The sequence below is a fragment of the Sphingobium sp. B1D7B genome (assembly GCF_025961965.1).
Lineage (GTDB): Bacteria > Pseudomonadota > Alphaproteobacteria > Sphingomonadales > Sphingomonadaceae > Sphingobium.
This window is the reverse complement of the sequence record NZ_JAOQOR010000001.1, coordinates 1,385,179-1,442,849: the sequence shown is the minus strand read 5'-3', so window position 1 is coordinate 1,442,849 and position 57,671 is coordinate 1,385,179. Positions and strand designations below refer to the sequence as shown.

43 protein-coding genes, 1 tRNA gene and 1 riboswitch (2 of these 45 only partly in view) are annotated in these 57,671 nt (G+C 63.4%); of the genes, 22 read left to right on the top strand and 22 right to left on the bottom strand.

The features are described 5' to 3' along the window. Positions 1 to 1,438: the 5' portion of a tannase/feruloyl esterase family alpha/beta hydrolase gene (locus M2336_RS06495; protein WP_264574374.1), read on the bottom strand. 341 nt of this gene lie to the left of the window's left edge; the window shows 1,438 of its 1,779 coding nt (coding positions 1-1,438); its start codon is at positions 1,436 to 1,438; its stop codon lies beyond the left edge, outside the window. 492 nt (positions 1,439 to 1,930) lie between these two features. Between M2336_RS06495 and M2336_RS06490 the strand changes: the two genes are divergently transcribed. Beyond that, the gene (locus tag M2336_RS06490; RefSeq protein WP_264574373.1) at positions 1,931 to 4,093 is read left to right on the top strand and encodes a TonB-dependent receptor; all 2,163 of its coding nucleotides are present in this window, start codon (positions 1,931 to 1,933) and stop codon (positions 4,091 to 4,093) included. A gap of 122 nt (positions 4,094 to 4,215) precedes the next feature. Here the strand turns inward: M2336_RS06490 and M2336_RS06485 are convergent, their stop codons facing one another. From M2336_RS06485 to M2336_RS06465, 5 genes are all read right to left on the bottom strand, one after another. Continuing rightward, positions 4,216 to 5,622 (bottom strand): efflux transporter outer membrane subunit, encoded by a 1,407-nt coding sequence (locus M2336_RS06485; RefSeq protein ID WP_264574372.1) that lies wholly within the window; start codon positions 5,620 to 5,622, stop codon positions 4,216 to 4,218. A 17-nt stretch (positions 5,623 to 5,639) separates the two neighbouring features. After that, positions 5,640 to 8,816, bottom strand: a complete 3,177-nt coding sequence (locus M2336_RS06480; RefSeq protein WP_264574371.1) for an efflux RND transporter permease subunit — start codon at positions 8,814 to 8,816, stop codon at positions 5,640 to 5,642. Positions 8,817 to 8,941: 125 nt separating this feature from the next. Further along, positions 8,942 to 10,201, bottom strand: coding sequence for an efflux RND transporter periplasmic adaptor subunit (locus M2336_RS06475; RefSeq protein WP_413715960.1), 1,260 nt, complete (start codon positions 10,199 to 10,201; stop codon positions 8,942 to 8,944). Continuing rightward, the gene (locus M2336_RS06470; RefSeq protein WP_181558624.1) at positions 10,198 to 10,602 is read right to left on the bottom strand and encodes a hypothetical protein; all 405 of its coding nucleotides are present in this window, start codon (positions 10,600 to 10,602) and stop codon (positions 10,198 to 10,200) included. Before M2336_RS06470 ends, M2336_RS06475 begins: the two co-directional genes overlap by 4 nt. A gap of 323 nt (positions 10,603 to 10,925) precedes the next feature. Next, positions 10,926 to 11,528, bottom strand: coding sequence for a TetR/AcrR family transcriptional regulator (locus M2336_RS06465; RefSeq protein ID WP_264574370.1), 603 nt, complete (start codon positions 11,526 to 11,528; stop codon positions 10,926 to 10,928). A 173-nt stretch (positions 11,529 to 11,701) separates the two neighbouring features. Beyond that, positions 11,702 to 11,779, top strand: a riboswitch (cyclic di-GMP riboswitch). A gap of 139 nt (positions 11,780 to 11,918) precedes the next feature. Between M2336_RS06465 and M2336_RS06460 the strand changes: the two genes are divergently transcribed. The 8 genes from M2336_RS06460 to M2336_RS06425 all read left to right on the top strand — a co-directional run bounded on the left by M2336_RS06460 (position 11,919) and on the right by M2336_RS06425 (position 21,996). Then, entirely contained in the window at positions 11,919 to 13,103 is a 1,185-nt protein-coding gene (locus M2336_RS06460; RefSeq protein WP_264592726.1) for a hypothetical protein, read from the top strand. A 109-nt stretch (positions 13,104 to 13,212) separates the two neighbouring features. Continuing rightward, entirely contained in the window at positions 13,213 to 14,817 is a 1,605-nt protein-coding gene (locus M2336_RS06455) for a ShlB/FhaC/HecB family hemolysin secretion/activation protein (protein WP_264592725.1), read from the top strand. 113 nt (positions 14,818 to 14,930) lie between these two features. After that, complete coding sequence (locus M2336_RS06450; RefSeq protein ID WP_264574367.1) at positions 14,931 to 15,401, top strand: DUF3237 family protein; 471 nt, start codon at positions 14,931 to 14,933, stop codon at positions 15,399 to 15,401. A gap of 3 nt (positions 15,402 to 15,404) precedes the next feature. Further along, on the top strand, positions 15,405 to 15,917 hold the full coding sequence (locus M2336_RS06445; RefSeq protein WP_264574366.1) for a nuclear transport factor 2 family protein: 513 nt from the start codon (positions 15,405 to 15,407) through the stop codon (positions 15,915 to 15,917). 31 nt (positions 15,918 to 15,948) lie between these two features. After that, positions 15,949 to 17,553: a GMC family oxidoreductase gene (locus M2336_RS06440; protein ID WP_264574365.1), complete on the top strand. Its 1,605-nt coding sequence runs from the start codon at positions 15,949 to 15,951 to the stop codon at positions 17,551 to 17,553. Positions 17,554 to 17,654: 101 nt separating this feature from the next. Further along, a complete protein-coding gene (locus tag M2336_RS06435) occupies positions 17,655 to 19,925 on the top strand; it encodes a TonB-dependent receptor (protein ID WP_264592724.1) in 2,271 nt (756 codons plus the stop codon). Continuing rightward, the gene (locus tag M2336_RS06430) at positions 19,922 to 20,500 is read left to right on the top strand and encodes a hypothetical protein (protein WP_264574363.1); all 579 of its coding nucleotides are present in this window, start codon (positions 19,922 to 19,924) and stop codon (positions 20,498 to 20,500) included. Before M2336_RS06435 ends, M2336_RS06430 begins: the two co-directional genes overlap by 4 nt. After that, a complete protein-coding gene (locus tag M2336_RS06425) occupies positions 20,497 to 21,996 on the top strand; it encodes a PepSY-associated TM helix domain-containing protein (RefSeq protein WP_264574362.1) in 1,500 nt (499 codons plus the stop codon). Before M2336_RS06430 ends, M2336_RS06425 begins: the two co-directional genes overlap by 4 nt. Positions 21,997 to 21,999: 3 nt before the next feature. Here M2336_RS06425 and M2336_RS06420 read toward each other — a convergent pair whose 3' ends face one another. Then, entirely contained in the window at positions 22,000 to 23,565 is a 1,566-nt protein-coding gene (locus M2336_RS06420; protein WP_264574361.1) for a carbon-nitrogen hydrolase family protein, read from the bottom strand. A 213-nt stretch (positions 23,566 to 23,778) separates the two neighbouring features. Here M2336_RS06420 and M2336_RS06415 point away from each other — a divergent pair, with 213 nt between their 5' ends. Next, positions 23,779 to 25,533, top strand: coding sequence for a PAS domain-containing protein (locus M2336_RS06415; RefSeq protein WP_264574360.1), 1,755 nt, complete (start codon positions 23,779 to 23,781; stop codon positions 25,531 to 25,533). Positions 25,534 to 25,686: 153 nt separating this feature from the next. Then, positions 25,687 to 25,773, top strand: a tRNA-Leu gene (locus tag M2336_RS06410). 257 nt (positions 25,774 to 26,030) lie between these two features. Here M2336_RS06410 and M2336_RS06405 read toward each other — a convergent pair. Genes M2336_RS06405 through M2336_RS06395 form a run of 3 tightly spaced genes read right to left on the bottom strand, consistent with a single transcriptional unit; the run spans position 26,031 to position 28,607 of the window. Then, entirely contained in the window at positions 26,031 to 27,698 is a 1,668-nt protein-coding gene (locus M2336_RS06405) for a recombinase family protein (RefSeq protein ID WP_264592723.1), read from the bottom strand. After that, on the bottom strand, positions 27,691 to 28,089 hold the full coding sequence (locus M2336_RS06400; RefSeq protein ID WP_264592722.1) for a DUF2924 domain-containing protein: 399 nt from the start codon (positions 28,087 to 28,089) through the stop codon (positions 27,691 to 27,693). The genes M2336_RS06405 and M2336_RS06400 overlap by 8 nt, the downstream gene beginning before the upstream one ends. Then, positions 28,086 to 28,607 (bottom strand): DUF3489 domain-containing protein, encoded by a 522-nt coding sequence (locus M2336_RS06395; RefSeq protein ID WP_264592721.1) that lies wholly within the window; start codon positions 28,605 to 28,607, stop codon positions 28,086 to 28,088. The genes M2336_RS06400 and M2336_RS06395 overlap by 4 nt, the downstream gene beginning before the upstream one ends. Before the next feature lie 276 nt (positions 28,608 to 28,883). Between M2336_RS06395 and M2336_RS06390 the strand changes: the two genes are divergently transcribed. Further along, complete coding sequence (locus M2336_RS06390) at positions 28,884 to 29,117, top strand: hypothetical protein (RefSeq protein ID WP_264592720.1); 234 nt, start codon at positions 28,884 to 28,886, stop codon at positions 29,115 to 29,117. 431 nt (positions 29,118 to 29,548) lie between these two features. Here M2336_RS06390 and M2336_RS06385 read toward each other — a convergent pair whose 3' ends face one another. Next, the gene (locus M2336_RS06385; RefSeq protein ID WP_264592719.1) at positions 29,549 to 29,887 is read right to left on the bottom strand and encodes a GIY-YIG nuclease family protein; all 339 of its coding nucleotides are present in this window, start codon (positions 29,885 to 29,887) and stop codon (positions 29,549 to 29,551) included. A gap of 102 nt (positions 29,888 to 29,989) precedes the next feature. Here M2336_RS06385 and M2336_RS06380 point away from each other — a divergent pair, with 102 nt between their 5' ends. Continuing rightward, positions 29,990 to 30,586, top strand: coding sequence for a DUF2239 family protein (locus M2336_RS06380; RefSeq protein WP_264572421.1), 597 nt, complete (start codon positions 29,990 to 29,992; stop codon positions 30,584 to 30,586). After that, positions 30,583 to 31,014 carry an ester cyclase gene (locus M2336_RS06375; RefSeq protein WP_264572422.1) on the top strand — a complete coding sequence of 144 codons (432 nt, stop codon included), beginning with the start codon at positions 30,583 to 30,585 and terminating at the stop codon, positions 31,012 to 31,014. Before M2336_RS06380 ends, M2336_RS06375 begins: the two co-directional genes overlap by 4 nt. Before the next feature lie 302 nt (positions 31,015 to 31,316). On the opposite strand, the gene M2336_RS06370 is transcribed toward M2336_RS06375, so the two are convergent. The 3 genes from M2336_RS06370 to M2336_RS06360 form a co-directional block, all read right to left on the bottom strand. Then, positions 31,317 to 32,867 (bottom strand): DUF4139 domain-containing protein, encoded by a 1,551-nt coding sequence (locus M2336_RS06370; RefSeq protein ID WP_264592718.1) that lies wholly within the window; start codon positions 32,865 to 32,867, stop codon positions 31,317 to 31,319. A gap of 5 nt (positions 32,868 to 32,872) precedes the next feature. Continuing rightward, positions 32,873 to 34,372, bottom strand: a complete 1,500-nt coding sequence (locus M2336_RS06365) for a DUF4139 domain-containing protein (RefSeq protein WP_264592717.1) — start codon at positions 34,370 to 34,372, stop codon at positions 32,873 to 32,875. Between the two features lie 779 nt (positions 34,373 to 35,151). Continuing rightward, positions 35,152 to 37,518, bottom strand: coding sequence for a TonB-dependent receptor plug domain-containing protein (locus tag M2336_RS06360; protein WP_264592716.1), 2,367 nt, complete (start codon positions 37,516 to 37,518; stop codon positions 35,152 to 35,154). Positions 37,519 to 38,245: 727 nt separating this feature from the next. Between M2336_RS06360 and M2336_RS06355 the strand changes: the two genes are divergently transcribed. Beyond that, on the top strand, positions 38,246 to 39,190 hold the full coding sequence (locus M2336_RS06355; protein WP_264592715.1) for an aldo/keto reductase: 945 nt from the start codon (positions 38,246 to 38,248) through the stop codon (positions 39,188 to 39,190). 90 nt (positions 39,191 to 39,280) lie between these two features. Further along, positions 39,281 to 40,522 carry an NTP/NDP exchange transporter gene (locus M2336_RS06350; protein ID WP_264592714.1) on the top strand — a complete coding sequence of 414 codons (1,242 nt, stop codon included), beginning with the start codon at positions 39,281 to 39,283 and terminating at the stop codon, positions 40,520 to 40,522. Positions 40,523 to 40,652: 130 nt separating this feature from the next. Here M2336_RS06350 and chrA read toward each other — a convergent pair whose 3' ends face one another. Next, positions 40,653 to 41,843: a chromate efflux transporter gene (gene chrA, locus M2336_RS06345; protein ID WP_264592713.1), complete on the bottom strand. Its 1,191-nt coding sequence runs from the start codon at positions 41,841 to 41,843 to the stop codon at positions 40,653 to 40,655. A gap of 955 nt (positions 41,844 to 42,798) precedes the next feature. Here chrA and M2336_RS06340 point away from each other — a divergent pair. The 3 genes from M2336_RS06340 to M2336_RS06330 all read left to right on the top strand — a co-directional run bounded on the left by M2336_RS06340 (position 42,799) and on the right by M2336_RS06330 (position 47,783). Next, positions 42,799 to 44,175 (top strand): ATP-grasp domain-containing protein, encoded by a 1,377-nt coding sequence (locus M2336_RS06340; protein ID WP_264592712.1) that lies wholly within the window; start codon positions 42,799 to 42,801, stop codon positions 44,173 to 44,175. Further along, the gene (locus M2336_RS06335; protein WP_264592711.1) at positions 44,175 to 44,960 is read left to right on the top strand and encodes a sulfite exporter TauE/SafE family protein; all 786 of its coding nucleotides are present in this window, start codon (positions 44,175 to 44,177) and stop codon (positions 44,958 to 44,960) included. Before M2336_RS06340 ends, M2336_RS06335 begins: the two co-directional genes overlap by 1 nt. 558 nt (positions 44,961 to 45,518) lie before the next feature. Beyond that, positions 45,519 to 47,783 carry a TonB-dependent receptor gene (locus M2336_RS06330; protein ID WP_264592710.1) on the top strand — a complete coding sequence of 755 codons (2,265 nt, stop codon included), beginning with the start codon at positions 45,519 to 45,521 and terminating at the stop codon, positions 47,781 to 47,783. Positions 47,784 to 47,890: 107 nt separating this feature from the next. Here the strand turns inward: M2336_RS06330 and M2336_RS06325 are convergent, their stop codons facing one another. Genes M2336_RS06325 through M2336_RS06295 form a run of 7 tightly spaced genes read right to left on the bottom strand, consistent with a single transcriptional unit; the run spans position 47,891 to position 54,193 of the window. Continuing rightward, a complete protein-coding gene (locus tag M2336_RS06325; RefSeq protein ID WP_264592709.1) occupies positions 47,891 to 49,048 on the bottom strand; it encodes an LLM class flavin-dependent oxidoreductase in 1,158 nt (385 codons plus the stop codon). 11 nt (positions 49,049 to 49,059) lie between these two features. Continuing rightward, a complete protein-coding gene (locus M2336_RS06320) occupies positions 49,060 to 50,022 on the bottom strand; it encodes an LLM class flavin-dependent oxidoreductase (protein ID WP_264592708.1) in 963 nt (320 codons plus the stop codon). After that, positions 50,019 to 50,627, bottom strand: coding sequence for a nitroreductase family protein (locus tag M2336_RS06315; RefSeq protein ID WP_264592707.1), 609 nt, complete (start codon positions 50,625 to 50,627; stop codon positions 50,019 to 50,021). The genes M2336_RS06320 and M2336_RS06315 overlap by 4 nt, the downstream gene beginning before the upstream one ends. Continuing rightward, positions 50,627 to 51,490, bottom strand: a complete 864-nt coding sequence (locus M2336_RS06310; RefSeq protein ID WP_264592706.1) for an ABC transporter ATP-binding protein — start codon at positions 51,488 to 51,490, stop codon at positions 50,627 to 50,629. Before M2336_RS06310 ends, M2336_RS06315 begins: the two co-directional genes overlap by 1 nt. Positions 51,491 to 51,504: 14 nt before the next feature. After that, positions 51,505 to 52,275, bottom strand: coding sequence for an ABC transporter permease (locus M2336_RS06305; protein WP_264592705.1), 771 nt, complete (start codon positions 52,273 to 52,275; stop codon positions 51,505 to 51,507). After that, a complete protein-coding gene (locus tag M2336_RS06300) occupies positions 52,272 to 53,078 on the bottom strand; it encodes an ABC transporter permease (protein WP_264592704.1) in 807 nt (268 codons plus the stop codon). Before M2336_RS06300 ends, M2336_RS06305 begins: the two co-directional genes overlap by 4 nt. Beyond that, a complete protein-coding gene (locus M2336_RS06295; RefSeq protein WP_264592703.1) occupies positions 53,078 to 54,193 on the bottom strand; it encodes an ABC transporter substrate-binding protein in 1,116 nt (371 codons plus the stop codon). Before M2336_RS06295 ends, M2336_RS06300 begins: the two co-directional genes overlap by 1 nt. Before the next feature lie 268 nt (positions 54,194 to 54,461). Here M2336_RS06295 and M2336_RS06290 point away from each other — a divergent pair, with 268 nt between their 5' ends. From M2336_RS06290 to M2336_RS06280, 3 genes are all read left to right on the top strand, one after another. After that, a complete protein-coding gene (locus M2336_RS06290) occupies positions 54,462 to 55,526 on the top strand; it encodes an ABC transporter substrate-binding protein (protein WP_264592702.1) in 1,065 nt (354 codons plus the stop codon). An 81-nt stretch (positions 55,527 to 55,607) separates the two neighbouring features. Next, on the top strand, positions 55,608 to 56,717 hold the full coding sequence (locus M2336_RS06285; protein ID WP_264592701.1) for a sigma-54 interaction domain-containing protein: 1,110 nt from the start codon (positions 55,608 to 55,610) through the stop codon (positions 56,715 to 56,717). Between the two features lie 151 nt (positions 56,718 to 56,868). Then, on the top strand, positions 56,869 to 57,671 hold the 5' portion of the coding sequence (locus tag M2336_RS06280; protein ID WP_264592700.1) for an ABC transporter substrate-binding protein. It continues 298 nt past the right edge of the window; only the first 803 of its 1,101 coding nucleotides appear in the window; it begins with the start codon at positions 56,869 to 56,871; its stop codon lies off the right edge, out of view.

Here is a 57,671-nt window from a genome sequence, read left to right as displayed (position 1 = left end):
CATGGGGCACGATGAGCTTGCCACCCCGCGCGCGAAACGCATCGAGGTCGCTGGAGCGCGCGCCGATATCCTGCCAGGCCGAGCGCGTGAACGGTGGCACCACCGCCTCGACGCCAGCGCGGGCGCGATCCATGTCGAGGCGCATGGCCCAGGCCAGCAATTCGTCAGGCGTGGCACCGGCCAGCGTCGGCGGCGTCATGAAGACGGCGGCGAGCGAGGGCAGGCCCATGGCGACATTGATCGGCGGCACGCTGCCATCGGGCGTGCCGAGCATCCAGATGCGCCAGCCCATGTCTGCCCAGCCGGCATCCCAAGGGAAACCGGGATAGATTTGCGCCCCCTTGCTGTCCCGTGCGCCCTCATGGATGCGCACCAGCGCATCGAGCTGTGGCTGGGAGAGGCAGCCCTCGGCCTTGTCGCCCTTGCACAGGCTGGCGCGCAACTGCGGCAGCACCCTGGCAGAGGTGCATTGGCCGACCGCACCGATCAGGCCATCGGTCATGCCGTCGAGCGCGTCGCAGGCGGTGCGCACGGCCTGCCCGACCAGCGCGAGATCGCCCATGCTGAAACTCGCGCGCAGATTGGCGAGCGTGACCGGCTTGCCCGATGCCTGCACGACGGAGGCGAAGGCCTGCGTATTCCACGCCTCGGCAATCGCGGCCTTGGGCAGCGAGAAGCCCGGCGCGGCGGCGACAATCCCGTCGAACAGATCCGGGTAGCGCTGGGCGAGCATCATGCCTTCCTGCCCGCCCTTGGAGCAGCCGACGAAATAGCTCTGGCGGGGGTCGCTCCCGTAGAACTGGCGGATCGCCGCCTTGGCCGCATGGGTGACGACCGGCAGCGAGGTGCCGCCATAATCGGCGCGCGCCTGCGGATCGAAACCGAAGGCGCTCGCGCCGCCGCGGGCGGGATCGCTATTGGTCGCATTATCGTGCCCGCTATCCTGCGAGAGCACGGCATAGCCCTGGGCCAGGGCCGGCGCTGCGGCGGTCAGCCGGCCAATGGCGTCGCCCAGCTCGCCATTGGTGCCGCCCCCGCCCGAAAAGAAGAACCGCCCGTTCCATGCCACCGGCAGGCGCAGATGGAACCTGATCGCATAGGCCTGGCCATCGACGCCGGTATGCGTGCGCGTCGCGCCGACGATGGCGCAATGGGCTGGCAGCTCAACCGGCGGCGGTGTCATGCCGGGAGGACCCGGCGGCACCGGCGCGGGGCCGGCGGGATTAAAGGTCGCGCTGAGCAGGCGGGTGGAGGCATCCGGCCAATGACCCGCCATCCTTGCCCCGAGCGCGGCGCATCGGGCGGTGGCGTCCGCGATGGTCGCGGCGGGCATTGCGGAGGTCGTGCCCGACGGCGGGGCCTCGGTGGCCCGGAGCTGATGAGGAAGAAGCGCGAGGATGGCCGCAAGCGGCGCAAACATAAGGCGATGCATGGTCATGACGGTCTTCCGCTCCTCTCCACAAAACGCCTCACAGTAAATGCGTGACAGCGAATCAGCAATCGATTACAAATTTCGTGCAGAATGACTCTGTCCGGGAACTGTCGGGGTGTGGCCGCGATGTTGATTTCCATTGCACGCCCCTCCCCATTCTCGCTCAGCGGCAACTGTGGGCCGCGCGCCACAGGCAGACTATTTTCTTTTTCATATAAATGAAAGGAGTCGCCGAAACAAACGAAACCTCATAGACCAATAGCACAGCACGTCGCGATCCTCTGCCAGGCTCATGGAAGCCGCCAAAAATGGATGAGGCAAAGGCGCAGTCGGCGGACTGAAAATGAAAATGAGAAGCCTCGCCCGCACCTGAAGGCACAATAGCCAAAGGAGGCCGGGAAACAGACAAGGGAGAGGGAGGATATGAAAGCCAATCGACAGGTTTATGCCGTCCGAGCACTGCTGACGTTGCTTTCGTCAACGACATGCATCGTTGCGATGGCACCAGCACTGGCGCAGCAAAACCCGCAGCAAGGCGAGGGTCTGGAAGAGATCATCGTCACCGCGCAACGGCGCGAGGAAAATCTCCAGAAGGTTGCCGTCGCCGCTACCGCGCTCTCAGGCCAGGGCCTGGTGGAGAAGGGCGTCACCCGGGTGGACGAGTTGCAGACGGTCGTGCCCTCGCTCTCCGTTACCGACGCCGGGCTGACGCAGAACGTCAACATTCGCGGCATCGGCCTCGCCAGCGGATCGCCCGCAGTGGCCAACGGCGTGGCGACCTATGTGGACGGCATCTTCCAGCCGCCCATCGTCACCACCTCCAGCTTCTACGACATTGCCACGGTGGAAGTGCTGCGCGGGCCGCAGGGCACCTTCGTCGGCTCCAACTCGACCGGTGGCGCGATCTTCATCAACACCCGCAACCCCAGTCTTGCGGGCGTGGAAGGTTCCATCGAGGGCTCGATCGGCAATTATGACGCGCGCAGTGTGGAAGCGGTGCTCAACCTGCCGCTCTCGCGCACGCTGGCCATTCGCGGCGCCGGCAAATGGCGCACGCGCGATTCCTTCTACACCGACATCGGCTCCGCCGGCAGCTCGGCCGGTCGGCTCGATGAGCTTTCCGGCCGCTTCGGTGCGTTGTGGAAGCCGACCGAAAGCTTCCAGGCGCTGTTCAAGCTGGAAGCCGCGGACAAGGAAACCGGCGGCTATGCTTACCGCCCCATTACCGGCACCGCCTATGCAGCCTATCGCACCAGCGACCCGCGCCTGATCGACTATGACACGCCGACGCAGAATGACGAGAAGGCGATCCAGGCCTCGCTGGAACTGCGCTACGAGCTGGGATCGGGCATTACCCTGCGCTCGCTCAGCGGCTACCAGAACAAGCGTATCTTTAACCTCTACGACAGCGATGCGACCAATGCCGCGCGCTATAGCCTAGCGGATTCGGCGCGCCTCGCGGTTTCGACGCAGCAACAGTTCGTGCGCGAGCGGGTGTGGACGCAGGAGTTCAACATCATCTCGCCGACCGATCAGGATCTTTCGTGGATCGTCGGCGGCTATTATCAACGCAACCGGATCGATGTGATCATCGAGAACCGCTCGGACGGCTTCCCGACGGACATTCTGATCGACAATGACAAGACCACCACCGGCGTCTTCGGCCAGGTGACGTACAAGATCACGCCGCAACTCGCGCTGGACGTGGGCGCGCGCTACTCGCACTTCTCGGTGACCGGCGGCGGCAGCGTCTCGATCGGTCGGGGCATCCCCACCTTCCCGCCAAACGGCTTGCAGGTGGCGGATCTGAGCGGCGATCATAAGGACGGACGCATGACTGGCAAGGTCTCGCTTAACTGGACACCGGACGAGAACAACCTGTTCTATGCCTTCGTCGCGCGTGGTTACAAACCGGGCGGTTCTAACTCGCTGGTCTCCGAGTTCGATCCGGAAACGGTGATCGATTATGAAATCGGCTGGAAAGCGACGATGCTGGGCGGCGCGGTTCGCACCCAGCTCGGCGCCTTCTATTATGACTATAACGACTTCCAGTTCGACGCTCTCGACCCGGCAACCGGACAGACGGCAGTGACCAACCTCACCGATGCCAAGGTGAAGGGCATTGAGGCGCAGGTGCAGGCGCGGGTCTCCGGCTTCACCTTCGATGCGGGCGTGGCCTTTGTGGATTCCGAGCTGGGCGACGTGACCTTCGTGGACACGCGCGCTTACGCCCGCGCATTCCCGGGCGTAACCCCGGCCGTGCAGTGCCCAACAGGCCAGGCATCCAATCCGCCGACCTGCATCGACTATACCCCGTTTCTGCGCACCACGGGCGGCGGCTCCAATCTCTACTCACCCAAATGGACCTATAATCTGGGTGCGCGCTACGACCTGTGGGTGGGCGATGTGAAGATCACGCCAAGCGTGAGCTACGCCTATGTCGGCCCGCAATGGACATATATCGGCTACTCGCCGATCAGCGACCGGCTGCCCTCACGGGGACTGCTCGGCGCCCGGCTTGGCGTGCAGAAGGGTGATCTGCTGGTCGAAGCCTATGGCACTAACCTGACCGACGAAACCTATGTCTCCGGCCAGTTCGGCGACAATGAGTTCTACGGCGCTCCGCGCGAATATGGCGTGCGGGTCCGGTACGACTTTTAAGCGAGGAAAGCACAGGTGAGCGCGGCGCTTCGTCGTCGCCGGTCACCACGTCTCCCAAGAGATGGACCGGCGGTGCAGAGGCATCGCCGGTCCTTCCGTTTCAAACGATGGCGCCCCCACGCTCAGCTCGCCCAGCTCCCGCCCAGCGCCCGGAACACATCGATCTGCGCGCGCGCGACCTCGGCATCCTGCGCGGCGAGCGCGGCTTCTGCCTCTGCAAAGGTGCGCTCGGTGTCGAGCAGTTGGAGGGAGTCGATGGCGCCCTCGCGCTGCTGGGCACGGGTGATGCGCGCGGCGGCGCCGGCGGAATCGCGGGCAGCCTGCAGGCGTTGGCGGCGCTCCAGCGCGTGGCCGTAGGTCGAGAGCGCCGTCTCGGTTTCCTCCAGCGCGTTGAGCACTGCGCCGTCGAAGGCGGCGAGCGCGGCATCGCTGTCCGCCCGTGCGCCGGCGATGCGCGCGCGGGCGGCCTCCTGATTGGGGAAGGACCAGCTGATAAGGCCACCCAGCAGCCAGCGCAGCGGGCCACCGCCGAACATCGCGCCGATATCATTGCCAGTCGACCCGCCCGAACCGCCCAGGCTGATACGCGGATAAAGGTCCGCCGTGGCGACACCGATGCGCGCGGTATCGGCAGCGAGACGACGCTCGGCCGCGCGCACATCCGGGCGGCGGGAAAGCAAGGTGGCCCCATCGCCGACTGGAATGGCCTGCCGGATTTCCAGCCCGATGCTGCGCTGGCCGGCAATCTCGGGCAAGGCGTCCGGGGTCCGGCCGGTGAGCGTGGCGAGGCGGAAGAGCGCGGCCTGACGCTGCGCCTCGATGAGCGGAATGTCGGCGGCGCGCTGGTCGCGCAAGGCGGCGATCCGCGAGACATCGAGCGTGGTCGCAAGCCCTGCCTCGCGCCGCTTGCCGGTCAGGTCCAGCAACCGGTCGAGCAGGCCGACGATCTCGCGATTGACCGCCAGTTGCGCCGCGCCCGAGGCGGCATCGGCATAAGCCCGCGTGGTATCGGCGACGACCGCGACGCGCACGGCGTCGGCATCGGCGGCGGCTGCATCGGCATCGCCGCGCGCGGCTTCGACGCCCCGGCTCACCCGCCCGAACAGATCGACCTCATAGGAGACCGACAGTCCGGCATCGAGCGCCCAATCCTCACGCGGCGCTCCCGGCGCGCGCTGGCTCGCGGGCAGGCGGCCATAATCGCCACTGGCCGAAAGATCGGTGCGCGGCAGCCGATCCGCCCGGGCACCGCGCAGCCCGGCGCGGGCCTTTTCCAGCCGGGCGAGCGCGATGCGCACATCCGTATTGGCGGCGAGCGCGTCGGTGACCAGCCCGTCCAGCACGGGGTCATTGTAGAGCCGCCACCAGTCCGCCTGGACCTGGGCCGGCGCAAAGGCCGGGGACGCGGCGGAAAGAAAGGGGCCGGAGGACGCCGAGGGGGGCGTGGGGGCGACGTAGTCCGGCCCCACCGCGCACGCTGAAAGCGCCAGCGCGGAAACAAGAGGTGCGAAGATGCGATGAGCAGTCATGATAGGGTCCTCCTCACTCACTCGGCGGGGGCCGGCACGACATCGCCGCCGGACCGCCCGCGCAGGCGTGCGATCCGGTCGCCGAGCGCGCGGCTCACGACGTAGAAAGTCGGGGTGAAAATGAGGCCGAAGATGGTGACGCCGGCCATGCCGAAGAACACCGCCGTGCCCAGAGCCTGCCGCAGCTCCGCGCCTGCTCCGGTGGCCAGCACCAGCGGCACCGCACCCAGAATGAACGCAAAGCTGGTCATCAGGATCGGCCGCAGGCGCTGCCCGGCCGCGTGGACGGCGGCATCCAGCGTGGTCATGCCGTTCTGCTCGCCCTGCCGGGCAAACTCGACGATGAGGATCGCATTCTTGGCAGCCAGCGCCACGAGCACGATCATGCCGATCTGCGTCAGGACGTTATTGTCCATGCCGCGCAGGTTGACGCCCACCAGAGCCGCCAGCACCGACATCGGCACGATCAGGATGATCGCGAGCGGCATGACAAGGCTCTCATATTGCGCCGCCAGCACCAGAAAGACGAGCAGCACGGCCAGACCGAAGACGAGACCTGCGGTGTTGCCGGCCGTCTTCTGTTGATAGGCGATGCCGGTCCACTCATGGCTGAAGCCACGCGGCAGATTGGCATTGGCGAGTTGCTCCATGGCATCCAGCGCCTGACCCGAGGATGCGCCGGGCGCGGTATCGCCATCGATGGCGACAGCGGGCGCCAGATTGTAGCGCTGCACGCGATAGGGCCCGGTGGTGTCCCGGAAGGTGGCGATCGAGCCGATCGGTACCATCTGGTTATAGTCCGAGCGCGTCTGCAGGCTGGCGATGTCCGCCGTGGTGCGCCGGAAGGCTTCGTCCGCCTGCGCGGTCACCCGATAGGTGCGGCCAAGCAGGTTGAAGTCATTGACGAAGGCCGAGCCCAGATAGATCTGCAGCGTCTCGAACACCCGTTCCGGCGGTACGCCGAGCATCTGCGCCTTCTCGCGGTCGATATCCGCGAAGATGCGCGGCGTCGCGGTGTCGAAGAAGGTGTAGACGAACGAGAGTCCGGGTGTCTGGTTGGCTGGGCCGATGACGCTGTAGGCCGCCTGCTCGAGCGCCTTGTAGCCCGCGCCCTCGCGATCCTGCACCATCAGGCGGAAGCCGCCCGCCGAGCCAATGCCGCGGATGAGCGGCGGCTTGACGATCATCAGACGTGCCTCGCTGATGTCGGCGGTCGCCTTGCGCGCTTCCTCCATCAGCTTGTCGATGGTCTGGCCCTTGGCGGCGCGCTCGTCGAAATCATCGAGCACCCAATAGGCCGCCGACGAGCTGGCGTTGCGTGTCTCCGAGGCGCCGTCGAAGCCCGAGAGCATGACGGCGTTGGTGATGCCCGGAATGGGCAGCATCCGCTCAGCGACCTTCTTCATCGCCGCATCGGTGCGCGCGGTGGAAGAGCCCGGCGGCAGCTGGATGATCGTGAAGAAATAGCCCTGGTCCTGCGCCGGGATGAAGCCCGACGGCGTGTAGACCAGCGCAGCGACGGTCACCGCGATCAGCCCGACATAAGCCGCCATGATCTTCTTGGGTTGGCGGACCAGCCGCGCGGTCAGGGTCGCATAGCGGGCACTGAACCGGTCGAACCCGCGATTGAACGCATCGCCTGCCCGCTCGGTGAGCTGGCGCCAGCGCGGCGCGCCCTCCGGCAGGGCATGGCGGTGCCGCAGCAGCAGCGCCGCGAAGGCGGGCGACAAAGTGAGCGAGAGGACCAGCGAGATGATCGTCGCGGCCGAGATGGTGATTGCGAACTGCTGGTAGAAGGCGCCGGACATGCCGCCGATGAACAAGGTCGGCACGAACACGGCGCACAGCACCAGCACGATGGCAATCAGCGCCCCGCCCACCTCATCCATGGAGGTGCGCGCCGCCTGGAGCGGGGTCATCCCGTTTTCCAGATTGCGCTCGACGTTCTCGACCACGACGATGGCGTCATCGACGACGATGCCGATGGCGAGCACGAGGCCGAACAGCGAGAGGTTGTTGATCGAATAGCCCATGCCCGCCAGCACCGCGAAGGTACCGATGAGCGAGACCGGGATCGCCAGCACCGGGATCAGCGCCGCCCGCCATTTCTGCAGGAAGACGATGATGACGAGCACGACGAGGATCACCGCCTCGACCAGCGTCTTCACGACCTCGTCGATGGACTTCTGGATGAACTCGGTGGGGTTGTAGACGATGCGATATTCAAGGCCCTGCGGGAAGTCCTTGGCCAGGACGTTCATCTCGGCCTTGATCGCCTCGGCAGCGGCCAGCGCGTTCGATCCCGGCATCTGGAAGACGGGGATGATGACGCTGTCCTTGTCGCCGAGATAGGCCGACGTGCCGTAATCCTCGGCGCCCAGTTCGACACGGGCGACATCGGAGACGCGGACCTGCCGGCCCTGATCGTCGGTGCGGATGACGACATTGGCGAACTGCTGCGGATCGGTGAAGCGACCCTGCGTCTCGACATTGAGCTGGAAGGCCGATCCGCCCGAGGGGGGCTGGCCAAGCGTGCCGGCCGCGACCTGCACATTCTGCTGGCGCAACGCGGAGACGATGTCGCCGGCCGTCAGACCCAGCGCCGCCGCACGGCGCGGATCGATCCACACGCGCATGGAGAGATCGCGCGAGCCGAACAGCTGCACGTCGCCCACGCCCTCGATGCGGGCCAGCCGGTCCTTGATGCGGGTCTGTGCGTAATTGGAAATATACTCGCGATTGAGCGAGCCATCAGGCGAAATGAGGTTCACCACCAGCAGGAAGTCCGGCGAGGTCTTCTTGGTAACGATGCCGAGGCGCTGCACCTCCTGCGGCAGGCGCGGCTCGGCAATGGCGACGCGGTTCTGCACCAGAACCTGCGCCTCATCGAGGTCCGTGCCCTGCTTGAAGGTGACGGTGACGACCACGCGCCCGTCCCCCGTCGATTGCGACGAGAGATAGAGCATGTTCTCGACGCCGTTGATCTCCTGCTCGATCGGGCTGGCGACGGTTTCCGCCACGGTCTCGGCAGAGGCGCCGGGATACATGGCCGAGACGGTCACCGTCGGCGGCACCACCTCGGGATATTGCGAAACGGGCAGGAAGAAATAGCTGATCGCGCCGATGATCGTGACGATGACGGCGATGACGGCCGCGAAGATCGGCCGGTCTATGAAGAAACGGGACAGACGCATGAGGAGCTCTCCTCGGGGCAGCGCTCAGAGCATGTCCGGGTCAGGCGGCTTCACCTGACGGCTCGGACATGCGGAAAGCAAAAGGGACCGGATCAGGATCGGCTTCAGGCGAAGCCGATCATGACCTAGCGCGTAAACGTGGCCTGGCCGGACATCAGCGCGGTGGCGGCGGCAGGCGTCGCGGGCTGGGTCTCGGGCGCAATGCGGCCTTTGCGGACCTGCACCTTGCCGCCGGGCATGGCGAGCTGGGTGCCAACGATCACCACCTGATCGGCGGGATCGAGCCCGGCCCGCACGACGCGCAGGCCATCAACAACCGGCCCAAGCTCGATCGGCTTGGCGGCGACGGTGCCATCCTTGCCGACAACCAGCAGCGTCTTGCGCGCCTGATCGGTCTGCACGGCCGTATCCGGCACCAGCAGCGCGCGCGTCGGCGCCCCGGTGGAGAGGCGCATGTTGCCGAACATGCCCGGCGTCAGGAACAGATCGGGATTGGGCAGCACGGCGCGGGCGCGGATGGTGCCCGAGCGCGGATCGAGGCCATTGTCGGTGAAATCGAGCTTGCCCTTCCAGCGATAGGCATTCTCGTCCTGCAGCTTGATCTCGACCGGGGTGGCATCGGCATCGGCATCGCGCTTAGTCTTGAGGAACAGCGCCTCCGACCCCTCGAAGGTGAAGTAGATCGGATCGAGCGCGTTGATGGTGGTGAGCAACGTGCCGGATGCGCCCTCTCCCGATGAGGCGAGGTTGCCGGGGTCGATCCGCCGATCCGAGATGCGGCCGCCAATGGGCGCGCGTACGGTGGTGAACTCTAGGTCCAGCGCGCGGCTGCGGGCGCGGGCCTGCGCACCGGCCAGCGCAGCCGATGCTGCCGAAACGCGGGCGCGCAGCCGATCGACTTCGCTCTTGGAAACGGCTTCTACCGCCACCAGCCGTTCGGCGCGCTCAAGATCGCTGCGGGCCAGCGCGAGATCGCTCTGCGCAGTCGCAACGCCGGCACGCGCCTCGGCCAGCGCGGCCTGGAAGGGGCGCGGATCGATGGTGAAGAGCGGCTGACCGGCGCGGACCATCTGCCCGTCCGTGAAATGCACGGCCGTGATCTGGCCGGAAATGCGCGGACGCACCTCGACCGCGCGGCTCGGCTCGAACCGGCCGACATAATCGTCCCACAGCATGATCTCGCGCGCGAGCGGCGCAGAAACGGTGACGGTGGGTGCCGCCATCGCGGCCTGGGCCGGGGGTGACGGGCGCATCAGCGCATAGCCCCCGGCAATGGCGAGCACCGGCAGCGCCACCCAGGCGGCGCGGGTCAGCGAGCGGCGCCGCGTGGCGCCGGCCTCGATGGGCGTGGCTTCCGCCGGGCTGAGTTTCTTGAGCATGTTCATGCGCGGTTCCTCCGCTTGATCGACAGACGCAGGGCGCCGATGTGGCGGAGCAGCGTCTCATATTGATGGGTCGTGTAGCCGGCCTCGTAAAAGCGACCGAGCTCGGATGGGGCGATGTTGTAGCCATGGTGCCAGCTCAGCACCGCGATGCGCCGCAGCGCTTCGAGGCGCGCGCTCGCCAGCGGCATGGCCCGGCGGAAGCCGAAGACGAGGCGCAGCAGGCGGCCCAGGCGGCTCTCCTCGCGGAGGGAAGACAGCCCGTCTTCCCGCGCAAGGCGGACAATCGTCCACTCGACCGGAAGGAGGTGGCCATCCTGCACCTGAAGGCTTGCAGCCTCCGATGCAGTGACACCCGGGACCATCGCCCGTGCCCCGCCATCTCTCAGATCCAGATATGCCATCACCGTGTCTCCTCCTGCTTCCCCGGCAGGCACGACGGGGCAGCCCCGGACAGCCAGTGCTGCCGGGCGCGCGCATCGCGGATGCCAGGGATCGATCCGGGAAAGACGGTGCGCGACCGGCGCGTCCGTCCCGAAACCAGAACCTATGAATTGCTGTCAAATCAAGTCGGGCAAGCAGACCGCGCCCGGCCAAGCCGCACGCACTCCCACGCCTTCTGTACTGACTGGTATATTAATCGGATGTTCAGGCGTCAACCCGTTTTTTGTACCGACCGATATTTTATTTTGCAGCGCGCAAAATCGGTCTTGGGTCCCGGGACGCTTCAGCGGCTAGGCCACATCCCCATAGTCGTCTCGGCAACGCGCTCCAGCTCCTCGCGCGTGGTGCCGGAGCCGGCCAAAACCGCCATGCCCTGCAAAACGGCGATGAGATACTTCGTGATCGCTTCCGCATCGGCGGGCCCGACAAATTCGCCCTCATCGATGGCGCGCTGCATCCGGGCCACCAGTGCCCGCTTCACGGTCTCGCCGCGCTTGAGCACTTCCTCACGGATCGACTGCGCTTCCGCGCCACAGGCGGTGACGCTGATCACGCTGAGGCAGCCGGTGGGCTGGCCATTGCCGGCAATCGTGGAGAGTGCGCCATCGAGCAGATGCTGCGCCACGCCGCGCGCGGTGGGCATATCCAGCGCCGGACCGATATAGGCCAGCTTTTCCCGCTCGTAGAGATCGAGCGCCTGGCGGAACAAGGCCTCCTTGTTGCCGAACGCGGCGTAGAGACTCGGGCGGGTGATCCCCATCGCGTCCGTCAGTTCGCTGAGCGACGCGCCCTCATAACCCTTTGTCCAGAACACACGCAAAGCGGCCGCAAGCGCCTGCTCGCAGCAAAATTCGCGGGGCCGACCCCTGATGGCGGTCTGTTCCATATCGGGCGGTATAGAATTCCTCGACGGGCTTGTCGAGTCCGGTGCGACGAAGGGAGCCAGGACGGTCCCCACCGCGCGGCGCCCTCCCCGGTAGGCATGATAAAAGTTAAGTTCAGACTCTTTTCCATGAACCTTTTCCAGCGCTTGACATTTCAAGCGCAGGATCACTCCGATCCCGATAATGGCAAAGCGGTGGTGACGCCGTGACGCAAAGCTTCCGGCCTTGGGTTCAAGGTAGCGGGGTTGCCGAAGGAGCCGAGGTCGGAGCTGTGTGTGCGTGTCTACGCCTTGCTCTGGCTATGATCGCTCCACACCGCTCCGCGCTACGTGGGCCTGCCATCGGATAGCTCCGTCTCCAGCCCGGCTGCAAGCCTGACAGGAGATGACGCAATGGCTCAGGTTCTTTCCACGACGACATTCCGATCCAACAGAACGTCACGACTATGCCGGGCCATGCCCGCCATAGCTGCCTGCTCCGCGCTGGCCATGCTGCTGAGCGCCTGCGAGACCAGCGGTTATTCTCGCTATGCCAATGTCGGCTCGCCGGCGCCCGGGTCGGGTGGCGGCAGCGATGGCGGCAGCAACAATGGCGGCGGCGGAACTGACACGGGCGGCGGGAACACGGGCGGTGGAAACACTGGCGGCGGGAATACCGGCGGCGGCGGATCGGCCGATGGTGGCGGCAGCACCGGTGGCGGTCTGGCTGGGGGCGTCGTCACGCAGGTCTCCCCGGTTCTGGCGACGGCCGGCAATGCCGTGCTCGGCGTCGCGGATGGCCAGCAAGGCGTGACCACTCCCATCGCCGCTGCCTTGCCTGTCACACAGCCCGTGACCGGCACGATCACGCGGGTGCTGCAGGATACCGGGACGGTGCTGGTCGATGCCGGCGAAGGCCGCACGCTGCTGCTGCAGGGGGCGCAAGGCGTGGTCGGCGATGTCGTGTCCATTGACGTTGGCGGTCGCACCGTAACCAACGGTCTTGATGGCACATCGGGCGCGATCGGCGTTGGCGTGCTTGGGGACACCCAGCCGACGGGCACGCTCGCATCCGCCGGCGTGCTGAACGCAGGCAATACCGCGCTGGCCACGGTCAACGGCGTCGCCGATGTGCGCGTGACCAACATTACGGCGCCCACCGGCGGCATTTCCGACAATCTGCTCAATGTCGCGCTCGGCGGCAATCAGCTGCTGGGGAGCGGCGATCCGGCGCTGGTCAACGCCAATGTGCTGCCGAACGGCGCGTCCCTGCCCGGCGGTGGCACGGGGGCCGTGGGTGGCGTGCTTGGCGCGGTGAGTTCGACCGTCGGGTCTGTCGGCGGCGCCGTGGGCGTGGGCGGTGACGTCTCAGGCGGCGGCGTGCTTGGCGGCGGAACGGCCACGGGCGGCGACGTAAATGGCGGCGTGCTCGGCACGGTCGGTGCCACGGTCGGCTCGGTCGGCGGTGCGCTAGGCGTTGGCGGCAGCGTCGAAGCCGGTGCAGGCGCAGGGACCGGTACGACGACCAATGGCGGCTTGCTGGCGCCGGTAACCGGCACGCTGAACACGGTCGGCACTTCTCTGGGGCTGGGCCGCTAAACAGCCACCCCGCCTCAAGTCGCCAACCTCGGCGCAACGTTCCTTCCGGTGCGCGGCGGGCGGTCTCAAACCCGCCGCGCACTCACCGCTCCCATTCCGAAAGGTCCATATGGTCGCGCTCCTGCCTGCAGCCATTGCGCTGATCGCCATCGCCCAACCCACGGGCAGCGGCCTGACACCGCCCCTCATCGATCAAAGCCAGCCCGGCCCCGCCCCGGTGCTGCCCGCACAGGAGCGGCCGCCTGCGGATGATCCGACAGGCCGGGTGGACGTCGAGGCGCAGGCCACCGCCGCGCCGATCCGCAGCGTAACTTTTTCCGGCGTCGATGCCCCGGCGCCCGTTGCAGAGGCCGCCCGGGCCTTCATCGGCCAGCCGGCCACGCGTGAGACTCTGGGCGCCCTCGCCAAGAGGATTTCCGATGCCTATGCCAAGACCGGCATCGCGCTCTATACGGTCGCCATTCCGCAGCAGGATCTGGCCGAGGGCCATGTCCGCGTGCTGCTGGCCGAAGGGTTTATCGAGGATATCGCTTATCCTAAGGGCGCCTCCCCGCTCATCCAGGCCTATGCAGCGCCGCTGGCCCGCGAGCACCCGCTCAGCCGCCGCACGCTGGAACGCAGCCTCTCGCTGATGCGCGACATTCCCGGGGCGAAGATCGACGCCAATATGTTGCGCGGCGCGCAGGCCGGCGGCGTTCGCCTCGCGATTACGCCGGAGCGGGAGTATAGCGATTTCTCCTTCGGCTTCGATAACCGCACCCAGAGCGGGCTGGGCAGCGGCCAGTGGCGCGCATCGGCCAAATTCTACAGCCTGCTGCGCGATGGCGACCGCAGCGAGCTGACCCTGCTCAGCGCCGCCGATTTGAAGCGCTATCGCTATGCCGGGTTCAGCCACCAGACGCCGCTCGGCACGGACGGCCTCACTCTCGGCCTCTCGGCCTCCTGGCTGGATACGCGGCTGCAGGCGCCCGCGATCGTCGGCGAGGCGCAGACGCTCGGGCTCAGCCTCTCCTACCCGGTCATTCGCGGATATAAACGCAATCTCACCGTCAGCGCCGGCATCGACGGGCTGAACAGCGATGCGGCCTATCTCGGATCGGTGATTTCCTCCGACCGCATCCGGGCCGTGCGCGCGGCCGCCGGCTACTCGATCGTGGCGGACAAGAGCGCTTTAAGCCTTGCCCTCACCGGCAGCCGAGGCCTCGATATGCTCGGCGCGCGCGGTGTGCCGGGCTTTACCGATATCGACTTCACCAAGATCGTTGGGCGCGCCAATTATGATCGGATGATCGGCAAGCGCCTCGTCGGCCGGCTGCGGCTGAGCGGCCAGTATAGCGGCGACCGGCTGGGCGGCAACGAGCGCTTCTCGGTAGGCGGGCCGGAGATCGGCCGCGCGTTCGAGACGGCGCTGCTGAGCGGCGACAAGGGCATGGCCGGCCTGTTCGAACTGGCCCTGCGTCCCAAACTGCCCACGCGCCTGCAAGGGTCGGAAGTCTACGGCTTTGTCGATGGTGCCCGCGTGCGTCTCAACGCCCGCACCGGCCTCCCGGCAGCCAGCTATTCCATGGCCTCGGCCGGCGGTGGGCTGCGCCTCAACTATACCACCCGCGCCTCGCTCTCGCTGGAAGCCGCGCGCGTCATCGAGGCGCCCTTTCCCAACGCCGGGGACGGCTGGCGCTTCAACATCGGCTGGTTTCTGAAACTGCGGCGATAACCGAACGCGCGGCTCCCGCTTTTTTGCCTTGGCATTCGCAGGCGGGTTCCGGCACAAGCGTGCAGACAAAATCAATCTGACGAGCGGCACGAACGCTCGCGGGGGAGGATGATGTGCACGTTCCGGCGCTCGACCTGGCTTTCCATGTTCGTCTCGATTTTGGCGAAGGGCCGCGCACGCGGTTCCAGCCGGCCCTGCAAAGCTTTACGCGCGGCTTTGTCGCGCTCGCCGGCGGGGTGGTGAGCGGCCCGCGCCTTTCCGGCCATGTCGTGCCCTATTCCGGCGGGGACTGGCCCCGGCTCTGGTCCAGCGGCCTTGTCGAATTCGAGGCACATTACATGCTGGAGGCCGATGACGGCGCCATGATCTACATCCACAATCGCGGCATCGCCTATGCCAATCCGGAGATGACGGCGCGGATCGAGGCGGGCGAGCATGTCGACCCGCAGGACAATTATTGCCGCATCACGCCGCGCTTCGAGGCGCCGGAAGGGCGGCACGCCTGGCTCAACCGCACTGTCTTCGTCGGCATTGCCGAGCGGCGGGGCAATTCGACCTTCTTCGATTATTATGCGGTGACCTGACGCATGACCACCCGCCTTTCCGCCGACGATCAGTTCGGCATCCGCGATGCCATCGCCCATTATGCCTGGGCACTGGATACCGGCAATGTCGAGGCTTTCGTGGGCTGCTTCACCCGCGACGGGCTGCTGATCTGGGATGCGTTCGAGACGGCGCTGCGCTGGCAGGGCGCCGACGCCATCCGCCATTTCGCGACCTTCATTCGCGATCAGCCCGCTTCGGCGGGGCGGCAGCATCACGTCACCAACATCATCGTCACGCCCTGTGAGGGCGGCGCGCGGGCGATCTCTTATGGCGCCGTGGCCCTGCGCCAGGGCGACGGCCCGCACGCCCTGCATGTGATGGGCTATTATGAGGACATCTTCCGGCAGGAGGATGGCGTGTGGCGCATGGCGCAACGCACGATCCGCGACTGGTCCGGCCCGATCCTCGCGGGCTTTGCGGGGCAGACGGGCGCGCGGGAAGGTCGACCGCTGCCGCCCCCGCTCAAGGGGCTGCTGTACGACAGGCAGGATTGAAACAGCTTTTCAGGCAGGCGGACCGAACGAGATGGATGAATTCGACTATATCGTGGTGGGCGCTGGATCGGCCGGGTGCGTCGTCGCATCGCGGCTGAGCGAAAACCCCGGCACGTCGGTTCTGCTGCTGGAGGCGGGCGGCAGCGATAAGCGGCTGGACATCGCCATGCCGCTCGCCTTCCTTAAGACCATCGCCGATCCCAAATTGAGCTGGGGCGACATGGGCGAGCCGGAGCCGCATTTGAATGGCCGGCGGATCTGGATTCCGCGCGGCAAGGTGCTCGGCGGCTCATCCTCGATCAACGGCATGTTCTACATGCGCGGCCACCCCAATGATTTCGACACCTGGGCGCAAATGGGCGCGCGCGGCTGGAGCTATGACGATGTGCTGCCCTATTTCCGGCGCATGGAGGATAGCTGGCGGGGCGAAAGCGCCTATCATGGCGTGGGCGGCCCGCTGCACGTCGCGCCGATCCAGACCGGGCATCTCCTCCACGAGCCCCTGCGGCAGGCGACGCTGGCGGCCGGCTATCCGGCGACCGACGACATCAATGGCGCGGATGCGGAAGGCCCCGCACTGGGCGAGGTCACCATCGACAAGCGCGGGCGGCGGGCGAGCGCGGCAGCGGCCTATATCCGCCCTGCCCTTGGCCGCCAGAACCTGGATGTGCGGCTGAAGGCGCTCGCCCACCGCATCCTGTTCGACGGCAATCGCGCGGTCGGCATCGAATATTCGGTGGACGGCCAGACCCGCCAGGTGCGCGCGCGCCGCGAGGTCATTCTGAGCGGCGGCGTCTATAACAGCCCGCAACTGCTCCTGCTCTCCGGCGTGGGGCCGGCCGCACAGCTTGCCGAGCTGGGCATTGCGGTGAAGGCCGATGTGCCCGGCGTCGGCCGCAACATCTCCGAGCATCCCTGCTGCATGATGGAATTCGCGGCGACCAAGCCGGTCACCTTCGTCAAGGAACTGCGGCTCGACCGGGCCGCGCGCCATTTTGTCCAGTGGCTGATGCTCGGCACCGGCAAGTTCGCGACACAGCTCAACAGCTGCAATGTCATCCTGCGCACCGATCCGGCGCTGGCGCAGCCGGACATCCAGCTGATGTGCAATCCCGTGACCTTCGGCGCGCGGCTCTGGATGCCGCCTTTCCGCCCCGCACCACCGCACAAGCTGGCCTGCGGCGTGGTGGTGCTCAACCAGCGCAGCCGCGGCTGGATGACGCTGCGCTCCACCGACCCGAACGACCGCCCCGCCATCACCCTCAACCTGATGGATGACCGCTGGGACATGCAGACCATGATCCGCGGCATCCGCGAGGCCCGCCGCATCTACCGCACCGCACCGCAAGCCGCGCTCACCGGCACCGAACTGCTGCCGGGCGAGCAGGTGCAGAGCGACGACGAGATGGAAGACTGGGTGCGCCAGGTGGTCGAGATCGGCCAGCACGCCGTCGGCTCCTGCACCATGGGCACGGGGCCCGATGCCGTGGTCGACCCCGCGCTGCGCGTGAAGGGCGTCACCGGCCTGCGCGTCATCGACGCGTCGATCATGCCGACTGTGCCCGGCGCCAACACCAATGCGACCGTGATCATGATTGGCGAGAAGGGCGCGGATCTGGTGAAGGCCGACGCCTGACGACCCATCGCACCAGCCACGCGCTTGCTCGCGCTAAGATTTGCGATTGACTCGCAATAGCCTTATCAATTAGTCCGCGCCCCGATTGAAAAGGGGAAATCATGAAGCGTACTTGGTTGCTGTCCACCGCCTTGCTTGCCGCTCTCACGGCGCCCTCGGTCGCCACCGCTGAAGAAGCACCGGTGCCGGCGACGGAAGAGCCGTCCGACATCGTGGTGACGGGCGAGAAGATGTCTCGCAGCCTGCAGGATACGACCGCCTCGGTCAGCGTCATGACGCAGGCGCGGCTGGCGCAGGAGAATATCCTGACGATCCAGGAAATCTATCAGCGCACCGCCAATCTCTCCGAAACCTATGGCGCGGCCGGCTTCTCGATCCGCGGCATCGACCAGCGCGGCGTCTCGGGCGGCGGGTCGGCAGCGACGGCCACGGTGTTCGTCGATCACGCGCCGGTGCCACAGGATGTACTCTCCAACGGCCCGACGGATATGTGGGACGTGGCGCAGGTGGAAATCTTCCGCGGTCCGCAATCGACCATTCAGGGTCTCAATGCGCTGGCCGGGGCGGTGCATATCCGCTCGCAGGAGCCGACCTTCGACTGGAGCGCGAAGGGCCGCGCCCTCGTCTCCTCCTTCAACACGACCCAGTTCGCGGTCGCCGGTGGCGGCCCGATCATCGCCGACGAACTGGCGTTCCGCGTCTCGGCCGAAAAGCGGGATTCGGACGGCTATATCCACAACATCACCCGCAATGCGCCCGAGAACCCGCTCGATTCCATCTCGGTTCGCGGCAAGCTGCTGTGGACGCCGTCCGCCCTGCCCGCCTTCGAGGCGCGCCTTGGCTACCATCATTTCGAGACCAAGGGCGGCTATCTGTTCACCTATGTCGACCGGTCGGTCGGCGATTATTTCGACAATCGCACCAACCCGTCCGACTATCCCAACAGCAGCGATGTCGATCACGATCAGCTGCTACTCGACCTGCGCTACGACCTCGGCAGCGGCCTTTCGCTGAGTTCAGTGGGCACGTGGACGGACACCAATTTCATCCGCAAATATGACGGGGATTCCTCCGCTGCCAGCCGCGCGTACAGTGACATTGCCGGCGGTGTGGAGACCTTCACACAGGAGCTGCGCCTGAGTTATGAGAGCGACCGGCTCAGCGGGCTGATCGGCCTGTTTTACTCGCACCGCGACGAGTATCGAAATTCGCATCAGGTGACATTGGTGCCGACGCCCGCCGCGACCATCGTCGCTGCGCTAACGCGCGAACTGGGCGCCGCGACCGCGCAGCAGGTGGCGACGATCTACACCGCCGCGCTGCCAACCATTCCGGTCGATTACACATCGCAGTTCCCCAATCAGGTGGAAACCATGGCCGTGTTCGCCGATGCCAAATATCGGCTGACCGACCGCTTCTCGCTGATCGGCGGATTCCGCTACGATCATGAGCGCAACCAGATCAGTGGCGACGCCCTCGCCCGGTTCGTCGGAACGCTCCCCGACCCTGCGCTCTACCCTGCACCGCTGAATGGCGCGATCACCGCGCTCAACGGCTTCGTGCTGGGGCTGGTGGACGATGCCAACGGGTCGGCGCCGCTCGGTGCGCGTACCTTCAACGCCTTTCTGCCAAAGGGCGGCATCGAGATGGCGTGGACGCCGGATCTCGCCACGTCCTTCGTTGCGCAGCGTGGGTACCGGTCGGGCGGCAGCGCCTTCAACACCGCCCGATCACAGCTCTTCGCCTACGACCCGGAGTTCACCTGGAATTATGAGGTGTCATTGCGCTCGGCCTGGCTCGACCGCCGACTCACGCTCAACGCCAATGCCTTCTACATCGACTGGGCCGACCAGCAGACCACCGCCAATTTCGGCAACGGCGTCTATGATACGCACACGGTGAATGCCGGCAAATCGCATCTCTACGGGTTCGAGGTGGAAGTGGCGCATCGTTGGTCGCCTGCCTTCGACTGGTATGCCAGCCTGGGACACACCCGCACCAAGTTCGACTCCTTCGTCACCAATCTGGGCTCGATCACCGATCTCTCCGGCCTTGAATTCCCCTATGCGCCGCGCTGGACGCTGGCGGGCGGCGCCAATGTTCGCTTCGATGGCGGCTTCAATGCCAATCTCAACGCCTCTTATCGCAGCGCTGTCTTTACGGATGTGGCGAAGCCCCAATCGAGCAACCGCGTCAGCGCACGGACCGTCGTCAACGCACGGCTCGGCTATGCGGCCGATCACTGGAGCGTGTCGCTGTTTGCCAACAATCTGCTCAATGAGAAATACGATCAGTACATCAACTCGTTCACCGGCTTCTCCACCATCGGCGCGCCGCGCAGTGTCGGCATCGTGTTGGAGGCCGGGTTTTGAGCGCAACCGGCTCTCTTGCCGCGCTGACCGCCATGCTGGCCGGTAGCGTGGCCGGCATCTGGGCATTGCGCGGGGCGTGGAGTCTCAAAAGCGGCAAGGCGCCGTGGCGGATCGCCGGCCTGGCGCTGCTCGGCGCCACGCTGCTCTGGGGGGCATGGGTGCTGGGCAGCGCGCGCGGTCCCTTTACCGCCGCGACACTCGTCTCGGTGGCGGCGTTCGGCGTGATCGCCACCGGCTACACGCTGCGCCCTGCCCGCGCCGGACGGCAAGGCCGCGAAGCGCTCGCGCCCGAACCGGCCGAACGGATGGCAAGCCCCTGGCGCACGACCTTGCGCTGGGCGCTGGCCGGGCCGATCGGCATGGTCGCCGCGATGAGCGTGGGCATCAGCTATGCCATCTGGGCACCAGGCGAACCGCAAACGCGGTTGCTGATCGGCGGGCTGATCGTGCCGCTCGCCTGGGGCGGCGCGATGGCCTGGACCCTGGCGGACAGCCGCATCCTGCGCGCAACGGCGGTGCTGGTCGGCACCGCCATTCTGGGCTTTGGCACCGCGATGCTGAAGGGATTCACATGACGAGCCGCACCAAGAAGCAGAGCTTCCCCTCCCCGGACCTCGTCCGCGCCGTGCTCAAGGGCCATAGCGGGCTGGGCCTCGCTTTTGCCGCCCTGCTCTATCTGGTCTGCCTGACTGGGGCGATCGCGGTGTTCGCCAACGAGTTCCAGCGCTGGGAGAATCCCGGTGCCGAACCGGTGGAGAGCTTCTCAGGCGATGCCGCGCAGGCGGCGTATCGTGCGGCGCTCGACCGCGCTGGGCAACCGGTCGAGCATGTGTTCATCATGATGCCGAGTGAAGACCGTCCCTGGCCGACCCTACGGGTCGACGCCGAAGACGGGACGCGCACCACCTGGATCGCCGACAGCGCCGGGCGCCTTGTGAGCGAACAGCGCGAAAGCTGGACGAAGTTCCTCACACGGCTGCACATCAACCTGCACCTGCCGCAAAGCTGGGGCATCTTCATCGTCGGCCTGACCGGCGTCGCCTTGCTCTCCTCGCTGATTTCCGGCCTGCTGGCGCATCCGCGCATCTTCCGCGACGCCTTCCACCTGCGGCTCGGCGGATCGCGGCGCTTGCAGGAAGCCGATCTGCATAACCGCATCGGCGTATGGGCACTGCCCTTTCACATCACCGTCTCTCTGACCGGCGCGCTGCTCGGCCTCAGCACGATCATCGTCGGCGCCATCGGCCTCGCGGTATTCCAGGGCGATACTGCCAAGGTTTATGCCATCTTCACGCCGCCTCATCCGGCCGAAGACGTCCGCCCCGCCCCGCCGCTCGACCTGCGCCCATCGTTCGCACAGGTTGCCGCGCGCGCGCCGGGCAGCCGGATCGACTATGCCGTCGTCGAGCATCCGACCGAAACCGGTGCAGCCATCCTGTTCGAGGTGGAGGATGGCTCGTCCCGGCTCGCTGATGCCGACAGCTACGCCTTCGACCGCGCCGGCACGCTCTATTACGAGCACAAGGCCGCGCAGAGCAATGTCGGCCAACAGATTCTAGGCTCGCTTGGCATCCTGCACTTCGGCTGGTTCGGCGGCGGCCTCATCAAGATCGCCTATGCCGCGCTGGGGATCGGCCTGACCTATCTGGCCGCCGGCGGCGTCAACATCTGGCTAGCCCGGCGTCGGGACAAGGGCCGGCCCGCGCCAGGCTGGGAGCGTGTCTGGACGGCCACCGTGTGGGGACAGCCGCTTGCACTGAGCGGCGCCGCCCTCCTCGCGCTGTTGACGCCATCGGTCGGCCCGCTGATCGGCCTATGGGCGGCGATCAGCATCTGCGCGCTGGCGGCCGCCACCGTGCTGACGCCTGCCGCGCTCTCCGCCGCCGGGCGGGCCGGGACGGGCGCTGTGCTGATCGTCATCGCGCTCGCTCACCCTGCCCTCGTCGGGATGGACGACGGCATGGCGACGCTGGTCGATATCGCCGTGGGTCTGCTGGGCCTGGGCCTGCTTGGCACCGTCGCCAGCAAGGCGGGGCGGCGCAGACGCCCGGTAGCCGCCGCGGCGATCTGAAGGTCAGCGCGCCCGTTTGGTGCGCGGCTCCTTCCACTGCACACCGTAGAGGTCGAAGCGGCGGTCGCGCAGGTTCTGCACGGCGCCGCTCTGCCGGCTGGTCAGCAGATCGTCGAGGGAGAGGTCGGCAATGGCGATCGTCTCGGTATTGGGCGCGGTGTCGGCGGCCACGCCATCGCGCGCGAAGGGGAAGTCCGAGGGCGTCAGGATCGCGCTTTCGGCATAGTGAATGTCCATATTCTCGACATTCGGCAGATTGCCGACAACGCCGGACGTCACGACATAGCACTGGTTCTCCACCGCCCGCGCCTGACAGCAATAGCGCACGCGCAGATAGCCCCGCCGCTCATCGGTGCAGAAGGGCACGAACAGCAGCAGCGCGCCCTGATTGACGAGGTGCCGCGCCAGCTCCGGGAATTCGGAATCATAACAGATCATCACACCGATCGGCCCGCAATCGGTGGGGATGGCATCGGCGCCGAAGCCGCCCTTGATGTTCCACCAGCGCCGCTCTGATGGCGTGGGGTGCAGCTTCTCCTGCGTGTACATCGCCCCATCGCGCAGGAACACATAGCTGATGTTGCGGATATCGCCATTCTCCACCCGCGTGGGGTGGGAGCCGCCGATGATGTTGATATTGTAGCTGACGGCCAGCTTCTCCATGAACGCGCAATAGCGCTCGGTATATTCCGCGATCTTGCCGATGGCCTCGCTGGGCGCCAGCTTGGCGCGCGAGATGGAGAGCAGTTCCAGCGTGTAGAGCTCGGGAAACACCACGAAGTCGGCGCGGTAATCCGCCGCGACGTCGACGAAATACTCCACCTGCTCCTCGAACTGCTCGATCCGCGTGATGCCGCGCATCTGGAACTGCACCGTGGCGACCCGCACGGATGACGGCAGCTTGAGGGTGCCATGGTGCGCGCGCCCCGTCCCCTCCTCGGGTGCCAGCGGGTTGGGCCAAAACATCAGCACCGCATTGCCCGCGCTGTCCCGGTCGCCGGGCAGATAATCGGGCAGGATGCCCTTGGCCTGAAAGCCCTGCCCCAGCTGGAAGTTGATCACCGGATCGCGCAGCTTGCGCTCGATCGCGGCATCGAGATAGGCCTGCGGATCGGGATAATCCCGCCGGCGGCGCGCATAGCCCGGCAGGCGACCGCCAAAGGCGATGCCCTTCAGCTCGAAATATTGGCATAGCTCCTGCCGCTTGCGGTAAAAGCGCTGGCCGATGCGCAGACGCCGGAAATCGGGATCGACGCAGACTTCCATGCCGTACAAAACGTCCCCTTCCGGGTCATGGCGCGTACCGAAGCCATCGCCGGTGATCTCGCCCCAGCTGTGCGGCGCGAAGGCAATCTCCTGCGAGACGATGAGCGTGGCGCAGTGGCCGACGATGGTGCCCTCATAATCGGCGACGAATTGCCCTTCGGGGAAGTTATTGATCTGCCCGCGAATTTGCGCGGCGGTCATGGCCTCGGCCTTGCCATAGACCTTGGTGGAGAGCCGGGCGATTGCGCGCGCATCCTTGGCGAGCGCGGGACGGACGATGAGCTTTGCCTGTGTATGAGCCATGCAGGCGATATAGCGCGATCGCGCCCAGCGTCCATGTTCGTGCAGCCCGGCTGCCCCCACATTGTCTTGCACCCCGGCAATCGGACGACTAGCCACCCCCTGTACGCAAGGGCAGTCTGGGCGGTTTTCGGGAACCACTCGGTCCTGAAGCGTTTGTTATGCTGGCTTCAAAGTCGCGGACGGCTGGAGCGGGCAACCACAGGGAATGCGACCTTGGCGATAGAATCGGGCGATCACAACGACTTCGCGGCTGAAAGCGGGGATACCGCCGCTTCGGACGACAATCAGGGCACTGAAGCAGCCGAAGGCCGGGTGACCGTGCGCGGCAAGGATCACTGGCGTGAGCGCACCATCACCGCGCCGGGCCTGAGCGAACGGGGCAACGTATTTTTCGCCGCGATCGAAATGACGCGGATGCCGATGATCCTCACCGATCCCAATCTGCCGGACAATCCCATCGTCTTTGCCAACAAGGCGTTTCTGGACCTGACGCTTTACGAAGAGAGCGAAATCATCGGGCGCAACTGCCGGTTCCTGCAAGGCGCCGAGACGGACCGCGAGCGGATCGCCGAACTGCGCGATGCCGTGGCGCGGCATGAGTCCATCGCGCTCGAAATCCTCAACTACCGGCGCGACGGCACGCCGTTCTGGAATGCGGTGTTCATCGGCCCGGTCTATGACGTCTCCGGCAAGCTGCTCTACTTTTTCGCCAGCCAGCTGGACGTGACCAAGCGGCGCGAAACCGAGCAGGTGCTGCGCCAAGCGCAGAAGATGGAAGCGATCGGGCAGCTGACCGCTGGCCTTGCCCATGACTTCAACAATCTGCTGCAGGTGATCGGCGGCAGCCTGGAACTCGCCTCGAACCGCATCGAGGATGAGCGGGCCGGGCGGCATATCGAAAATGCCCAGCACGCCGCCGCGCGCGGGGCAAAGCTGACCGGCCAGCTGCTCGCCTTCGCCCGCAAGACGCGGCTCACGCCCCGGTCGGTGGATGTGAGCGATTGTGTGCAGAGCTTCGTGCATGTGCTGGAGAGCGCGCTCGGCAGCGATATCGAGCTGCACCTCAGCCTGCGGCGGGGCTTGCCGCGCATCCATGTGGATCCCGACCAGTTCGAGATGGCGGTGCTCAACATCGTGATGAACGCCAAGGACGCGATGCGCGGCGCCGGCGGGCTGGTGACCATCACGACCGGCAAGCTGCATCTCAACGGCGATGCTGCCGCCCGCCAGCTTCCGCCCGGCGACTATATCAGCCTTGAGGTGACGGATGAGGGGGAAGGCATGCCCGCCCATGTCGCCCAGCGCGCGACGGAGCCCTTCTTCACCACCAAGCCCACCGGCCAGGGCACGGGCCTCGGCCTCGCCATGGCCAGCGGCTTCCTGCAGCAATCGCGGGGCCGGCTGGAGATTGAGAGCGAACAGGGCGTCGGCAGCACGATCCGCCTGCTCTTCCCGGTCTCCGTGCAGAATGACGAGGATGACCGCGCCGCCGCGCCTAGCCCTATCACCGCGGCCGCGCCCGCCGATGGTCCCTCCGGCAAGGCCCATATTCTGGTGGTGGAAGACAGCCCTGAAGTGATGGCCCTGTCCCGCGAGATCCTCGAAAGCGCGGGCTACCGTGTCTCGACCGCCATCTCGGGCGACGAGGGTCTCAAGGCGCTGCAGAAGCTGATGGAAGCCGACCCTATCGATCTTCTCTTCACCGATCTCGTCATGCCCGGCAGCCTGAATGGCATTTTGCTGGCAGAGGAAGCGGTGAAGCTGGTGCCCGGCATCGCGATCCTCATGACCACCGGCTATAATGAGCAACTCGTCTCCGATGGCCCCCAGACCATCTCGCAAGATGTGATCGGCAAGCCCTATCGCCCGGCCGAGTTGCTCAACAGGGTCGAGCAGGCACTCAAGAACCGCGCCACCGCCGGCGATGCCCGCCGGCACCGCTCCGATTACGGCCACGCCGAAGCCTGATCGAGCGGGCCGGCTGACGAGGGCACGGGCGTGAGATATCTATTCTCACGCGCGGCCCATGAACGCCACCGAGCATCTGGCGTTTCCTAAAAAGGTGAGATATAGGCGCGCCAGCCATCCCCGCAGCGCGCTGCATCAAGGGGTTCGCGCCGTGCGGGCGTGGTGGAATTGGTAGACGCAGCGGACTCAAAATCCGCCATCCGCAAGGATTTGTCGGTTCGAGTCCGACCGCCCGCACCAGACAGTCCCTAATTCCCCGAGATTTGTGAGCCGCGCTTTGACCGTGATAAAACTGGCGCAGAACTGCGCCATTTTGGCGCTGGCACTTCGCGAACTTAGGTCTGCAGACTGAGCGCGCAGGCGGCGTCGGCCATTTATGCGCCGCTATCTCAGTGGTCATTTTCCAGACCTCATGACCGGTCGACGCCGCGCGGCGTCGAACAAAAAAGCGGCCGGAGGACATCCGGCCGACGCTTTCCCTAGATGGGTGACTGAATTTACCTGCAGCCAAGCAAAGCCCGCTGCTCGCTCCAGCTGATCGGCAGATCGATGCTGAGCAGTCCTTTGGTCGTAAGCGAGACCGGCTGGCTACCCTCGATGCATTGCGCCACAATGTCAGGCGCAAGCGTTGCGATCCGCATCAGCTGCGCAGAACGCTTGCGGCACTTGCCCTGCGCGTCAGCAAGTGATGCCAGACTATGCTCGGGGGCGCCAAGCAGCGCTAGATGCAGCGCTCGGGCTTCTGCGATCAGCGCGACCAGCGGCTTATTGATCGTATCAGCTGACCGATCCCGCGAGTCGCCAATGATCATGCGAACATCCTTGCCTTGCCGGATGCGGATCGCGCGGCTGGTCAGCTGCACCGGACGGTCATGGGCCAGCTGATCCAGACCCAGGAGGGACTGCAGCTTGTCACGGTGGAGTGTGAGAGTGATGCTCTCCTCTGCCATGTCGATCCGACCGAGGAGCATCGTCAGCATCGCCGGACGCTTTGATGCCTTGTCCAGATCGGCTGCAGACCGGGATGCTCTGGTCAGCGAACCTACGACATGTTCGGGTCCAGTAATGTCGATGATCGCCCGACGGTCCATGAGCCAGCCCTTCAGGCGCTCGATGACGATCCGTTCGATCTCCGGCGCGCTGACCCGCCATGGTTTTTCACTGCTGCCGATGAGTGCGTTGGGATGGGTTACATAATAGCGATAGCGCTTCCCCGCCTTGGCCGTGTGGCTGGGCGACATCTTACGCCCCTCCCCATCGTGGATTAGGCCGGTGAGCAGGCTGCGCTTGGGAGAGCGCCTTGCCGAGGGGTTGTTGCGTCCCTGTTCCAGCTGGCGCTGTACCGCATCCCAAAGTGCCTCATCGATGATCGCGTCGTGCTGGCCGTCATAGATCGTGCCCTTGTGCACGACCTTGCCGCGATAGATGGCATTGCCAAGCAGGTGTGAGAGCGCGCCGCGGCTGAACGCGATGCCGCCCCGGCTGTGAAGCTGCTTGGTCCGATAGCCATCCCACAACAACTCTTCGACCAGGGCCTGCAGGGAGCCCAGCGCAAGGTAGCGGGTCATGATGTGGCGGACCTGGCTCGCCTCGGCCTGATTGATGACCAGCGCCCTGTCCTTCACATCATAGCCAAGCGGGGGGTTGCCGCCCATCCACATGCCCTTCTTCTTCGAGGCGGCGATCTTGTCGCGGATGCGCTCACCAGTCACCTCGCGTTCGAACTGGGCAAAGGAGAGCAGCACATTGAGGGTGAGCCGCCCCATGCTGCTGGTGGTGTTGAACGCCTGCGTGACCGAGACGAAGCTGGCACCGCGTGCATCGAGGATCTCGACGATGCGGGCAAAGTCGGAGAGCGCACGGGTCAGGCGATCGACCTTGTAGACCACGATTACGTCGATCTTTCCGGCTTCGATGTCGGCAAGCAGGCGGACCAGCGCAGGACGATCCATGGACCCACCGGAGTAGCCCCCATCGTCATAAGCGGTCTTGACCAGGGTCCAGCCTTCATGGCGCTGACTGACGATGTACGCCTCGCAGGCTTCGCGCTGGGCATCGAGGCTGTTGAATGCCTGCTCCAGCCCTTCCTCGCTGGACTTGCGGGTGTAGACGGCGCAGCGCACGGCACCGCGCGGTCCTTCAACGACCTTGGGCCGCCTAGCCATGGTCATGCAGCCGGAAGAAGCGGGGACCCGACCAGGATGTTCCGGTTACCGCGCGGGCAATAGCCGAGAGTGACCGATAGCTGCGCTCTTCCCACACATAGCCATCTTCAACCACGGTGACGCTGATGCTACGCCCGTTCCACTGCCGCACGAGATGCATCCCGCTTCTAAGCGGGACGCTCTCCTTGCCGGCAGCAAGGCGACGAAGGGCCTGGCCATGGGAGGGAGACAGCCCTCCCATGGTTTTCTCCTGCAGCGCATAGCCGAAGAGCCGGCGCAGCAGATCGGCGCTGACGCGCGGTGGTTCCGTTCTGAGCGACGATCGCCATTGATCGCGCAGTTCACTCAGCGACAGCGCCGCCAGAGCATCAAGGCGTGCCTCGAGGCTCATGCCGCAGCGCTTTCGACCAGACGATAGCAGGCGCGCTCACCGCTCTTGTCCAGCGTGATCCCATGGCCCTTCTTGCGCAGGCCGGTGAGCGCCGCGCGGGTGCTGTGCGGCAGCCAGCCGGTCATGCCGACCAGCTCATCAAGCGATGCGCCCTCGGCGCGGCGGAGCAGATCCAGCACCTGCTCTGATTTTGACCGTGTGCGGTTCGGTGGCGTGACGACGGCCGCAGTAGCAACAGTCTCAGCCTGAGCATTCTGCTCGCTGTCCACGCCGATCGCGGCACGGCCCGCTTGGGTGATGACAAGCGCGAAGCGATCATCACCCTCTTCCCGCCAGACCTTCGGTAGGTCGGTCGTTGCCGCTTCCTCGATCAAACCCCGCCTGATCAACGGCGGGATGACCTTGCGGATCCGGCCTGCCTGATCGGCGAGATGATCGGGCGGTGGCAGCAAGCTGCCATCATCGCGCTGGGCAGCAGCGGACAGCAGGACGAGTTGCAGGTCGTTGAGCTTGGTCATGGGTGGTCTCCTCTTGCGGAGCAGCACTTCGCTGCTCCCACCACCCAGAGCCCTGTCGACCAAGCCGGCAGGGCAGGTCCCCGGCCTCGCGCCGCGGCTCGACCAGCACCAATGCTCGGTGTCAGGAACAAGTCCAGTCGAATATGCGGGCTCGCGGAAGATGCCCGCAGGATCGCCACATGATGCCGTGACACAAATGATGATGGATCACCGAGACGCAGCCATCGCACTCACCCGCCACTTGCGAGTCTCGCGCCGTCGAGAGATAGGCACACCATGACCCAATCTCAGTTGGCTGATCTCCTTATCGCACGACTGGTCCGTGATCATGGCGGCACCCGTCAACGCTGGCGCAAACTCATAGGCACAATCCGGACCTATGATCTCAAAACCCATCCGCATTGCAACTGGATGATCGATGCGACCGGCTCGACGTCCGACATCGCAAAGGTTGAAAGCTTGCTTGATGAACTGCGGCAGAGCCACCCGTTCATCACGGCTGACCGTTGAAACTGGCGCGCTGGCGGCAGGAAGCCGCCGGCCGATTTGTCGGACGTTCCGAACAGTCTGCTTACAGCTGGCTAGCGAGGAAAGCAGCCGTTCGTTCAGCCGGGTAGCGCATCTGCTGTGGGAGCAGAATGTCGTGGCAGCTTTGTCGGACGGTCCTGACAGGCAGCTTATGGGCACCGAATAGGGCAAACCGGACGTTGCCTATGGTTAGAACGATGACCGCTTGCGACCACATCAAGACGTTCGGCCGAGCCGGCCGGACGACCGATTTCGGCGTGAGCAGCTATTCGAGGGTAACGACTCTGCCGGACGGGAGGCGACCACTTAAGGCCGTTCCATCGATCTGCGTGTCCCCCCGAAACTGGCCGTTTGTCGGTACGTTGGGTTGCGCTGTCGAGGGCTCCTGATCGGAGAGCTCCACCGGGTACTCGCTATATGCGGATGCCGTTCAATTTCTCGACCCAATGCGCATGCAGGCTTTTGAGCGCGGTGGTGCGGGTGTAGCCAGGATAATCCCCGTCGACCAGTCTCGCGACAACCTCGAAGGTGAAAGCCTCGCTCCCATAAGATGTCCACGCCTCTTGAAGAGAACGATGCGAATTGCTCCCCTGCCGTAGCGTGAACCACAGGCGGTTCTGGATAGTGGATAGATCGGGAGCACTGCCGACCCACATCCGATCTGATGGCCCGCATCGAACAGCGTAGATGCCCGATTCAACTTTTCTCTCCTTATAGGCCGCAACAGCCGCCCTTCGATCTTCCCCGTGCATGCGCCATCCTCCTGCTGCTGCGTCAGCCCTACAACGATGGAGCAGATCGCGCAATATTGTCCGGATGAATTGACGCACGATTATACCCGGCTATAAAGGCGCATGTCCGAGTATCTGTCCGCTCCCTGTACCGCCTTCGCCGGCACCAAGCGCCTCGCGAGCGGGGCGCTGATTGACGTGGCGTTGGCGATCAAAGCGTGGGAAGGCCAATCGCAAGGTTCGATCCTCACCTTCGATGATGCTTCTGGTGCCGTGATCGACCTCGATCTTCGAGGCACCACAGCAGAGATCGTCACGCGATTGACCGAGCATGGCGAGCTTGAGGCCTTGGCGGCTAAGTCTAACCGATCGAGAGGCCGGCCGAAGCTGGGCGTGGTTGCGCGTGAAGTGACCCTGCTACCGCGACATTGGGAATGGCTTGGAAGGCAAACGGGGGGAGCCTCGCAGACATTGCGTCGTCTCGTTGACGAAGCGCGCCGCGCCGATGGTGGTCAGGCCGACCGTAAGGCAGCACACGAGCGTACCTATCGCTTCCTGTCGGCGCTGGCCGGCGATTTGCCAGGTTACGAAGAAGCGATCCGCGCCCTGTTCGCTGGTGAGGATGGGACTTTCGCCGAGCGAATGGCGACGTGGCCGCAGGACATTCAGGACCATGCGCTGGCACTCGCCCAGCCGAACCCGAGCAAGGCGCAATCATGATCACCGTGGATGAGCGTAAGCAGCGGCTTGCCGCTTTCATACGACAGGTTTGGGATGGCGGCGATGCAGACGCGGCTGATGGCTATGTCGCGGAGACATACACCATCCATCACGATCCCGGCGATCCCTGGGAGGGCAGAACGCTTGATCGCGCCGGTTTCAAAGATCGGGTTCGAAAGTCGAGAGCTGCTTTCCCCGACCAACGGTTCGACACTCAGGGATTGTTCGCCGAGGGTGATAATGTCGTGATGACCTGGCTTTGGAACGGTACGCATCGAGGTGACTTGGCGGGGTTCCCGGCAACCGGCCGGGTGATCCGTATGTCGGGCGCGACGGTCTACACGTTCGACAGCGAAGATCGGCTGACAGGCCATTGGCAGATCACGGATCGGCTTGGCGTGTTCCAGCAGCTACAGCGCTCAGGCTAAGAGATTTTCGGGGAGGCTGACGCTTTCCCAGTTCCGATCTGCGGTCAGTCAGATTGGCAGCTATCTTTGCGAATTCCCCGAAACCCACCTGGCGGCTTCCCACCAGACTTTCGCGTAGGCGGTCCAAGGAGCGGTCTGCCGAACGGCCGAATCTGGTGATAGCTGTCGTTCAGCGGACCTTGCGGGAATAACGGGTTTGTCCCAATTCGCGTCATTACGACAGAAATGAACGAGTGGCCGCTTTCGGGATGCTAGGTCGGTAGCATGAACTTCCGACTTCGGGGCGATCAATGACATCATCGTCAGCGGCATTCGCTCATCACATAACTTATCTTCGCTTCGCTATTCGGCGCCAGCGCGGCAGTCCACATGCGCTTGCCCGGTTTGCTCGCCAGTCGCACCGACACGTTGCGGAGAGCGGCGTTGGGATCGTTCATGAACTCCATCTCATAGCGCACCGGGAATGGTTGGGCGTTGCGAACCGTCACGGTGTAATGCGTCCCGTCTTTGGCCTGCTGGCTTTCCGTGTCGATCGTGACTCCTTGAGCCCCGCCGAAGACCAGATCGACCTCCTCGTCGATCGTCTTGTCGGCGAGGGTCGCTTCCCCCACCAGTTGCCGTCCGCGCGCGCCCATTTGATAGAGGATCACTTTCCCAGCCGGGAGCGGTTCACCCAGCCCATCGCGCTTCCTGTTCCTGAACCGGAACAACATCTCGGGATCATCGGGCTTGCAAAAGGAAAGGCGAGATCGATAAATCAAGGAACCGTCAATCCGGCGATCGGCAAGGAACGCCACCTGCTTCTGCGATTTGGCGGCCACGGTGACCGGGATCGGGACTCTGTAAAGCTTCAGGTCAGACAGGTTTTCAGCTTCCGCAGTGATCGCCATCGGGGGGGCCATCGCCTGTCGTCGAACGGCTGCTCCCGTCACCACAATATCCTCCCCCGCCATCTCCATCATCATCGGCGGGGAAGGAGGAGGTGGAGGGATCGAAATGTACGGGACGTCGCTGGTCGTGCCGGCGGGCCAGCACTGAGATGCTGTGTTCAGCCGACGCGCAGCGCTGATCGCAGCACGGGCCGTATCGTCGCGTGTTTCGTCCGAACGGTTGATCCGTCCGGCCACCGCTGCCGTGGTCGCATCGACGAAACTCGTCTCGTCAGCGCTTGCCATGGTCAGCCATGCGAACAGGTCCAATCTGGCACCAGCTTCGTCCAGCGTTCCGACATAGGTCGCGTCCCAGTCAAAGCCGGTCGCAATGTAAGCCAGCGTTATTGTAACGGTGCCCCCTGGCTGATCCTTCGTCGTCATCGACAACACCGGCTTTGCCGCCAAGGTCGCAGGCGCGCCGGGATAGATCAACGTCTGCGCCAGCCCGGAGCAGTAAACAGCCTCTGCGCCGCGCGGGGTGTCAATGATCAGGCGATCGGCCGCAGACCGAATGGTCGCCCGCTCTTCGGTCTCACCTGTTGCGGGATTGGTCCGGCGGAGAACAACGCGCTGCCCAGTAAAGGCATCGACCAGACCCGCCTGCGAGAGCAATGCCGCGTCACGGTTACGCTCGCGCGGATCTGTGCCAAACATGATCGCCGATTGCGGCACGATGCCACTCGCCACGCCTTCGAACCTTATGGTCGCAACGCCGGGCGGCAGGGTGATTGTGCGCGTCTCGGTAATCAGAGCGAAGGACGACGGATCATCACGATCGATCTTGCGCTCTCCCCGGTCAGGGTCGCGATACAGCGTCACGCCGACCTGCTGGGGCGCCGGGGACAGCACCACCGGAGCAGTCTGCGCGACGACCATCGGAGCGGCGAGCAAGAGGAGGAGAGGAGCGACGAGCCGCCGCATCTTGCTTACCAGGGCGTGAGGAAAGCGACGGTCAGTTCCGTCTTTCCGTTTGCCGGGACCGGCACTTCCCAATGCCGCTCGTCCACATTGTCCTGTTCACCCTTGATGCTCTCCTCGGGGATTCGCAGATCGCGCCACCACTGCCATTGCGCCAGTCCACCCTGCACCACATCCACCGTCACCGGCGTCGGGCTCGCATTGGTGACGATATAGCGCATTCGCGTGCGGAAATATCGCTGCGACCTTTCGACCTCTGCGGTTTGGGTCGAGCCATCAGGATAGGTGATCCTCCACCGTGCGGTGCGCTCCCATTCAGCGCTGGTAATGCTCTCCCGCCCTTCCATCACCGGTTGGACCTTCACGTCGAATGCATCGCCCGTCCGCAGCGCCAGAGAAGAGCCACCGGGGGTGTGCGGGATCGCGCTCTCACCGATAAACTGCGCCTGTCCGCGAGAGTCCCGCATGTACACGCGCACGGTCCCGGCGGGCAGCGCGGCACCAATGCCCTGTGCCCGCGCGTTGGAGAATTTGAGAACCGATGCAGCACTTTGCGCTTCATCCTGACTTTCAAGCCAGCCATTTCGGTACTCGTACCCTTTGCGAGCCGGAACGCCCGATACATCCAGGAAGCTCACTTGCTTGGTCTGCGCGTTGGCGATCGTCGTGCGACCGTCAATCGGATAGACGTGGAAGTCGCCCAGTTGCTCGCCGCCACTCTCAGTTCCGGGCGTGTTGCCGCGAGGCGCCGGCTGTCGCGGCCGATTTCTTACGCCACCATAGGATTGCTGTACTTGCCCGACGCTCCCGGCCACGAGCAACGTCCGGGCGTTCGGAAAGGTCGTACCGGTGTTGTTGGTCAGCGTGATCCAACCCTGCACATCGATCTTGCCGGCTTTTTCATCGAACAGGGCTACATAGTCCGATTTCCAGCCGAGCCCCGGCGTGAGATAGCTTAAAGTCAGCGGCCGTGCGCCGGCGCGAACTGCGTCGAGCGTGACACTGAGCGTTGGGCGCGCGCGCAAATTTGGCGGGATGCTGTCGAACACCACACGGACGGGGAGCCCATCATCACGAAGGATTTCGATGCGCTCGCCAATTTTGAGCACGACGCCCCCGTTCACGGCGAGCACGGTAGCGCGCTCGCGCGTTTCTGCGCCGGTCGCCGGATTTGTGCGGAACAAAGTGATCTGCTGCCCCACCGCCTTTTCCATCAGCGCCGCCGGCGAGAGCAGGTCATAATCGAAATTCTGCTCGACGATACCGAAGCCCTCGCCGGAAAGGGTTACGGTTTCGGGGCGGATCTGCGCGGAAACGTCTGCAAACTCCTGGCGAGACCGTCCATTTGGCAGCGAGACCTGCCTCGTATCCTGAACGAGGGCGAGGCTCTCATAAATGGTGACCGCGACGTCGCCTTGCGCCGTTTTTGCAGGCGGCGGGTCCTGCGCCAAAGCAACGGCTGATGGGAAGGCAGCAGCAGCCAGCGCGATCAAACTTACAATCCGCATCACGAGCCCTTTTTGACTGCCGCCACGATTACCACTGGGCATTACGAAATCCCTAAGGGCGTTGCAGTTCGATTGCATTCTCTGCCCCGAAGACTGGTACGACCAAAAGCTTGATCAGCCAAACTACGGCAAGAGGCCTGATCGAGTTTGGATCGTCGGCATCAACGTCATCAGTTGAATGAAAGGCGGGTAATAGGTCCATTTTCGTTCGCTTCGTAATGACTGCTTTGAAAGCAATCATTCCCCCCCCCCCGCAAACGATACGGTTTCCACAGCTGTCCAAGCGGTCGGAAAATCCCCGCGCGTAGCTTTGGATTGGCGCTACCCCGGCCGCGCGAACTTGTTCACAGCCCGAGTGGCTATATCCAACCGGTAGAGCACCGAGATCGCTTGACACTTCTGTGCCCCGTTCCATGCGTGAGCAGCGAAAGCGCTGCCGACACTGGAAGAGCGGCCGTGATGCCATGACGGAGGGCCGTCTGAAGTCTCTTTGCCAGTCGTGGAGGGCGCTCTCGATCGTGCTTTTTGAAGTGCGGACGGGGTACCGGCGAGACATCATGTGTCTTTCACTCAAGCCTCAAAAGCAGGTTAAGTTTCCAGACAACCACATCTCGGCTCTAATCGTACGGCAGATTTCGTAATGTCAGGCGCACTGGAATGTGCGCAAAGCGGTCGCTCCGTGTCATGTTGCTGTCCCGGCCCCCAGACTGTGATGTGACGGGCGAGGATGGAGCGCTGCCACCCTCGCGTTTCCTTCTGGCCGCTCAGGCGCAAGATCGTTACCAGTTCAGGCTAAACCTTGCATAAACGTAGCGACCATTGAAACCGAACGGCGAATAATAAGGGAATGCCGTGGCGCCTGCATTATAATTGTTGCCGTTGGTCGTGGCGACAGCATCAGGATAGACATCGAACAGATTGTTCGCGCCAATGGCCAATGTCCCCTTTTGCATCAGCTTCACGCGCCCCTCGAGGTCGATTAGCGTGTGCTTGCCGGTATTGACATAATCGATGACGTTCGGGGCTGGCTCCACCACATTGCCATAATAGGTGGCGCGAAGCGTGGCGCCGACATTGCCCAGCGACCAGTCCGCAGCGGCGCTACCCTTCCAACGCGGCGTTCCACGTTCCAGGCTGGTGATGCGCTGCTGCGAGAAGAGCGCCGCTCCACCGGGAGTTGTGCCGGGCGCATCGGTTATGGTCACCTCGTTGTAATTGCCGGCCGCTGTCAGGTCGAACTTGCCCAGCGTGTCGCTGGTCAGGCGATAGCGAGCGATCACGTCAACGCCCTTTGTCGTGGAGCGGATGCCGTTGATAAAGAATCGCGCGCGATCGGTCGTGCCGACGCCAGGGATCGCGAGGTTCTCGGACAGCGCGATCTGATCACGTACACGGATACGATAGGCGTCCACCGTGAACTCCAAACCGCCCGTCCGGAAGACGGCGCCTGCCGACAGGTTGGTCGATTTCTCCGGCCTCAGCGCCTGACCGCCCAGGGCAACGGCGGCAGCGGTCGTGGACGGCTGCGTCCGCACATCGACGATCACATTGTTGATCGAGGTCGACTGAGTGAAGCTGTAGAATTGCTGTTGCAGCGACGGGGCACGGAAACCGGTCGATGCCGTGGCACGCAGGGCGAACTGCGGCGCGAAGTCGTAGCGGAGCGACACCTTGCCGGTGCCATTGTCGCCGAACGTCGAATAATGCTCATAGCGTCCCGCCGCACCGACGGTCAGATTGGCGATCTGGGCTTCAAGGTCGAGATAGGCGCCGATGTTCTCACGACTGTTCTTGCCGGCATCCGCCGGGCGGAAGCCGGCAAAGCCTTGCGCGCCGCTGCCCAGAGCGACGTTTGCCCCTAGAGGACCGCGATTATAGGATGCAGGCTCGCCCGCTTCCTCCTCGAAACTTTCACGGCGGCCTTCGACGCCGAAGGCGACGTTCAGGCTGTTGTCGCCCGCCAAGGCGATCTTGCGGGTGACGTCCGCACCGCCGGTCCACTGGTCATAGGTCAGGCGGCCGCTGTAAAAGTCCGTCTGAGACGCCGTGCCATAGGTGGAATTCAGCGAACGGCGGGTTTCAAAAGTCAGCGTGTTGCGGCCATAGGATGCGTTGATATCCACCGCCCAATCGCCAATCTCGCCTTTGACACCGAGCAAGGTGTTGATGTCCTTCGAGTCGACATTGATCAGCGGTGTAAAGCCATTTGGGTAGATGGCCGGCACGCTGTTGGCATTGGAGAGCGGGCGGGGAAGCGCCGCGCCGGTGCTGTCGCGCTTCTGATAGCCGGCATGGCCATAGACTTGCCACGTCCCGCCGACGGGCGCGCCGAAATTCGCGAACAGCGTATACTGCTCGACCTCGGGATCACCGAAGCGCGAGGAGACGATCGCCGGCGTGAAGCGCGTGTCGACGTCACCACGACTGGTCCGGCCGCGGTTCAGATAGTCGGCCGAGAGAGTCAGGAAGCCATCGGTTCCAAGAGCGATCCCCTGCCACAACGAGGCGGTGAGCGTCTCGCCATCATGAGCCTTGCGGCTGGACCGAGCCGGGCTGACGTCGGTCACATACTGACCATAGCCCAAGGTCGCACCGCCGCCGCTGCGCGCCTCGCGCAGGCGCAGGTTGACGACGCCCGCAATCGCGTCTGAGCCATATTGTGCAGAGGCGCCGTCGCGCAGCACCTCCACGCTTTCCAACGCGATTGTAGGAATGGTGTTGAGATCGAACGCAGCGGCGCCGCGCCCAACGGATCCGTTGGTGTTGAGCAGGGCCGACGTATGACCGCGAACGCCGTTGACGAGTACGAGGGTCTGGTCAGGTGACAGGCCGCGCAGCGTTGCCGGACGAATGCTGTCGGTCGCGTCCACAGCGGACGAGCGCGGGAAGTTGATAGACGGCGCCACATTGGCGAGCGCCTGACCCAGCTCGGCGGTGCCTTGCCCACGCAGCGCCTCACCGCTCAGCACGTCGACAGGAGAGGTCGTATCGAGGCGGGTGCGTCCTGCAACGCGCGTGCCGGTGACGACGATATCCTGCTCGGCATAGGCGCTATCATCAGCTGCCGCCGTTTCCTGAGCATGGGCGGCTGTCGAAAGGGCCACCAGCCCCACCGAGGCGAGCATGAGGCGGAGTGTATTCGTCATGGTGTATCCTTTTTCCGGCAACCTGGCTGCGCCGATGGCTTCCATATCTGGAAACCTTATTGATCTAACTTCAGCCAAGCGCACCTGTAATTGCACTGTTGGCTGAATTACTCTACTAAATGCGTAGGGAAAGAAAGGATTCCTACGCCCTATTATATAGAAACCCTGCTGTGCCTTTTCTGCCACGATACGATGGGTTATAGTTTATCCCCTTTGATGGTCGGTGAGGCGCGTGAGAAGCACGCCCTATTTGCACCGCACCAATCGCTCCCGTTTTTGCTGCCAGCAGCCATCAGGCGCCGCGGCGCAGTTACCTGAAGTGACGGCGGACCGTTGACTAGCTCAATCCTGAAAATCGCCACCCTTCCTCCCAGGCTTCTCTCGGCAGCACGCTGCCAAGTGCGCGCATCCCGCACTTTCCACTCCAGACGAGCCACCACCTGGATGCGGCAGCATTCGAAGCCGGCAGCTGGTCAGGCGGAGCCGAGGGCGCTTTCAGCGATCTAACTTATGAGCTCGAACGTCGGCTACGTTGGCAGTTTCAGCCTTTAGCCTTCAAGCAATCCCCAACGCCTACCCGCATGGAGCCAGCAAGCGGATGCAGGGGCTGTCACGGTCTGCGCCAGCCAATCGCTAGTCCGCCCCTCCCGCGTTCAGAGCGGCTTTTCAAACGTGATTGATCAGCGTAACCTGCTAAAAAAGCAGTAGCTTGGCAGGAGGATCAGCCATGGCCGAGATTTCACGTCGTGAAGGGTTGACCTTGGCCTTGGGCGGTGCGGCCGCGCTGTCCATGGGGGTGAAAGCATCCGCCCAGACACGAATGATCATGCGCCCCGTGCCAAAAACTGGTGAAATGCTACCTGTAATCGGCCTGGGAAGCTCGGCGACATTTTCGCAAGTTGCACAGAGCGAGGATGTCTCGGCGTTACGTGCGGTGCTTCAGACGCTCGTCGACAGTGGCGGCTCGGTGTTCGATACTGCGCCCAGCTACGGGGCCTCAGAGGAAACGGCGGGCCGCATCGCGACGGAAGCCGGAATCGCCAACCGACTTTTTTGGGCCACCAAGGTCAACGTTGTACGCGGCGGCGCAGCAGATTCTGCGGCGGCAAAGGCGCAAATCGAGCAGTCGTTCGCCCGCATCGGCCAGCCAAAGATCGACCTGATCCAAGTGCACAATGTCGGCGATCCGGCGACGCAGCTTCCGATCCTGGCAGATCTCAAGGCGAAGGGGCGCATCCGTTATTTCGGGATCACCTCCACGTCAGAAAATCAGTATCCGACTTTAATTTCGGTGATGCGTAACGAGCCGATCGACTTCATCGGCATTGATTATGCCGTGGACAATCGCGAGGTAGAGACCACGATCCTGCCGCTGGCGCTGCAACGCAAAATCGGTGTCTTCGTCTACGCGCCATTCGGCCGCACGCGGCTGTTCCGACGGGTCGGGGAGCGACCGCTGCCGGACTGGGCGACAGATATCGACGCCAAATCCTGGGCACAAGTGATGCTGAAGTGGATCATCGGTCACCCTGCAATCACCGTGGTTACCCCGGCCACCAGCCAGCCGAAGAACATGATCGATAATCTGGGCGGCGGCGTCGGGCGGATACCAGACGCCGCATTGCGCGAGCGAATCGCCGCGTTCATCGGCGCTCTGCCGCAGGCTTCCTAAGCCGCGATGCATAGAACGGGGTCGAAAGAGGCGCAGGCCAGTTTCGCTCAGCGGCACCTCGCCCGTATCGTGAATATTGAGCCAGGAGAGATGAAGGCGGTCATGGCCGCGTTCCTACTGTTCTTCTTCGTGCTCGGCAGTTATTTCGCGGTCCGGCCCGCACGTGAAACAATCGGCACGCTGCTTGGGCGCGACTACGTCGCTGACCTGTGGCTCTACACCGCGATATTCTCGGTCGCTATTGTCCCTCTCTACGGCTGGCTGGTCTCCCGCGTGCGGCGCAGTGTCTTGTTGCCCTGCATCTACGGTAGCGTGTCGCTTATGCTCGTCGCGCTGGGGCGGGTGATCGGCAACGGCGATATCGATCATGGTGTCGGGGCGTTTTTCTATGTGTGGATCAGCGTCCTCAACCTCATGCTGGTCTCGGTGTTCTGGAGCTTCCTCCTTGAGATGTTTTCAAGCGAACAGACGGGGCGCCTGTTCGGCTTCATCGCAGCGGGTGGCACATTGGGAGCGCTGATCGGCCCCTTGATCACTGCGTTCATGGCCGAGCGCCTAGGCGTTTCCGGTCTGCTATTTCTCGCAGCCGGCGGTTTTGCCTGCGCCATCCTCTGCCAGCTCATCCTCCTCGCGATCTGGCGGCCCGCAACAACCGCAACGACATCGTCGCAGGCCCCGCTCAACAAGGGACTGGGGGGCAATCCCTTTGCCGGAATATCGCAAGTGATGTCCTCGCCCTATCTCATGGGCATTGCGCTCTTTGTCTGCCTGCTCTCGGTGGCGAATACGATCCTCTATTTCGAACAGCTTCGCATCGTCGAGCAGACCTTCCCGGACACAGACCGACGCACCCAGGTGTTCGCCAGTATCGATGTGGTCGTTCAATCCCTCACCATTGCCACCCAAGTGTTTCTCACCGGCCGTATCGCCAGCAAATTGGGCGTGAAGGGCCTGCTGACCCTCGTGCCGCTCGTGATGATTGTAGGTTTTCTGGCGCTTGCCGCTTTTCAGGTCTTCGCGGTGCTGGCGATTGTTTTCGTCGTGCGGCGCTGGGGCGAATATGCTTTCGTGCGTCCAGGGCGGGAAATGCTGTTTTCAAAGCTGGATACCGAGACCAAGTACAAGGCGAAAAGCTTTGTCGACGTGCCAATTTACCGTTTCGCAGATTATGTGGGGGCACAGGCCAAGACTGGAATCGATGCAATGACTGCCTCGCCCACAGTCAGCGTACTGACAGGGGCTGTGCTGGCCGGGGTCTGGGCCTTTAATGGACTATGGCTCGGTCGCCAACACGATGCAGCGCCTTCACATGAAAGGAGGGCCAACGCATAATTCTTCGTTAGATTAACCCCCGGCCAAGAACGCTGATCGCGCTGAACCGACGGCAGCTAAGCCTGGTCGCCACTCACAAACAGCCATTCGGGCTAGACGACAAAGCAGCTATCGCTTCCGGGAGATGTCGTCATAACGAGACAGCAGCACCGGTCAGTGCGCCGCCAGCCAGGATCGCAGGCGTCACCCATATCGCCTTTAGGCGCCATGCGGCGGCCAAGGCGAAACCAAACAATATGATAGCTATTGGTGGCGAGGAGATGCGCGACCATGCGGCCTCACCCAACTGCAAGAACGTCGCAGCGATAATGCCAACCACTGCTGCCGCAATGCCTTCCAGCGCCCGTTGAAGACCAGGCCGATCGACGATCGCTTCCAGGCGCTCGTAAAAAATGAGTGAAAAGGCAAATGCGGGAAGGAACATGCCCGCCGTGATTGCAAGTGCCCCGGGAAGTGCGCCCGCAACATAGCCGGCGAACGTTGCAAAGATGACAAGCGGCGCAGGAAGAATCCCTGCCAGCGCGACGCCATCGAGAAAGGTCGCGTCGCTCAACCAGCCACGCCCCACCGTGTCGGCTCGAACGTAAGGTATGGCAGTGTAGGCGCCGCCAAAAGTCAGTAACCCACCCTTTAAACCGGCAATGAACAGGGCGGCAACGGTTGACGGTTCGTGAGAGATGTCGAGTACCGCTTGTCCGGGGGGAATAAAATGAATGCTGATGGCTGTGCCTGCGGTAACGACAGCAATGGCAGCGGCAAAATACGACCGATGAGAACAGGCATAGATTGCCGCGCCGGCAACAAGTGGCAACCAGAATGGGATATTCGCCAAGGTAAGCAGCGCGCTACCCAAGGCGATCCCACAGGTCAGCGGATCCACCAGGATATGCTCGCCGATCCGAACAACCGCGCGCAAGATGATCGCCAGTACGGCGACCTGGATACCGAGAAGCGGCCCGCTCCACATTCCGTGTTCCGCGATCCATGTGACATAGACCCAACCGGCGAGCAGCATCAGGGCGAAACCTGGCAGCATAAAACCCAATCCTGCCAAAAGTCCGCCAATCCTGCCCCGGGCAATGATGCCGAAGTGGACGCAGAGTTCATGGGCCTCAGGCCCTGGTAGCACCTGTAGGATCGCGAGCAGCCTGTTGAAGCGAGAGCGGTCGATCCATCGTTCCTCCTCGACCAGCGACTGACGCAGCATGGCAATCTGGGCTACAGGCCCGCCAAAGGCGAGAAAGCCGAACCGGAGGAACTTGAGAAAAATTGCCGATAGGCTGATCAACGGGGGACGATTGTCAGTAACGGTGTAATCCATAAACGCTCCTCGGCCGCAGACGCAGCAAATGGAGCGGACTTGGACGAGCACCGTCTAATCGGGCGTCCGCAATGCCCGATGCAAGATGTATCGTTGAATGCACACGCGGCGTCAATGACCACTTTTCCGCAGCTTTCCAGCCAATAGCTGGATAACTTGTCCGCCGGGAAAGGAAATCGGTCACCCTGAATTAACCGCTGCCTTCAGGAATGCTCCTTCAGCCGCTATAGGCCGGATGATGGCGGCGGACACCTTATGCGACGCACCAGCCAGTCTCCCCAAATCTATAATGCGAGCTCCTGGCAATCTTCCTCGCAAGCCATGAGCAGCAGCTTCAACCAACTTTAATCCTCTCGTGCCCGACCAGTCGCGCGTTGACATGGTTGGTCGGGCAACGTTCTCGGAACGGACGAGACTTCATTTTCTGATAGAACTATGAGGTGGCAGTACAGCTCAAGCGGCGCCCCATTACGCTTTTCATCTAATCATTTCGACCTCACCCTGCGCGAAAGCCCGAGTTGAGGTGGCGATTGCCCCCTTCCTCTCCCTTTCGACGATGGCTGCAGACATCATCGGGCTGCCAGATTAGAGGGCGTGCGTGCTCACCGTGCCGCGAAAGTTGCCCTGATGGCCAAGATCAAGTTAAACGGTCGCGTGACACCATCGTCATCGGAATTGAAGTCTTCACACCTATCCCAGACCGAAAGACACAGGCTTGTTACCTAACCAAGGTTTCGATCATTGAGTATTTAGTTCGTCGGCACGAAACAGGAATCTTTCAGTTCAGTTTGATCGTTCGTGACGCTTGATCGATATTCGTCACAAGCCGCAGCGATCATATCGCTTGAAGCAACGTCAGCATCTCTTATGATCCGGACATAATCGCTGCGCTGCATGGTAGCATGCTCCTGTCCGTAGCTGGGTAGGAGAGATTAAAACCACCAGGGAGCTAACAATGCTGCGCGGTTGGATCCTTTTCCATCATGAGCTCAATCCGGCGAACCCGGAAGTGCCCGAAGTCCTGCGCTTCCAGGAAGCAGCTAATGGCATGAGTATCGACCTAGCAGTGTACGATCCGCATTGCTTCGATCTCATCGTCGGAGGTGAAGAAGATTGGGCCGTGACCTACAATGAAAAGCGCGTAGATCGGCCCGATTTCATCATGTGCCGCACAGGCGCGGAGACCGACTACTACACCCTGGCGCTCTTGCGACATTTCGAGCGGCGTGGTGTGCGCCTCATCAACGGGCCCGCGACGATCGAACGCGTGGCCGACAAACTCCATACTCTGCAAAGCCTCAATCGCGTTGGTCTTCCGATCCCCCGCACAATTCTCGGCACCTTCCCAATCGATGTAGATCTCGTTGAGCGAGAATTGGGCTTCCCGGTCATCGTGAAGACGCTCAAAGGGACCCGGGGTGCAGGCGTTCTCAAATGCGAGAACCGGAGCCAGTTTGAAGACCTTGCAGGACTTCTGGAAAGCGCCGAAGCGAAGGCCGAATTCATCCTGCAGCATTATGTCCGTGCGAGCCACGGCCGGGATGTTCGCGTTCTCGTAGTGGGCGGGCGGGTCATCGCGGCTATGGAGCGCCGTTCGCTCACCGGCGGCTTCAAATCCAACGTCTCTTTGGGCGGGGTTGGCGTGGCCTACAATCCTCCGCCCGAGATGGCCGAACTTGCCGTCAAGGCGGCGGATATTCTCGATCTCGACATCACCGGCATCGATATCCTGTTTGACGAAGACGGCTATCGTATTTGCGAAGCCAATTCAGCGCCTGGCTTCCAGGGGCTGGAGCGCGCCAGTGGACTTGATGTGCCATCAACAATCCTTGAATGGATCGTGGAAACGCAAAATGTAGAAGCGTCTGCCGTCGCCGTCGCCGAGGATAGCGTTCTGACGGACATGATCTTCGGTGGACGCACCGGCCTGCGGGCAATCACCGACAGAAATGCTCACTTCCGCGATTTTGCGAGCGCTGTAAGCATCCGTCTATTCAGGGCGAGCCTCAGTTGCCTGGGCCAAGCGCTGGCACCGTCCCTGCTGACAGATCCTAAGAACGGAACTAGACTTAGCTTAAGAGCGCTCTTTGAAGGCCGAGCGCGTACCAACCTATCCGCACTCGACGACAGTGAGCAGGAGCGTACGTTGATCGTGGTTCTGGCGCTCGCGTCATGGGCAGCCGTCCTGCCATGGATCGCTGGCGCCGGCGTCATGGCGAGCGGCTTTCTCTCGCTGATCGCCTTGTGTTTCCCCCTTCTCTACCTGCTCACGGCTCCGTCCGGCCGCCTCGGGCGATCACTTTCCGCGCTCACCGCGAGCGATCAGAGCTGATGGAGGTTGCTGCAATCCCGTGGGCAGACATTGCCCCCTTCATCATTGTAGGCCTTTTCGCTCAGATCATTGACAGTGCGCTTGGCCTCGGCTTTGGCGTGCTTTCGAATTCGCTGCTGGTGTTGCTGGGCGCGCCGCCCATTACGGCATCGGCCACAACGCGCACCGCCGAAAGCTTCACGAGCGGCGCAACTGGCGTTGCCCATGTCCTACAGCGCAACGTCGATTGGCCCCTATTTGCGCGGCTTGCCGTGCCGGGCGTGATCGGCGGAGTGACAGGCATATGGGCGCTCTACTTTTTCCAGAGCGAGATCTTGCGTCCGGTCCTTCTGGTCTATCTCGTAGCAGTCGGAGCCTATTTGCTATGGCGGGCACCGCGGAGGCCCTTCGCGTTCCGCAGGATCAGGCTCGTTGCGCCCCTCGGTTTTCTCGGCGGTTTCCTCGACAGCTCTGGCGGGGGCGGCTGGGGGCCGCTGGTAACGGGCAATCTCTTGGCTCAAGGCATGACACCGCGCATGGCCGTCGGCACGGCAAACGCAGCAGAATTCTTCGTGACTGTCACAGTACTCACGGCGTTTGCAGGCATCCATGGTCTGCACTTCACCAACGCTGCGACGGGCATCCTGATCGGCGGTTTGGTGGCAGCACCCTTCGGCGCTTGGCTGACGCGTCGCATGCCGCCCAAGCTTCTCCTGAAACTGGTAGGCGCACTGCTGGTTGCCACGAGTATCTGGGGCCTTGCGTCACTGATGTTCGATCCGCTGCCTGTCTTTCCGCGTATCTGACCGTCAGATCGCGAGATTGTCTGATTATAGCCCCCAGCGCCGCGATGTCGCGACTCCGTCCGTAGGCCCCAGGACATTTTGAACGCCTAACCGACCAAGGAGACGCTTCCTGCTGGGGAGGCGCGTCACCACTTCCAGTCCGACATCGACGGTTAGGACATTTCTCTCTTTCGAGACCGTCCTTGCAAACCGCATTCTTTCCCGTGTTTGACGGATGCGCTTTGGAATTGTTCGAAGCCGTTCGTCGCCAAAGATAGCCCGATCTTGCTCAAACCAAACAGGTCTGCATCTTCTGCTGAAGGCTTGATGTTGGTTTTCAGTTGCTGGATATTCAACAAACGCGCTGAATTAAGCGCGCAGAATAACGCTCCCCGCCGTCAATTCTTAGAAAATATATTATAAATCAATACCTTATTTATCTGGCACGGCATTTGCGAGGGCTACCCCGTCCGACCCGCATGACAAGGCGGGCACTCACAGCAAATTCGGGGAACCTCATTGTCCAGAACTAGAAATCCATCGAGAGTCGGCCGCGCTATCGGTGCAAGCCTTTTTGCCTTGCTCGCCGCCGGCTATGTGCCCGTGGCCCTCGCCAATGATGATGGCATAGCGGCAGAGGCCGCTGATGCAGAAAGCAGTGGCGGCACCATCGTCGTTACGGCTCAGCGCCGTGAAGAGCGTCTGCAGGACGTCCCGGTTGCCGTCACTGCGCTCGACGAAACCCTGTTCAGCGTCGGCGGGGTCGGCCGTTCGGCGAACGAAGTCCTAAATCTCGTCCCCAATGCCACGGCTGGCACCCAGCAGCATGGTCGCCCGCGCTGGTGGATCCGTGGCGTGGGCGCAGGCCAACAGCAACTCGATCTTGCCAATCCGGTCGGCTTCTATCTCGATGATGTCTACATCAGCAATTCCAGCGCGACGGGCCTCCCGCTCTTCGACATCGAGCGCGTGGAAGTGCTGCGCGGGCCGCAGGGCACGCTTTGGGGCAAGAACACAACGGGCGGCGCGATCAACGTTCTTTCCAAGCGTCCCTCCCTGCGCGGACAGGACGATAGCTACGCGAAGCTCGAATATGGCAGCTTCGACAACAAGATTGCGGAAGGCGGGATCGGCACCACGCTGATCGATGACAAGCTTGCAACGCGCGTCTCATTCCGTTTCGACGATCGCGGCGGGCGCTTCGACAACCTCTACACCGACAGCAAATCGAGCGCGGTTAAGGACAATGTGCTGCGCGGACAGATCCTCGCCAAGCCGACTGAGGCCCTGCAAGTCCTGTTCAGTGTCCATTATCGCGATTACGAAACGGACGGCACATATTGGAACACGGCCAGCTATGCGGCCAACGGTGTCTTCCGCAATGGCTATGCGCCACCAACAGGCATCAACCAGGTCAGTATCAATGCGCCCGAATGGAGCCGCAACAGGCAATTGGGCGGCTCTCTTCATCTCGACTGGGATCTTGGCCCCGCCACGCTGACTGCGATCACCGGCTATGAACGCTTCAAGTCGATCAGCGCAGGGGACAATGATTACACGCCGCTGGAAATTGCCCGCGGCTACACGGAGGCCCGGTCCCGCCAATGGACGCAGGAGTTGCGGCTGGCCTCGGCCGGTAAAAGCGCGCTGAGCTGGATCGTCGGGCTCTTCTACTTCAATGAGAAGATCCGCTCGAACGCCTACTCAGCGACGCTGCCGCAAGGCACAGTCCCCGCTCGGCCTGGCTCGACCGCGCCCGCCGCCTACGGCCTCACCCGCTACAATCACAAAGCGGAGAGCGGCGCGATCTTCGGCAGCGCGACCTATGCCTTCGCTGACAGCTTCAAGTTGACGCTGGGCGGCCGCTGGACGCGCGAAACCAAGACGCTGGACTTCGATCGCTTCGCTTCGCCGGCGGCGGCACAGACGAGCTGGACCAACTATGCCCAGTGGTGGAACAGCTATACAGGGACGTTCGGCGGCATCGGCACGTTCAGCAACGATCTCAAACAGACATGGGACGCGTTCACTTACGACATCACGCCCTCGTGGAATATTGACCGCAACAATCTCATCTACGCCAAATTCTCTCATGGCGTGAAGTCGGGCGGTTTCAACACCGCCGCGACCCTGCCGATCGCCCTGACGGCGGTGCGGCCGGAGAAACTCAATGCCTATGAAATCGGCTACAAGTCCAGCTGGCTCGATGGCCTGGTGACCTTCAACGCGACTGCATTCCATTATGATTACAAGGATGTGCAGGTCAACGTGGTCGGCCCCAACCCAGGAGCTGTTGGTGGCGCTACGGTGTCCTATCTTCAGAACGCAGACAAGGCGAAGGTGAACGGCGCCGAATTCGAACTGGCGGTGACACCCGTGGACGGCCTGAAGCTCAATACGTCGCTTGGCTTGCTGGACACCGAATATACGCAATTCCAGGTGCTGAACGGCGGCGCCAATCTTGCAGGCGCCCAGTTCGTTCGCTCGCCAAAGGTCACCCTGAACGGGGGCGCCTCCTATCGTTTCCCGATCGGCAATCTCGGCAATCTGGAATTTGCGGCGGATGCGCGCTACATCTCGCGGCAGTTCTACTATGTGACGCCGCAAGATACGGTAAACCGCTACTTCCTGACTCAGAAGCCCTACACGCTGACCAATATCCGCGTCACCTACACGACGAGGGACGAGAATGTGAGCGTGAGCGGTTTCGTCAACAATCTGTTCGATGTGCGCTATCTCAACCATGCGTTGCCCGCCGCCAACGCGGCGCAAGGCGTGACCGGCGACACAGTCGCATGGGCCGACCCGCTGACGGCGGGCGTTGCGGTGCTGTTCCGCTTCTGAGGGGAGACCGGGCCGGGCGGCAGCGTCCGGCCTTGACCCCAGGCACAAATAGAAAGAGGGCGCCGGGATCATCTCCCGGCGCCCTCTCTGTTTTGCGGATTATAATCCTATTCGGCAGCGGCGAGTAACGCAGGCGCGTGACGTCCGAGCAAAGGCAGCACTTCCTCACCCACGCGATAAGCCTCTTCGAGATGCGGCGTGCCGGCCAGAATGAAGCCGTCCGCGCCACGCGCGATCAGATCATCGAGCCGGGCCGCGCACTGCTCATAGCTGCCGACAATGCCTAAGGCCGGGCCGCCCCGCAGCAGATTGAACCCGCCCCACAGATTGGGCGCGACGATCAGGTCGTCATAACGGGTCGCGTCGCCCGGCTTGAGGGCCGCCTGACGCGCCGCGCCAACCGAATCGCTCTTCTGCGCGCGCCAGCGCTGCCGGGTCTCCTCGCTCACATTCTCGAAACCCTTGCGAATGTCGGCCCAGGCTTCCTCCTCGGTCGCCCGCGCGACGAGATCGACACGCACGGCGCATTTCTGCTCGCCGCCTAGCGCGGCCGTGCGCTCCTTGACCCGCGCGAACTTGTCAGCAAGTTGATCGAACGGCTCCAACCAGGAGAGATAATAGTCGGCATGTCGCGCGGCGACTCCCAGCGCAGCCTCGGAAGAGCCGGAAAACCAGAGCTCCGGGAATTCCTCCGTCTGGAAACTTGCCGGTAGTCCGCCGCCCCGCAGTTGATAGAATCTGCCATCATAGGAGAAGTCGGAGGACCTCCACACGCCCCGAAAAATGTCGAGCCATTCGCTCGTGCGGCCATATCGGTCGTCATGGGCAAAGCTGTCGCCCCACCAGAGCTGCGCAGGCCCCCCACCGCCAGTGATGATGTTGAATAGCAAGCGCCCGCCGGTGGCACGCTGCAGGCTGGCCGCCGCGCGTGCCGAGTGCACCGGATTGCCGAAGCCGGGCTGGAAGGCGATCATGAAGCGGAAATCCCGCGTCTCACGGGCAAGCAACGACGAGATTACCCAGGGATCATCCGTGTTCGGAAAGGACGGGATCAGCCCGCCCTGAAAGCCGACACTCTCGGCCGCTTTTGCAATGGCCGCCAGATGGTCGATGTAGGAGAAGCTATCCGGCTCCCCGTCCCGGGTGAGGCCCGGCGCAACGTTACCGGGCTTGAGCGGCGACCAGTCGCCCCGCTCGTAGCCGCTGGTCCGAATGCTGTCGTGGCAGCCATGTGTGGGCAGGCGCCAATAGAAATCGATGGTCATGGCTGGTCTCCTCAGGCGGCCTGGAGGGTGGTGTTTGTAAGCGCGCGAAGGCGCGGCAGCAGATGCTGACCGACCCGATAGGTTTCTTCCAATGTGGGCGTTGCCTCCAGAACGAGTTCGCTGATGCCGGCGTCAACCAGGCGCACAAGCGTTTCGGCCGCATCGTCATACCCAGCCACGAGCGTTCCGGGTGAGAGCGTGCGCCCTTGCACGTCCTTTTCCGCCTGTGCTGTGTCTTCACGCAGCAGCAGCGGCTGGATAATCCCTGCACGCACCTGCCGCCCCTGCCCCGCGGCCAGATCGTTCAGCCGTGCTATGCTTCGCGCGATCCCGTCCAGCGCGGCGGGCTGGAACAGATGCACATCGGCATGGCGCGCCGAAAGCGCCAACGCCTCCTCGTCATCGCCCTGCAGGAAGATTGTTGGGAAGGACACATGATTGAGAGGCGCATCAAAGCCACCATTCTCCACCTCGAAATAATCCCCCTTGAACGTGAAGGGGTTCGTGTGGTGCACACCCCGGGCGACGGTGAGAAACTCGTCAAGCCGCTGCCCCCGCGCATCGTCTGAAATAAAATCGGCCTGCCGTTCCCGCTCGGCCTCGCCGTCATCGGGCGCAATGGCCCAGCCCAGACGACTGCTTGTCCCTCGTTGAAACGTGCTCGCCTGCTTGGCGGTATAAACGGCTGACCCGACAGACGCGGGGAACTCCGGCGTGATGAGGAGACGGGGCACTGCCCGCGCAACAACGGCAGCAATGATCCGACTTTCGTCCGCTTCCAGCCGATGCCGCACCAAGAGTCCGTCGAAAGCGGTCTGGGCAGCCGCTTGCGCCACCTGCACATAATAGTCGAAACGGTTCTGTGTCGCGGTCCGGCGATCGCGCACCAGCGTGGGCAGTTCGGCGCGGCTGGCAGCTTCCGAACGGTTCGGTTCCGCCGCCGGATCAAGCCGCCAATGGACGTTGAGGGTCATGCTGCATTCCTTCCATCGGTAAAGGCCGGCACGTCCAGCGTGCCAGAAAACACGAATTCATCGAGCGGACGCCGCCCGTTGGGCGCTTCTGTGCTATGAAATTCGGGGTCCAGCTCATGCAGATCGCCTCTCCGTCCCAGCGCTATGATCGCCTCGATCGCGAAGTCGTCCGGGATGGCGAGGCGGGCGCGGGCGGAGCCCCGGTCGAACCCGCCGATGCCGTGGGTGTGCCAGCCCAGCAACAGCGCCTGATGAGCGAAGTTCGCCCAGGCGGCCCCGGCGTCGAAGCGGTGCGAAGTGTTCTCGACGATTTCACCGCGCCGCTCGACAGACCGGCGCGACAGGATGAGCACCAGCGCAGAAGCCTGTGCGGCCCAGAGCCGGTTTCGCGGCATCAGGAACCCCAGATAGGTGTCCCACCAGGCGTCGCCGCGCTGCGTGACGAGAAAGCGCCAAGGCTGGGCGTTCTGGGCAGAGGGCGCCCAGCGTGCCGCCTCGAACGCGCTTTTCAATACCGTCTCTGGAACGGCTTCGCCCGTGAAGCTGCGGGGGGACCAGCGATCGACAAACAGGGGGTCGACAGGGTGATCGGCGGCACGGGTCATCAACGACCCTCCCGATTGGGCAGGCGCAGGAGGTTACCGGGATCAGTCGCATCGTCACCCGCACCGGAGGTGAGCTCGGCAAGGATCTCGTCCTTCAGCCGGTGGAGCAACGGCGAGCGCCGGTCGCGCGGATGAGGCAGATCGACATCGACGATCCGGCGGATACGACCGGGATTGGGCGACATGACAATCACGCGATCGCCGAGATAGAGCGCCTCTTCCACATCATGCGTCACCATCACCATAGTCGAGCGCTGGGTCATCCAGATGCGCTGAAGCTCGTTCTGGACATGCACGCGGGTGAGCGCATCGAGGGCACCCAGCGGCTCGTCGAGGAGCAGCAGCCTAGGTTCGGTGACGAGCGCACGCGCAATGGCGGCGCGCTGCGCCATGCCGCCCGAAAGCTGATGGGGATAAGCCTTCTCGAAGCCCTTGAGATTCACCAGCGCGATATGGTCCGCGACGATCTGGGCGCGGCGGGCTCGCGGCGTCTCGGTATTCAGCAGTGCCAGCTCGATATTCTGTTCGAGCGTCATCCACGGAAAGAGGCGATGGTCCTGAAAGATGATGCCACGATCGAGGCTGGTCGTGGCGATCCGCTCGCCATCGAGCCGCAATTCGCCGCTGTAGTCGGTGTCGAGCCCCACGATGAGACGGAGCAGCGTCGACTTGCCGCATCCCGACGCACCGACGATGCTGACAAACTCGCCAGGGCGAACATCGAGATTGATGTTCTCGAGAATCTTCCGTGGCTGACCGCCGATCTGAAAGCTTTTGTCGAGGTGGCTGACGCTGAGTGCACCGCGACCAACCGGGCCAGACTCCCGGGTTTCATGGTTCTTCGGCAGAGGTGTGCCTGACATGTTCATATCTCCCATCATTCCGCGGAGGGTTGCCAGCGCAGCAGATACTGGCGCAGGCGTCGGAAAAGCTGATTGATGAGGAAGCCGAGCGCGGCGGTGACGCAGATGACGACCAGCATCACATCAAGCCGCTGCTGGACTTGCGCCATCTGCATGGCGACGCCCAGCCCGGAGCCGGCGCCCGTGAGCAACTCGGTCGCAAGCGTGGCGATCCAGGCAAATGCGAGCGCCTGCGTGATGCCAGTCAGGATCAGCGGCAGTGCCGCAGGCAACAGGATGAAGCGGATGCGCTGGAGCGTTCCGAACCGAAGGACACCACCGACCTCCAAATAGCGCCGCTCGACCTGCGCCACACCGGCATGGCTGTTCAGCATCGAGGGAAAAAAGGCCGACATGCTGACAACGATCAGCTCCGTCCCCTCGCCGACCCCGAACCACAGGCCCATAAGTGGCAGCCAACCGATCATGGGGACCTGACGGAGCGCGTTGAGCAGAGGCCCCAATAGGCGGTCGACCGGTTTCCAGATGCCCATGGCGATGCCCGTCGCCACACCGAGCGGCGCACCGATGGCCAGCCCGGTGAACGCGCGCTGCAATGTCGCAAGGACGTCCCGCAGGAGATCGCCGCTTTCGACTAACGCCTCGAACGCTGCACCAACCTGCGCCGGCGGCGCGAAGGTGACAGCATGCTGACTGGACTGCGATTGCCACCAGATGATCAGCAGCACGGGCACCATCAGGCCGAGGCCAAGACGCACGGGCCAGCGAGCGAGCAGAGTTGTCATATCGTCCTCCAGCGGGAGGCGCGACTCTCGACATAGCGCGCGCCGCGATCCAACAGAAAGCCAATGAGACCGCTGACGACGACGCCGGCCAGCACCACATCGATCTGGAAGAGCTGTCGGCCCATTTCCATCATCTGCCCGATGCCGCTATCGGCCGCGAGCAACTCAGCCGCGACGAGCACGATCCACGCGCGCGTCAGGGATATGCGCACGCCCGTCAGGACGGCCGGGACGGTTGCCGGCAACAGGATGCGGCGGATGAGATCCAGCATGTGCAGCCGGTAGACCCGCGCGACTTCGAAGTAGTTGCGCGGAACACTGCGAATGCCGTCGAACGTCGCAAGCGCCATGGGGAAGAAGGCGGCGATCGCGACCACCGCCAGCTTGAAGGGCTCGTCGATGCCCAGGAACATCACCATCATCGGGATGAAGGCAATGACCGGGACCTGCCATATCGTGTAAAACAAGGGCGAAAAAAGGGCCTCGAACAGGCGGGAGAGCGCCATCGCTGCGCCGAACGCCATGCCGAGCACGGCACCGATCAGAAAACCGAGCGCAAGGCGCCTGAGACTATCCCCTACATGGCGCTGAAGCTCACCAGAAGCGGCCATATCCACCAGCGACCAAGCCACGCTGCTCGGCGGTACCAGGATCTGGGGCGGAAATATGTCGAGCGAACAGGCGAACTGCCACAGTGCGAGCAGGAAGAGCGGCGCGAGGAAAGCCGAGAACTGCCTCCCGCCAAATTGCGAGCCGGGCGACGAAGACCGGAAGCGTGCGGCGGGGAGAGCCTGACTCGCCATCAGTTCACCGCCGGCGCCGGCTGCGCCCAAAAGCCTTCGAGCTTCTGATCCTTGATGGCCTGCTGAACGAACCGCTCGTCCAAGAGGGCGTCGGCATCAACCTTGTTGCGGATAAGCCCCCTCTCGAGCGCGTAGTCCGCAACAGAATGATAATGGGTACGGAGCGCCGGACTGAAGAGTGGCGAGAACCTTTCACGCCAGGGAATGCCGGAATTGGCATAATCTTTCGCCACGATTTCCGGCGGCAACGCGCCGCGCGACGAGCGCTGGATCACGCCATCCCGATTGGCTTCATCGGACGACCAGACCGCCGCGCGAACGAAGGCATCGACGACAAGCTGAGTTAGGTCGGGATGCGCATCAACGAAATCCTTCCGCGCAAACAATTCGGCACGCATCTTCCAATCGGCGGGCGCCTCCTTCGTCGACCAGATCACGCGACCAATGCCCTTCTGCTCGACCAGCAACCCATCCGAAAGCAGCACGGCGGCATCGACACTTCCCGATTCGAGCGCAGCGGGTGTGGCCGAAGGATTGATGTTCACGATCTTGAAATCGGTGAGCTTCAGGCCCTTGCTGTCCACCAGCTTCGAGAACGGAAGCTCCCATGGCCGTCCGCGATGCAGAGCAATGCGCTTGCCTTTCAGATCCTCGACGCGCCTGGCCGCCAGTCCCTTGCGCACAATCAGATAGACATCCTGGCCCTGCCCCACCGGGGCGACGATCTTGAGCGGCACACCGCCCGACACGGCAATCACGGCGGGAAAATCGCCATAAGAGGCGAAATCGATCCGCTTTCCGGAAAAGCCTTCGTTGATCAGCGGGCCGCCGACGGCGGTGGAAACAGGCGCGAAAACAAGGTCGATGCCTTTCTTCGCCAATTGTTCCTTGAGCCAGCCCTGTTCGAGCACAATGCCATTAAGGCCATTGAACACTTGCTTGCCCTGATAAGGATAAGCGATCGAGGCAATGGTCACGGTTTTGACAGGGCCTGCGTCGCCACCGCTGCCCGAACCGCCACAAGCGGCAACCACCGCGCAGCCAAGCATAGCAGTGATACCAAGCAACCCGCGCCGGACAATGGAGAGAAACGACTTCCTGTATTGATCCACCATGATGGCTCCGTGCTGCGACCTTCGACACTCGTGCCTCAAAGTCTTGCAGGACATGTGCCAACCCGGCTTTTGCGGTGCTTTCCGCCAAATCGCGGCTGCCGAAATCAAACAGGTGCTGATTTTTCCGCAGGATGCCGCCCCCATTTGCGCGAAAAGAAGCGATGGCGGCGCGCCCTTGGTCCGCGCATAACCGGAATATGGACATGGCACGCACCTTGCTCTCATCCTCATCGCCCAACACGGCCAGAGACCCATGGAGACTGACGAGATGACGGACGGAGCAGCATCAAGAGCCGCCAGGACGTTGGACTGTGTCTGGATGACACGCTGTCCCGTCCCTGCGGCCTCCAATGTTGCTTATGCCAAGGGGTGGATGACGGAGGCATTCGCGAAGGACATCGTCGCGGTGGGTCGCATCCACGAGCTGGGGCTCAACCTCGTCGTCGACGATCCTGAACATCAGGCCCTCCATCTCTTTCGCGAAGGTGGTAATATCCAGGCCTTGGCGGCGCGGGCGCTTGGCGCCCCAACCCGTGTGATTGGGCTGAGTTGGACGGACGAACGCCAGGCGATCATGGTACGCTCGGGAATGGCGGTCCACGAGCCAGGTGATCTCCGGGGACTGTGCTTCGCGCTGCCCGGTTACGCCCGCACGCGCGGTGAAAGCATCGCGCGAGGGATGGCGCTGCATGGCATAAAAAGCGCGCTAGCGCTGGGCGGGCTCACGCTCGACGATGTCCGGCTGGTGGAAATTCCGGCACCGCCAGTAGAGCAGGCAAGCGCGGAAGGCATGCGCCGCCTTTGGCTTGGCCTTGAATGGCTCGCGTCAGGGCGTGTCGATGCTGTTTACGTAAAAGGCGCAGCCGGTGCAGAGGCTGCACAGCGGCTCGGACTGGAGATCGGCATCGACCTTGACGCTTATCCCAGCCGCCTTGCGCGCGTGAACAACGGGACACCGCGTCCAATCGTGGTCCACCAGCATATGCTCGACTACCATCGCGATCTGGTGGAGCGCTTTCTGGAACAGACGCTCCGGGCAGCCGACTGGGCTGCGGAGAACCCTGGCGATCTCAAAGCGATCATCGCCAGCGAGACGCTAGCCGGGCCTGATGGGGTGGAAACCGCCTATCGCAACGATTTTGCGCGTTCGCTCCATCCCGACCTTTCCGATGAGCGCGTCGAGATGCTCGAAATACAGGCGCGGTTCCTCTGGCTGCATGGTTTTCTCGAGACCCCGGTCGATGTCAAAAGCTGGATCTGCGCTGAGCCGATGCGAGCGGTCGTCGGGCGCCGGAAGAGCGTGTTCTCTGGCCTCTCCTCGCCCCGCGAATAGTGCAGCTAAGCGCTCAGATCTATTTTCTACTAAACTGAAAGAGAATAAGCTGCTACTCAGTCTTCACCAAACGGAGGCAATATGACGAACAGTTCACAAAGCCGGATTGGTGAGCGGGGGAGCGTCGGGTTGGTCTCAGCGACGAACCGCGACGGACGCCCGTTGCTTGCCTATGACAGCGACCAGCATCATGCAGCGGGCCCGCGTGCCCGTGCGCTCGTTTTTAGTGATCCGCGTTCGCGTGCATTGCTGCCGCTGATCGAGCGCGTGGCGCCAAGCGATGCGAACGTTCTCATTCTGGGCGAGACGGGAACCGGCAAGGAACTGGTGGCGCGCTATGTCCACAGCCTCAGCGACCGTGCGGAAGCGCCCTTCATCGCTGTGAATTGTGGCGCCTTCTCCGAATCGCTGATCGAGGGCGAACTGTTCGGCTATGAGAAGGGCGCCTTTACTGGTGCGAATATGGCGCGTGCGGGGTGGTTCGAAGCAGCAAACGGCGGCACGCTGTTTCTCGATGAACTTGGCGACCTCGCCCCATCCCTGCAGGTCAAGTTGCTCCGAGTGCTGCAGGAACGGGAAGTCGTTCGACTTGGATCCCGCAAGGCGGTTCCCCTTGATGTACGCGTGATCGCGGCGACCAATGTTGGCCTGCAAAAGGCCATGAGCGAAGGCCGCTTTCGCGCCGATCTCTTCTATCGACTGCAGGTCGTCTCCATCCCGCTGTTGCCGCTGCGGGAACGGCGCGCTGACATCTTGCCACTGGCCCGACATTTTCTGGACATTTACGGCGCAAAGCGCAGTACGAGCGGGCTCGAATTCAGCGCCGCGGCGGAAGAGGCGCTGTTTCAGCATCTCTGGCCTGGCAACATTCGCGAACTGGAAAACGCCGTACAGCGCGCGACGCTAATCTGCGAAGATGGTCGCATCAAGCCCGCAGACCTTGGCCTTTCACCCATTATCGATCCCATCGAGCCTGGAAGCGAGCCAGCTTCGCTTGAAGACGCTGTTCGCACCCTTGTCGGGCCGCTTCTCAACGGGGCGCATGAGGCCGTGCTCGATCGACTGGTGGCCGCCACGGTCATCGAGGCGTTTCAGCAGAGCAATCGCAGCCAGACAAAGACAGCAGAACTGCTTGGCGTGACGCGCAACGTGGTGCGTACGCATCTTAAGAACCTTGGCCTCATCCGCTAGGAACGGATCAGGAGCGCTGAAATTCCACCGCACGATTGCGCAATATGCCGCAGTCCCCGTCTAACCGTTGATCAGAATGTACGTAATTCGGCCGATTTTTTGATTGGCACAGCTCTTGCGAACCAAATGGGGTCACCACTGGAGACCCACCGTGCCGAGCCCTGCTACTTCCCTTCCCTTGGATAGCAAACCGGAAGACATCTGGTTCACCCGCTGCCCCGTTCCCACCGCTACAGGCATTGCCTATAAGCTCGGTTGGTTGACGCAGGCCTTCGAGAAGGATGGCATTGCGCTTCGGACCCTTCAGGAGTCCGGTTCGGACCTCGGCCGCCACCATTATGATCACCGCCTGCCGACGCTGATCCGCGAAGGCGGCAATATGCTCGCCATCGCCGCACGCGCGCAGGGTGAACCGACAAAGCTCGTGGGCCTCACCTGGATCGAGGAAAGCCAGCTTATCCTCGCCCGGCCGGACTCGGGCATAAGCTCCGCCGCTGATCTCAAGGGCAAGCGGCTGGCGCTGCCGGGTTGGAGCCATAACGATATCCCTAGCCATGTGCGCGGCACCAGCATCGCACGCGGCATGTCTCTGGCCGGCTACAAGGGCGTGCTGGCATCGGCTGGCCTGACGTTCGACGACGTGACCCTCATCGAGACGCCCGACCACCTGCGCAACATCGGGGGCAGCGGACGCGACCTGCAACCGCGCGGCACGGGCCAACGCAGCGGCGTGGGGCGGCTATGGCCCATCGAATCGCTGGTGGAAGGCAAAGTCGACGCGATCTATGTGAAAGGCGCCGCCGCGCTGGACCAGGCGCGCGAAAATGGCCTCGTCGTCGCGATTGATCTCGATGCTCTGCCCGACCCGCGATTCCGCGTGAACAATGGCACACCGCGCCCCATCACCGTGCATCAGAGCCTGATCGACGACCACTTCGATCTGCTGGCCCGCTT

Excerpts from the sequence above, each read along its gene's own strand:
- M2336_RS06490 (WP_264574373.1), top strand. The coding sequence starts at position 1,931 with ATGGCACCAGCACTGGCGCAGCAAAACCCGCAGCAAGGCGAGGGTCTG.
- M2336_RS06485 (WP_264574372.1), bottom strand. The coding sequence starts at position 5,622 with ATGACTGCTCATCGCATCTTCGCACCTCTTGTTTCCGCGCTGGCGCTT.
- M2336_RS06480 (WP_264574371.1), bottom strand. The coding sequence starts at position 8,816 with ATGCGTCTGTCCCGTTTCTTCATAGACCGGCCGATCTTCGCGGCCGTC.
- M2336_RS06475 (WP_413715960.1), bottom strand. The coding sequence starts at position 10,201 with ATGAACATGCTCAAGAAACTCAGCCCGGCGGAAGCCACGCCCATCGAG.
- M2336_RS06470 (WP_181558624.1), bottom strand. The coding sequence starts at position 10,602 with ATGGCATATCTGGATCTGAGAGATGGCGGGGCACGGGCGATGGTCCCG.
- M2336_RS06465 (WP_264574370.1), bottom strand. The coding sequence starts at position 11,528 with ATGGAACAGACCGCCATCAGGGGTCGGCCCCGCGAATTTTGCTGCGAG.
- M2336_RS06460 (WP_264592726.1), top strand. The coding sequence starts at position 11,919 with ATGGCTCAGGTTCTTTCCACGACGACATTCCGATCCAACAGAACGTCA.
- M2336_RS06455 (WP_264592725.1), top strand. The coding sequence starts at position 13,213 with ATGGTCGCGCTCCTGCCTGCAGCCATTGCGCTGATCGCCATCGCCCAA.
- M2336_RS06445 (WP_264574366.1), top strand. The coding sequence starts at position 15,405 with ATGACCACCCGCCTTTCCGCCGACGATCAGTTCGGCATCCGCGATGCC.
- M2336_RS06440 (WP_264574365.1), top strand. The coding sequence starts at position 15,949 with ATGGATGAATTCGACTATATCGTGGTGGGCGCTGGATCGGCCGGGTGC.
- M2336_RS06435 (WP_264592724.1), top strand. The coding sequence starts at position 17,655 with ATGAAGCGTACTTGGTTGCTGTCCACCGCCTTGCTTGCCGCTCTCACG.
- M2336_RS06425 (WP_264574362.1), top strand. The coding sequence starts at position 20,497 with ATGACGAGCCGCACCAAGAAGCAGAGCTTCCCCTCCCCGGACCTCGTC.
- M2336_RS06420 (WP_264574361.1), bottom strand. The coding sequence starts at position 23,565 with ATGGCTCATACACAGGCAAAGCTCATCGTCCGTCCCGCGCTCGCCAAG.
- M2336_RS06405 (WP_264592723.1), bottom strand. The coding sequence starts at position 27,698 with ATGGCTAGGCGGCCCAAGGTCGTTGAAGGACCGCGCGGTGCCGTGCGC.
- M2336_RS06400 (WP_264592722.1), bottom strand. The coding sequence starts at position 28,089 with ATGAGCCTCGAGGCACGCCTTGATGCTCTGGCGGCGCTGTCGCTGAGT.
- M2336_RS06395 (WP_264592721.1), bottom strand. The coding sequence starts at position 28,607 with ATGACCAAGCTCAACGACCTGCAACTCGTCCTGCTGTCCGCTGCTGCC.
- M2336_RS06390 (WP_264592720.1), top strand. The coding sequence starts at position 28,884 with ATGACCCAATCTCAGTTGGCTGATCTCCTTATCGCACGACTGGTCCGT.
- M2336_RS06385 (WP_264592719.1), bottom strand. The coding sequence starts at position 29,887 with ATGCACGGGGAAGATCGAAGGGCGGCTGTTGCGGCCTATAAGGAGAGA.
- M2336_RS06380 (WP_264572421.1), top strand. The coding sequence starts at position 29,990 with ATGTCCGAGTATCTGTCCGCTCCCTGTACCGCCTTCGCCGGCACCAAG.
- M2336_RS06375 (WP_264572422.1), top strand. The coding sequence starts at position 30,583 with ATGATCACCGTGGATGAGCGTAAGCAGCGGCTTGCCGCTTTCATACGA.
- M2336_RS06370 (WP_264592718.1), bottom strand. The coding sequence starts at position 32,867 with ATGCGGCGGCTCGTCGCTCCTCTCCTCCTCTTGCTCGCCGCTCCGATG.
- M2336_RS06365 (WP_264592717.1), bottom strand. The coding sequence starts at position 34,372 with ATGCGGATTGTAAGTTTGATCGCGCTGGCTGCTGCTGCCTTCCCATCA.
- M2336_RS06360 (WP_264592716.1), bottom strand. The coding sequence starts at position 37,518 with ATGACGAATACACTCCGCCTCATGCTCGCCTCGGTGGGGCTGGTGGCC.
- M2336_RS06355 (WP_264592715.1), top strand. The coding sequence starts at position 38,246 with ATGGCCGAGATTTCACGTCGTGAAGGGTTGACCTTGGCCTTGGGCGGT.
- M2336_RS06350 (WP_264592714.1), top strand. The coding sequence starts at position 39,281 with ATGAAGGCGGTCATGGCCGCGTTCCTACTGTTCTTCTTCGTGCTCGGC.
- chrA (WP_264592713.1), bottom strand. The coding sequence starts at position 41,843 with ATGGATTACACCGTTACTGACAATCGTCCCCCGTTGATCAGCCTATCG.
- M2336_RS06340 (WP_264592712.1), top strand. The coding sequence starts at position 42,799 with ATGCTGCGCGGTTGGATCCTTTTCCATCATGAGCTCAATCCGGCGAAC.
- M2336_RS06335 (WP_264592711.1), top strand. The coding sequence starts at position 44,175 with ATGGAGGTTGCTGCAATCCCGTGGGCAGACATTGCCCCCTTCATCATT.
- M2336_RS06325 (WP_264592709.1), bottom strand. The coding sequence starts at position 49,048 with ATGACCATCGATTTCTATTGGCGCCTGCCCACACATGGCTGCCACGAC.
- M2336_RS06320 (WP_264592708.1), bottom strand. The coding sequence starts at position 50,022 with ATGACCCTCAACGTCCATTGGCGGCTTGATCCGGCGGCGGAACCGAAC.
- M2336_RS06315 (WP_264592707.1), bottom strand. The coding sequence starts at position 50,627 with ATGACCCGTGCCGCCGATCACCCTGTCGACCCCCTGTTTGTCGATCGC.
- M2336_RS06310 (WP_264592706.1), bottom strand. The coding sequence starts at position 51,490 with ATGTCAGGCACACCTCTGCCGAAGAACCATGAAACCCGGGAGTCTGGC.
- M2336_RS06305 (WP_264592705.1), bottom strand. The coding sequence starts at position 52,275 with ATGACAACTCTGCTCGCTCGCTGGCCCGTGCGTCTTGGCCTCGGCCTG.
- M2336_RS06300 (WP_264592704.1), bottom strand. The coding sequence starts at position 53,078 with ATGGCGAGTCAGGCTCTCCCCGCCGCACGCTTCCGGTCTTCGTCGCCC.
- M2336_RS06295 (WP_264592703.1), bottom strand. The coding sequence starts at position 54,193 with ATGGTGGATCAATACAGGAAGTCGTTTCTCTCCATTGTCCGGCGCGGG.
- M2336_RS06290 (WP_264592702.1), top strand. The coding sequence starts at position 54,462 with ATGACGGACGGAGCAGCATCAAGAGCCGCCAGGACGTTGGACTGTGTC.
- M2336_RS06285 (WP_264592701.1), top strand. The coding sequence starts at position 55,608 with ATGACGAACAGTTCACAAAGCCGGATTGGTGAGCGGGGGAGCGTCGGG.